The 50,631-nt window shown below is 61.9% G+C and carries 74 protein-coding genes (1 of these 74 only partly in view); 44 read left to right on the forward strand and 30 right to left on the reverse strand.

Annotated features, from left to right (window positions below):
- Window positions 1-198 precede the first annotated feature (198 nt).
- Both AC0L2B_RS07090 and AC0L2B_RS07095 read right to left on the reverse strand, forming a co-directional pair.
- Window positions 199-2,076, reverse strand: coding sequence for an ABC-F family ATP-binding cassette domain-containing protein (locus AC0L2B_RS07090; RefSeq protein WP_287241116.1), 1,878 nt, complete (start codon window positions 2,074-2,076; stop codon window positions 199-201).
- 413 nt (window positions 2,077-2,489) lie between these two features.
- Entirely contained in the window at window positions 2,490-2,675 is a 186-nt protein-coding gene (locus AC0L2B_RS07095) for a hypothetical protein (RefSeq protein WP_473611438.1), read from the reverse strand.
- A gap of 150 nt (window positions 2,676-2,825) precedes the next feature.
- Between AC0L2B_RS07095 and AC0L2B_RS07100 the strand changes: the two genes are divergently transcribed.
- From AC0L2B_RS07100 to AC0L2B_RS07110, 3 genes are all read left to right on the forward strand, one after another.
- Window positions 2,826-2,996 (forward strand): hypothetical protein, encoded by a 171-nt coding sequence (locus tag AC0L2B_RS07100; RefSeq protein ID WP_077375704.1) that lies wholly within the window; start codon window positions 2,826-2,828, stop codon window positions 2,994-2,996.
- A 94-nt stretch (window positions 2,997-3,090) separates the two neighbouring features.
- Window positions 3,091-5,172, forward strand: a complete 2,082-nt coding sequence (locus AC0L2B_RS07105; RefSeq protein WP_473744727.1) for an ATP-dependent helicase — start codon at window positions 3,091-3,093, stop codon at window positions 5,170-5,172.
- 159 nt (window positions 5,173-5,331) lie between these two features.
- Window positions 5,332-5,634: a DUF982 domain-containing protein gene (locus AC0L2B_RS07110; protein WP_287216670.1), complete on the forward strand. Its 303-nt coding sequence runs from the start codon at window positions 5,332-5,334 to the stop codon at window positions 5,632-5,634.
- Window positions 5,635-5,725: 91 nt separating this feature from the next.
- Here AC0L2B_RS07110 and AC0L2B_RS07115 read toward each other — a convergent pair whose 3' ends face one another.
- A complete protein-coding gene (locus AC0L2B_RS07115) occupies window positions 5,726-6,238 on the reverse strand; it encodes a DinB family protein (RefSeq protein ID WP_287216671.1) in 513 nt (170 codons plus the stop codon).
- Between the two features lie 88 nt (window positions 6,239-6,326).
- Between AC0L2B_RS07115 and AC0L2B_RS07120 the strand changes: the two genes are divergently transcribed.
- The 4 genes from AC0L2B_RS07120 to ndk all read left to right on the forward strand — a co-directional run bounded on the left by AC0L2B_RS07120 (window position 6,327) and on the right by ndk (window position 8,888).
- Entirely contained in the window at window positions 6,327-7,022 is a 696-nt protein-coding gene (locus AC0L2B_RS07120; RefSeq protein ID WP_473744728.1) for a glutathione S-transferase family protein, read from the forward strand.
- A 166-nt stretch (window positions 7,023-7,188) separates the two neighbouring features.
- Window positions 7,189-7,824, forward strand: a complete 636-nt coding sequence (gene bluB / locus AC0L2B_RS07125; RefSeq protein WP_473744729.1) for a 5,6-dimethylbenzimidazole synthase — start codon at window positions 7,189-7,191, stop codon at window positions 7,822-7,824.
- A 133-nt stretch (window positions 7,825-7,957) separates the two neighbouring features.
- Complete coding sequence (locus AC0L2B_RS07130) at window positions 7,958-8,254, forward strand: DUF1905 domain-containing protein (protein WP_287306144.1); 297 nt, start codon at window positions 7,958-7,960, stop codon at window positions 8,252-8,254.
- Window positions 8,255-8,465: 211 nt separating this feature from the next.
- Entirely contained in the window at window positions 8,466-8,888 is a 423-nt protein-coding gene (gene ndk / locus AC0L2B_RS07135) for a nucleoside-diphosphate kinase (RefSeq protein WP_287064464.1), read from the forward strand.
- Between the two features lie 132 nt (window positions 8,889-9,020).
- On the opposite strand, the gene AC0L2B_RS07140 is transcribed toward ndk, so the two are convergent.
- Window positions 9,021-9,722: a YbaY family lipoprotein gene (locus tag AC0L2B_RS07140; protein ID WP_473744730.1), complete on the reverse strand. Its 702-nt coding sequence runs from the start codon at window positions 9,720-9,722 to the stop codon at window positions 9,021-9,023.
- 348 nt (window positions 9,723-10,070) lie between these two features.
- On the opposite strand from AC0L2B_RS07140, the gene AC0L2B_RS07145 reads away from it, so the two are divergent.
- Genes AC0L2B_RS07145 through AC0L2B_RS07160 form a run of 4 tightly spaced genes read left to right on the forward strand, consistent with a single transcriptional unit; the run spans window position 10,071 to window position 12,665 of the window.
- A complete protein-coding gene (locus AC0L2B_RS07145; RefSeq protein ID WP_473744731.1) occupies window positions 10,071-10,394 on the forward strand; it encodes a BufA1 family periplasmic bufferin-type metallophore in 324 nt (107 codons plus the stop codon).
- Window positions 10,395-10,421: 27 nt separating this feature from the next.
- Window positions 10,422-11,351: an MNIO family bufferin maturase gene (gene bufB / locus AC0L2B_RS07150; RefSeq protein ID WP_473744732.1), complete on the forward strand. Its 930-nt coding sequence runs from the start codon at window positions 10,422-10,424 to the stop codon at window positions 11,349-11,351.
- Window positions 11,338-12,138, forward strand: a complete 801-nt coding sequence (locus AC0L2B_RS07155) for an HvfC/BufC N-terminal domain-containing protein (RefSeq protein ID WP_473744733.1) — start codon at window positions 11,338-11,340, stop codon at window positions 12,136-12,138. The genes bufB and AC0L2B_RS07155 overlap by 14 nt, the downstream gene beginning before the upstream one ends.
- A 2-nt stretch (window positions 12,139-12,140) precedes the next feature.
- Window positions 12,141-12,665, forward strand: a complete 525-nt coding sequence (locus tag AC0L2B_RS07160; protein WP_473744734.1) for a DoxX family protein — start codon at window positions 12,141-12,143, stop codon at window positions 12,663-12,665.
- A 34-nt stretch (window positions 12,666-12,699) separates the two neighbouring features.
- Here AC0L2B_RS07160 and AC0L2B_RS07165 read toward each other — a convergent pair whose 3' ends face one another.
- From AC0L2B_RS07165 to pgsA, 3 genes are read right to left on the reverse strand one after another with little or no spacing between them, the layout of a single operon-like run.
- Window positions 12,700-13,188, reverse strand: coding sequence for a molybdenum cofactor biosynthesis protein MoaE (locus AC0L2B_RS07165; protein ID WP_473744814.1), 489 nt, complete (start codon window positions 13,186-13,188; stop codon window positions 12,700-12,702).
- Between the two features lies 1 nt (window position 13,189).
- Window positions 13,190-13,447 carry a molybdopterin converting factor subunit 1 gene (moaD, locus tag AC0L2B_RS07170; RefSeq protein WP_023800670.1) on the reverse strand — a complete coding sequence of 86 codons (258 nt, stop codon included), beginning with the start codon at window positions 13,445-13,447 and terminating at the stop codon, window positions 13,190-13,192.
- Between the two features lies 1 nt (window position 13,448).
- On the reverse strand, window positions 13,449-14,045 hold the full coding sequence (gene pgsA / locus AC0L2B_RS07175; protein ID WP_027152639.1) for a CDP-diacylglycerol--glycerol-3-phosphate 3-phosphatidyltransferase: 597 nt from the start codon (window positions 14,043-14,045) through the stop codon (window positions 13,449-13,451).
- 445 nt (window positions 14,046-14,490) lie between these two features.
- Between pgsA and AC0L2B_RS07180 the strand changes: the two genes are divergently transcribed.
- Window positions 14,491-14,637: a hypothetical protein gene (locus tag AC0L2B_RS07180; RefSeq protein ID WP_473744735.1), complete on the forward strand. Its 147-nt coding sequence runs from the start codon at window positions 14,491-14,493 to the stop codon at window positions 14,635-14,637.
- 63 nt (window positions 14,638-14,700) lie between these two features.
- Window positions 14,701-14,850: a hypothetical protein gene (locus AC0L2B_RS07185; RefSeq protein WP_473744736.1), complete on the forward strand. Its 150-nt coding sequence runs from the start codon at window positions 14,701-14,703 to the stop codon at window positions 14,848-14,850.
- A gap of 234 nt (window positions 14,851-15,084) precedes the next feature.
- On the opposite strand, the gene AC0L2B_RS07190 is transcribed toward AC0L2B_RS07185, so the two are convergent.
- The 4 genes from AC0L2B_RS07190 to AC0L2B_RS07205 are packed head-to-tail and all read right to left on the reverse strand — an operon-like array spanning window position 15,085 to window position 17,796.
- Window positions 15,085-15,402 (reverse strand): hypothetical protein, encoded by a 318-nt coding sequence (locus AC0L2B_RS07190; RefSeq protein WP_473744737.1) that lies wholly within the window; start codon window positions 15,400-15,402, stop codon window positions 15,085-15,087.
- A 4-nt stretch (window positions 15,403-15,406) separates the two neighbouring features.
- Window positions 15,407-15,790 carry a hypothetical protein gene (locus AC0L2B_RS07195; RefSeq protein ID WP_473744738.1) on the reverse strand — a complete coding sequence of 128 codons (384 nt, stop codon included), beginning with the start codon at window positions 15,788-15,790 and terminating at the stop codon, window positions 15,407-15,409.
- A 16-nt stretch (window positions 15,791-15,806) separates the two neighbouring features.
- Window positions 15,807-17,123, reverse strand: a complete 1,317-nt coding sequence (locus AC0L2B_RS07200) for a PBSX family phage terminase large subunit (RefSeq protein WP_473744739.1) — start codon at window positions 17,121-17,123, stop codon at window positions 15,807-15,809.
- 49 nt (window positions 17,124-17,172) lie between these two features.
- Entirely contained in the window at window positions 17,173-17,796 is a 624-nt protein-coding gene (locus tag AC0L2B_RS07205; RefSeq protein WP_473744740.1) for a hypothetical protein, read from the reverse strand.
- Between the two features lie 392 nt (window positions 17,797-18,188).
- Here AC0L2B_RS07205 and AC0L2B_RS07210 point away from each other — a divergent pair, with 392 nt between their 5' ends.
- The 15 genes from AC0L2B_RS07210 to AC0L2B_RS07280 all read left to right on the forward strand — a co-directional run bounded on the left by AC0L2B_RS07210 (window position 18,189) and on the right by AC0L2B_RS07280 (window position 24,884).
- Window positions 18,189-18,389 (forward strand): hypothetical protein, encoded by a 201-nt coding sequence (locus tag AC0L2B_RS07210; RefSeq protein ID WP_473744741.1) that lies wholly within the window; start codon window positions 18,189-18,191, stop codon window positions 18,387-18,389.
- A gap of 97 nt (window positions 18,390-18,486) precedes the next feature.
- Window positions 18,487-18,687, forward strand: coding sequence for a hypothetical protein (locus tag AC0L2B_RS07215; protein ID WP_473744742.1), 201 nt, complete (start codon window positions 18,487-18,489; stop codon window positions 18,685-18,687).
- A 1-nt stretch (window position 18,688) separates the two neighbouring features.
- Window positions 18,689-19,162 carry an HK97 family phage prohead protease gene (locus tag AC0L2B_RS07220; protein ID WP_473744743.1) on the forward strand — a complete coding sequence of 158 codons (474 nt, stop codon included), beginning with the start codon at window positions 18,689-18,691 and terminating at the stop codon, window positions 19,160-19,162.
- Window positions 19,162-19,350, forward strand: a complete 189-nt coding sequence (locus AC0L2B_RS07225) for a hypothetical protein (protein WP_473744744.1) — start codon at window positions 19,162-19,164, stop codon at window positions 19,348-19,350. Before AC0L2B_RS07220 ends, AC0L2B_RS07225 begins: the two co-directional genes overlap by 1 nt.
- Entirely contained in the window at window positions 19,347-19,526 is a 180-nt protein-coding gene (locus tag AC0L2B_RS07230) for a hypothetical protein (protein WP_473744745.1), read from the forward strand. The genes AC0L2B_RS07225 and AC0L2B_RS07230 overlap by 4 nt, the downstream gene beginning before the upstream one ends.
- The gene (locus AC0L2B_RS07235) at window positions 19,523-19,876 is read left to right on the forward strand and encodes a hypothetical protein (RefSeq protein ID WP_473744746.1); all 354 of its coding nucleotides are present in this window, start codon (window positions 19,523-19,525) and stop codon (window positions 19,874-19,876) included. Before AC0L2B_RS07230 ends, AC0L2B_RS07235 begins: the two co-directional genes overlap by 4 nt.
- A 20-nt stretch (window positions 19,877-19,896) precedes the next feature.
- Entirely contained in the window at window positions 19,897-20,325 is a 429-nt protein-coding gene (locus AC0L2B_RS07240) for a hypothetical protein (protein ID WP_473744747.1), read from the forward strand.
- A gap of 3 nt (window positions 20,326-20,328) precedes the next feature.
- A complete protein-coding gene (locus AC0L2B_RS07245) occupies window positions 20,329-20,529 on the forward strand; it encodes a hypothetical protein (RefSeq protein WP_473744748.1) in 201 nt (66 codons plus the stop codon).
- Window positions 20,526-20,732 carry a hypothetical protein gene (locus AC0L2B_RS07250; RefSeq protein ID WP_473744749.1) on the forward strand — a complete coding sequence of 69 codons (207 nt, stop codon included), beginning with the start codon at window positions 20,526-20,528 and terminating at the stop codon, window positions 20,730-20,732. Before AC0L2B_RS07245 ends, AC0L2B_RS07250 begins: the two co-directional genes overlap by 4 nt.
- Entirely contained in the window at window positions 20,729-20,935 is a 207-nt protein-coding gene (locus AC0L2B_RS07255) for a hypothetical protein (protein WP_473744750.1), read from the forward strand. The genes AC0L2B_RS07250 and AC0L2B_RS07255 overlap by 4 nt, the downstream gene beginning before the upstream one ends.
- Window positions 20,932-21,054 carry a hypothetical protein gene (locus AC0L2B_RS07260; protein WP_473744751.1) on the forward strand — a complete coding sequence of 41 codons (123 nt, stop codon included), beginning with the start codon at window positions 20,932-20,934 and terminating at the stop codon, window positions 21,052-21,054. The genes AC0L2B_RS07255 and AC0L2B_RS07260 overlap by 4 nt, the downstream gene beginning before the upstream one ends.
- Window positions 21,051-21,239, forward strand: coding sequence for a hypothetical protein (locus tag AC0L2B_RS07265; RefSeq protein WP_473744752.1), 189 nt, complete (start codon window positions 21,051-21,053; stop codon window positions 21,237-21,239). Before AC0L2B_RS07260 ends, AC0L2B_RS07265 begins: the two co-directional genes overlap by 4 nt.
- A gap of 6 nt (window positions 21,240-21,245) precedes the next feature.
- Window positions 21,246-23,762, forward strand: coding sequence for a peptidoglycan-binding domain-containing protein (locus tag AC0L2B_RS07270; protein ID WP_473744753.1), 2,517 nt, complete (start codon window positions 21,246-21,248; stop codon window positions 23,760-23,762).
- Window positions 23,763-23,814: 52 nt separating this feature from the next.
- The gene (locus AC0L2B_RS07275) at window positions 23,815-24,450 is read left to right on the forward strand and encodes a hypothetical protein (protein ID WP_473744754.1); all 636 of its coding nucleotides are present in this window, start codon (window positions 23,815-23,817) and stop codon (window positions 24,448-24,450) included.
- A 266-nt stretch (window positions 24,451-24,716) separates the two neighbouring features.
- Window positions 24,717-24,884, forward strand: coding sequence for a hypothetical protein (locus tag AC0L2B_RS07280; protein WP_473744755.1), 168 nt, complete (start codon window positions 24,717-24,719; stop codon window positions 24,882-24,884).
- Between the two features lie 241 nt (window positions 24,885-25,125).
- On the opposite strand, the gene AC0L2B_RS07285 is transcribed toward AC0L2B_RS07280, so the two are convergent.
- The 10 genes from AC0L2B_RS07285 to AC0L2B_RS07330 all read right to left on the reverse strand — a co-directional run bounded on the left by AC0L2B_RS07285 (window position 25,126) and on the right by AC0L2B_RS07330 (window position 29,387).
- Complete coding sequence (locus AC0L2B_RS07285; protein ID WP_473744756.1) at window positions 25,126-25,440, reverse strand: hypothetical protein; 315 nt, start codon at window positions 25,438-25,440, stop codon at window positions 25,126-25,128.
- Window positions 25,437-25,598 (reverse strand): hypothetical protein, encoded by a 162-nt coding sequence (locus AC0L2B_RS07290; protein WP_473744757.1) that lies wholly within the window; start codon window positions 25,596-25,598, stop codon window positions 25,437-25,439. The genes AC0L2B_RS07285 and AC0L2B_RS07290 overlap by 4 nt, the downstream gene beginning before the upstream one ends.
- Window positions 25,595-25,765 carry a hypothetical protein gene (locus AC0L2B_RS07295; protein WP_473744758.1) on the reverse strand — a complete coding sequence of 57 codons (171 nt, stop codon included), beginning with the start codon at window positions 25,763-25,765 and terminating at the stop codon, window positions 25,595-25,597. Before AC0L2B_RS07295 ends, AC0L2B_RS07290 begins: the two co-directional genes overlap by 4 nt.
- A gap of 58 nt (window positions 25,766-25,823) precedes the next feature.
- The gene (locus AC0L2B_RS07300; protein WP_473744759.1) at window positions 25,824-26,345 is read right to left on the reverse strand and encodes a hypothetical protein; all 522 of its coding nucleotides are present in this window, start codon (window positions 26,343-26,345) and stop codon (window positions 25,824-25,826) included.
- A gap of 99 nt (window positions 26,346-26,444) precedes the next feature.
- Window positions 26,445-26,864 carry a thermonuclease family protein gene (locus AC0L2B_RS07305; RefSeq protein ID WP_473744760.1) on the reverse strand — a complete coding sequence of 140 codons (420 nt, stop codon included), beginning with the start codon at window positions 26,862-26,864 and terminating at the stop codon, window positions 26,445-26,447.
- A gap of 213 nt (window positions 26,865-27,077) precedes the next feature.
- The gene (locus AC0L2B_RS07310) at window positions 27,078-27,296 is read right to left on the reverse strand and encodes a hypothetical protein (protein ID WP_473744761.1); all 219 of its coding nucleotides are present in this window, start codon (window positions 27,294-27,296) and stop codon (window positions 27,078-27,080) included.
- On the reverse strand, window positions 27,293-27,607 hold the full coding sequence (locus tag AC0L2B_RS07315; protein WP_473744762.1) for a hypothetical protein: 315 nt from the start codon (window positions 27,605-27,607) through the stop codon (window positions 27,293-27,295). The genes AC0L2B_RS07310 and AC0L2B_RS07315 overlap by 4 nt, the downstream gene beginning before the upstream one ends.
- Window positions 27,608-27,709: 102 nt before the next feature.
- Window positions 27,710-28,213: a hypothetical protein gene (locus AC0L2B_RS07320; protein ID WP_473744763.1), complete on the reverse strand. Its 504-nt coding sequence runs from the start codon at window positions 28,211-28,213 to the stop codon at window positions 27,710-27,712.
- Window positions 28,210-29,184, reverse strand: coding sequence for a hypothetical protein (locus AC0L2B_RS07325; RefSeq protein ID WP_473744764.1), 975 nt, complete (start codon window positions 29,182-29,184; stop codon window positions 28,210-28,212). Before AC0L2B_RS07325 ends, AC0L2B_RS07320 begins: the two co-directional genes overlap by 4 nt.
- Window positions 29,181-29,387, reverse strand: a complete 207-nt coding sequence (locus tag AC0L2B_RS07330; RefSeq protein WP_473744765.1) for a hypothetical protein — start codon at window positions 29,385-29,387, stop codon at window positions 29,181-29,183. The genes AC0L2B_RS07325 and AC0L2B_RS07330 overlap by 4 nt, the downstream gene beginning before the upstream one ends.
- Window positions 29,388-29,457: 70 nt before the next feature.
- On the opposite strand from AC0L2B_RS07330, the gene AC0L2B_RS07335 reads away from it, so the two are divergent.
- From AC0L2B_RS07335 to AC0L2B_RS07345, 3 genes are all read left to right on the forward strand, one after another.
- Window positions 29,458-29,727: a hypothetical protein gene (locus tag AC0L2B_RS07335; protein ID WP_473744766.1), complete on the forward strand. Its 270-nt coding sequence runs from the start codon at window positions 29,458-29,460 to the stop codon at window positions 29,725-29,727.
- Window positions 29,728-29,832: 105 nt separating this feature from the next.
- Window positions 29,833-32,025: a hypothetical protein gene (locus AC0L2B_RS07340; RefSeq protein WP_473744767.1), complete on the forward strand. Its 2,193-nt coding sequence runs from the start codon at window positions 29,833-29,835 to the stop codon at window positions 32,023-32,025.
- Window positions 32,026-32,332: 307 nt separating this feature from the next.
- Window positions 32,333-32,557 (forward strand): hypothetical protein, encoded by a 225-nt coding sequence (locus tag AC0L2B_RS07345; protein ID WP_473744768.1) that lies wholly within the window; start codon window positions 32,333-32,335, stop codon window positions 32,555-32,557.
- Window positions 32,558-32,809: 252 nt separating this feature from the next.
- On the opposite strand, the gene AC0L2B_RS07350 is transcribed toward AC0L2B_RS07345, so the two are convergent.
- Window positions 32,810-33,184 (reverse strand): hypothetical protein, encoded by a 375-nt coding sequence (locus AC0L2B_RS07350; RefSeq protein WP_473744769.1) that lies wholly within the window; start codon window positions 33,182-33,184, stop codon window positions 32,810-32,812.
- Here AC0L2B_RS07350 and AC0L2B_RS07355 point away from each other — a divergent pair.
- Window positions 33,168-34,028 (forward strand): ATP-dependent DNA ligase, encoded by an 861-nt coding sequence (locus tag AC0L2B_RS07355; RefSeq protein ID WP_473744770.1) that lies wholly within the window; start codon window positions 33,168-33,170, stop codon window positions 34,026-34,028. The two genes, AC0L2B_RS07350 and AC0L2B_RS07355, sit on opposite strands and share 17 nt — an antisense overlap.
- A 6-nt stretch (window positions 34,029-34,034) precedes the next feature.
- Here the strand turns inward: AC0L2B_RS07355 and AC0L2B_RS07360 are convergent, their stop codons facing one another.
- Window positions 34,035-34,349: a Rap1a/Tai family immunity protein gene (locus AC0L2B_RS07360; protein ID WP_473744771.1), complete on the reverse strand. Its 315-nt coding sequence runs from the start codon at window positions 34,347-34,349 to the stop codon at window positions 34,035-34,037.
- 131 nt (window positions 34,350-34,480) lie between these two features.
- Between AC0L2B_RS07360 and AC0L2B_RS07365 the strand changes: the two genes are divergently transcribed.
- From AC0L2B_RS07365 to AC0L2B_RS07380, 4 genes are all read left to right on the forward strand, one after another.
- On the forward strand, window positions 34,481-34,660 hold the full coding sequence (locus tag AC0L2B_RS07365) for a hypothetical protein (RefSeq protein WP_473744772.1): 180 nt from the start codon (window positions 34,481-34,483) through the stop codon (window positions 34,658-34,660).
- Window positions 34,661-35,043: 383 nt separating this feature from the next.
- Complete coding sequence (locus AC0L2B_RS07370; protein ID WP_473744773.1) at window positions 35,044-35,175, forward strand: hypothetical protein; 132 nt, start codon at window positions 35,044-35,046, stop codon at window positions 35,173-35,175.
- Between the two features lie 67 nt (window positions 35,176-35,242).
- Window positions 35,243-35,416, forward strand: a complete 174-nt coding sequence (locus AC0L2B_RS07375; RefSeq protein WP_473744774.1) for a hypothetical protein — start codon at window positions 35,243-35,245, stop codon at window positions 35,414-35,416.
- Window positions 35,413-35,595: a hypothetical protein gene (locus AC0L2B_RS07380; RefSeq protein ID WP_473744775.1), complete on the forward strand. Its 183-nt coding sequence runs from the start codon at window positions 35,413-35,415 to the stop codon at window positions 35,593-35,595. Before AC0L2B_RS07375 ends, AC0L2B_RS07380 begins: the two co-directional genes overlap by 4 nt.
- Window positions 35,596-35,700: 105 nt before the next feature.
- Here the strand turns inward: AC0L2B_RS07380 and AC0L2B_RS07385 are convergent, their stop codons facing one another.
- From AC0L2B_RS07385 to AC0L2B_RS07395, 3 genes are all read right to left on the reverse strand, one after another.
- Window positions 35,701-36,891, reverse strand: a complete 1,191-nt coding sequence (locus AC0L2B_RS07385) for a tyrosine-type recombinase/integrase (RefSeq protein WP_473744776.1) — start codon at window positions 36,889-36,891, stop codon at window positions 35,701-35,703.
- A gap of 205 nt (window positions 36,892-37,096) precedes the next feature.
- The gene (uvrC, locus tag AC0L2B_RS07390) at window positions 37,097-39,184 is read right to left on the reverse strand and encodes an excinuclease ABC subunit UvrC (protein WP_473744777.1); all 2,088 of its coding nucleotides are present in this window, start codon (window positions 39,182-39,184) and stop codon (window positions 37,097-37,099) included.
- On the reverse strand, window positions 39,181-39,957 hold the full coding sequence (locus AC0L2B_RS07395; protein ID WP_473744778.1) for an SDR family oxidoreductase: 777 nt from the start codon (window positions 39,955-39,957) through the stop codon (window positions 39,181-39,183). The genes uvrC and AC0L2B_RS07395 overlap by 4 nt, the downstream gene beginning before the upstream one ends.
- A gap of 408 nt (window positions 39,958-40,365) precedes the next feature.
- On the opposite strand from AC0L2B_RS07395, the gene AC0L2B_RS07400 reads away from it, so the two are divergent.
- The 6 genes from AC0L2B_RS07400 (at window position 40,366) to AC0L2B_RS07425 (ending at window position 46,617) form a co-directional block, all read left to right on the forward strand.
- Window positions 40,366-41,016: an outer membrane protein gene (locus tag AC0L2B_RS07400; protein WP_091590581.1), complete on the forward strand. Its 651-nt coding sequence runs from the start codon at window positions 40,366-40,368 to the stop codon at window positions 41,014-41,016.
- Window positions 41,017-41,296: 280 nt separating this feature from the next.
- Window positions 41,297-42,235, forward strand: coding sequence for a sugar ABC transporter substrate-binding protein (locus tag AC0L2B_RS07405; protein ID WP_473744779.1), 939 nt, complete (start codon window positions 41,297-41,299; stop codon window positions 42,233-42,235).
- 184 nt (window positions 42,236-42,419) lie between these two features.
- Entirely contained in the window at window positions 42,420-43,358 is a 939-nt protein-coding gene (locus AC0L2B_RS07410; RefSeq protein ID WP_473744780.1) for an ABC transporter permease, read from the forward strand.
- A 1-nt stretch (window position 43,359) separates the two neighbouring features.
- On the forward strand, window positions 43,360-44,154 hold the full coding sequence (locus AC0L2B_RS07415; protein WP_473510045.1) for an ATP-binding cassette domain-containing protein: 795 nt from the start codon (window positions 43,360-43,362) through the stop codon (window positions 44,152-44,154).
- Window positions 44,151-45,110 (forward strand): cyclase family protein, encoded by a 960-nt coding sequence (locus AC0L2B_RS07420; protein WP_473510043.1) that lies wholly within the window; start codon window positions 44,151-44,153, stop codon window positions 45,108-45,110. Before AC0L2B_RS07415 ends, AC0L2B_RS07420 begins: the two co-directional genes overlap by 4 nt.
- 25 nt (window positions 45,111-45,135) lie before the next feature.
- The gene (locus AC0L2B_RS07425; protein ID WP_473744781.1) at window positions 45,136-46,617 is read left to right on the forward strand and encodes an amidase; all 1,482 of its coding nucleotides are present in this window, start codon (window positions 45,136-45,138) and stop codon (window positions 46,615-46,617) included.
- A 55-nt stretch (window positions 46,618-46,672) separates the two neighbouring features.
- Here the strand turns inward: AC0L2B_RS07425 and AC0L2B_RS07430 are convergent, their stop codons facing one another.
- Window positions 46,673-47,944, reverse strand: a complete 1,272-nt coding sequence (locus AC0L2B_RS07430; protein ID WP_473510089.1) for an ROK family protein — start codon at window positions 47,942-47,944, stop codon at window positions 46,673-46,675.
- Window positions 47,945-48,123: 179 nt separating this feature from the next.
- Window positions 48,124-48,720 (reverse strand): glutathione S-transferase family protein, encoded by a 597-nt coding sequence (locus AC0L2B_RS07435; protein WP_473744782.1) that lies wholly within the window; start codon window positions 48,718-48,720, stop codon window positions 48,124-48,126.
- A gap of 461 nt (window positions 48,721-49,181) precedes the next feature.
- On the opposite strand from AC0L2B_RS07435, the gene AC0L2B_RS07440 reads away from it, so the two are divergent.
- Window positions 49,182-49,736: a hypothetical protein gene (locus AC0L2B_RS07440; protein ID WP_473744783.1), complete on the forward strand. Its 555-nt coding sequence runs from the start codon at window positions 49,182-49,184 to the stop codon at window positions 49,734-49,736.
- A gap of 148 nt (window positions 49,737-49,884) precedes the next feature.
- On the opposite strand, the gene AC0L2B_RS07445 is transcribed toward AC0L2B_RS07440, so the two are convergent.
- Window positions 49,885-50,016: a hypothetical protein gene (locus AC0L2B_RS07445; RefSeq protein WP_268931698.1), complete on the reverse strand. Its 132-nt coding sequence runs from the start codon at window positions 50,014-50,016 to the stop codon at window positions 49,885-49,887.
- Window positions 50,017-50,157: 141 nt separating this feature from the next.
- Here AC0L2B_RS07445 and AC0L2B_RS07450 point away from each other — a divergent pair, with 141 nt between their 5' ends.
- Window positions 50,158-50,496 carry a transcriptional regulator gene (locus AC0L2B_RS07450; protein WP_287073975.1) on the forward strand — a complete coding sequence of 113 codons (339 nt, stop codon included), beginning with the start codon at window positions 50,158-50,160 and terminating at the stop codon, window positions 50,494-50,496.
- Here AC0L2B_RS07450 and AC0L2B_RS07455 read toward each other — a convergent pair.
- Window positions 50,466-50,631, reverse strand: the 3' end of a protein-coding gene (locus tag AC0L2B_RS07455; RefSeq protein WP_091590577.1) for a hypothetical protein. 287 nt of this gene lie beyond the right edge of the window; only the last 166 of its 453 coding nucleotides appear in the window; its start codon lies beyond the right edge, outside the window — the gene reads right to left on this strand; it ends in the stop codon at window positions 50,466-50,468. The two genes, AC0L2B_RS07450 and AC0L2B_RS07455, sit on opposite strands and share 31 nt — an antisense overlap.

Raw genomic sequence — 50,631 nt, forward strand, 5'->3', positions numbered from 1 at the left:
TGTTCGCGATGTCCTCGCACACCTGTTCGCGATGTCTCCGGTCCAAACACCCTTGTGGGAGAAGGTGGATCGGCGCGCAGCGCCGAGACGGATGAGGGGTGTTGGACGGAATACGGCGATGCCAAGCTGGAGCACCCCTCATCCGACCGCTTCGCGGCCACCTTCTCCCACAAGGGGAGAAGGCAGAGGGGCGTCGCGCTACTCCGCCGTGCCTTCCTCGTACTCTGCCGACATCGACAGCCATTTTTCCTCATGGCCGGCCAGTGTCTGGGCCAGTTGCGAGCGTTCCTTGGCCAGCCGTGTCGCCGTCGACGGGTCCTTTTCGTAGACCGCCGGATTGGCGAGTTCGTCCTCGATCAAGTCGATGCGCTTCCGAATGCGGTCCATCAGCGCTTCGGTGGCGCGGATCTCCTTGGCCAGCGGCTCGAAGGCGGCGCGGCGCGCTGCCGCGTCACGGCGGCGGTCGGCCTTCGAGGCCTTTTCGGCCTCGCGCTTGCCGCGGCGGTCGCCGGCCACGCCGGTGACCAGCGTCTTGTAATCATCGAGGTCCCCGTCAAAAGGATTGACCGTCCCGTCCTTGACCAGCCACAGCCGGTCGGCCGTTGCCTCGAGCAGATGGCGGTCGTGTGAGATCAGGATGACGGCGCCGGGAAACTCGTTCAGCGCATGGATCAACGATTCACGGCTGTCGATATCGAGATGGTTGGTCGGTTCGTCGAGGATGAACAGGTTTGGCCCCTCGAACGCCGACAGGCCCATCAACAGCCGCGCCTTCTCGCCACCCGACAGGTCCTTGGCGGCGGTGTTCATCTTTTCGGTGGTCAGTCCGAACTGGGCGACACGGCCGCGCACCTTCGATTCCGGTGCTTCCGGCATCAGCCGGCGGACATGCTCATAGGCGTTTTCACTCGGTCGGAGATCGTCGAGCTGATGCTGGGCAAAGATCGCCACCTTCAGGCCGGGCGCCACCGTCATGGTGCCGGTCTCCTGCTTCAGACGGCCGGACAGCAATTTGGCGAAGGTCGACTTGCCATTGCCGTTGGCGCCGAGCAGCGCGATACGGTCGTCGGCATCGATGCGCAGCGTCATCTTCTTCAGGATCGGCTCACCCTCGACATAGCCGACATTGACGTTGTTGAGCGCAATGATCGGCGAGGCCACCGTCTTCACCGGCTCGGGAAAGGAGAACGGCCGCACGTTGTCGTTCACAATCGCGGCGATCGGCTTCATCTTCTCCAGCGCCTTGATGCGCGACTGCGCCTGTCTCGCCTTGGAAGCCTTGGCGCGGAAGCGCTCGACGAAGGACTCCATATGCTTGCGTGCGGCTTCCTGCTTGACCCTGCCCTTCTCCTGCAATTCGCGCTGCTCGGTGAATTGGCGCTCGAACTGGTCGTAGCCGCCGCGCCAGAAGGTCAGCTTCTTCTGGTCGAGATGGACGATCGAGTTGACGGCGCGGTTGAGCAGGTCGCGGTCGTGCGAGATCAGCAGCACCGTGTGCGGATATTTCGACACGTAGTTTTCCAGCCACAGCGTGCCTTCGAGGTCGAGATAGTTGGTCGGCTCGTCGAGCAGCAGCAGATCGGGCTCGGCAAACAGCACCGCGGCGAGTGCGACGCGCATGCGCCAGCCGCCGGAGAACGACGAGGCCGGCCGCCGCTGGGCATCGTCGTCGAAGCCGAGGCCGGCGAGGATGGTGGCGGCACGCGACTCGGCCGAATGGGCGTCGATGTCGGCGAGCCGCATGTGGATGTCGGCGATGCGGTGCGGATCGGTCGCCGTCGATTCCTCATCGAGCAATGCGGAGCGTTCGAGGTCGGCCTTGAGCACGATCTCGATCAGCGGCTCCTCGGTGCCGGGAGCCTCCTGCGCCACCTGGCCGATGCGCGTGTTCTTCGGCAGGCTGATCGAGCCGGTCTCGGAGGCGAGGTCGCCGGTGATCGCCTTGAACAAAGTGGTCTTGCCGGTGCCGTTGCGGCCGACAAGCCCTGCCTTGCTGCCGGCCGGCAAGGTCAGCGAGGCATGGTCAAGAAGCAGGCGTCCGGCCATGCGGAGCGAAAGGTCGTTGATGATCAGCATGGCCGCGCTTTTGCACGGGACGTCAGCGCTTCGCAAGACCTCGAGCGCCGGTTGGCCGCATAACGCATGAAAATGGCCGCCAGCGGCGGGTTGCCTGGTGCCGCGGGCGGACAAAGAAGACGGGAGAAAGAAGACGTTTGATCCGATCGCCGGCCTCGCCGATCAAACGACTCCGGGCTGGGCCGGGAACCGGCTGCGATGGCGTGGCGCCTGGCGAGCATCGGCTCCTCGCAGCCGAAAACTGCGCATTTGTCAGTCAATTGCCGGTGCAAGGCGGTCGTCTTCGGCTATCGCGTCATGACGCGAGGGCAAGACTCAGCTATGTCTAGGTGTGCGGCGGACCTGATACCCGCCTGGCCGGCGTCATCGCTCCCCTCCCAAGCGGCGCCGGCCATCTTTCCTACAGGCTTCCATCACTGCGCCGGCGGCGCGGCGGGTTGATCATCGCCTGGTGTCGCGTTGGGCGCAGGGTCGACCTGCGGGTTTTGATCGGCGCCTGGAGCCTTTGTCGGTGGAATGTTGTTGTCGCAGGCCGCGACAGCCAGCGCTGCGGCCAAAACGAGCCAGGTCGGGGCCAGCAAGATTGAGAGTTTGTTCATCGCAACCTCCTGTCACCGGGCAAACGAGACGGTGCCGATTTGGTTGCACGCTCGGGCAGAACTTGGGCCCGTTTTGGAGCCCGGGATCAAAACGAGAGAGGGGGAACAAAACGCCGGCTCCTCGGTTGGTCCACACCAATGGAGAAAATCATGATCCGTCTGCTCATAGCCGGGGCTGCCGTCTATGTGGCCTACCGCATCGTCAGGGAAATCGTCGACGAGGTGCCCGACGACTTCGATCCGCTGTTGCTGCCGCCTCCCGATGACGACAAGTCGCTGCCGCGGCAGTCAGCGGCGATGGGCGTGGAGCCGCAGCGCTAGTTTCGGTTCGTCGGTCGGGCGCCAGCAGGATCGAACGCATCGGTCGCACGTACGAAAGCGTTGCGAACAAAGCAGAAACGATGCTTGATGGGCAATGAACCTCGCTGCCCGTGATTCGACCTTCCGGCCTGCCTATCTCGCAAAGCTGAATGCCGAGCAGTGCGTTGCCGTCGAGCATGGCGACGGCAAGGTCGCCGGGCCGCTGCTGGTGATCGCCGGGGCCGGCTCCGGCAAGACCAGCACGCTGGCGCATCGCGTCGCGCATCTGATCGTCAGGGGCGCCGACCCGAGGCGCATCCTTTTGATGACGTTTTCGCGTCGCGCCGCATCGGAATTGGCCAAGCGCGTCGAGCGCATCGCCGGCGAGGTGCTCGGCCGCGATGCATCCGTCATCACCGATGCACTCACCTGGGCCGGCACGTTTCACGGCATCGGCGCCAGGCTGCTGCGCGACTACGCGCTGGAGATCGGCCTCGATCCGGCCTTCACCATCCACGACCGCGAGGATTCGGCCGACCTGATGAACCTCGCCAGGCACGAACTCGGCTTCTCGAAAACCGAAGGCCGTTTTCCGACCAAGGGCACCTGCCTGGCGATCTATTCGCGTGCCGTCAACGCGCAGGCGCCGCTCGGCGAAGTATTGGGTTCGGTGTTCCCCTGGTGCGCGGGGTGGGCAGAACAGCTCAAGGCGCTGTTCGCCCGATATGTCGAGGCCAAGCAGGCGCAGAACGTGCTCGATTACGACGACCTGCTGCTCTACTGGGCGCAGATGGCCGGCGAGCCGGAGATATCGGCGCATCTGGGTGGGCGTTTCGACCATGTGCTGGTCGATGAATACCAGGACACCAACCGGCTGCAGGCCTCGATCCTCGCGGCGCTCAAGCCGGACGGATCCGGGCTGACGGTGGTCGGCGACGATGCGCAGTCGATCTATTCGTTTCGCGCCGCGGAAGTGCGCAACATCCTCGACTTTCCAAAACAGTTCGCCCGGCCGGCCGAGATCGTCATGCTGGAGCGCAACTACCGCTCGACCGAGACCATCCTGACCGCCGCCAATGCGGTGATCGGCGAGGCCTCGGAGCGCTTTACCAAGAACCTGTGGTCGGAGCGCAAATCGACGGAAAAGCCGATGCTGGTCAGCGTCCGCGACGAGGCCGAGCAGGCGAGTTACGTCTGTCAGGCGATCCTGACCGAGCGCGAGGCCGGCACGGCGCTGAAGGCGCAGGCCGTGCTGTTTCGCGCTTCGCACCACAGCGGGCCGCTGGAGATCGAGCTGACGCGCCGCAACATCCCGTTCGTCAAGTTCGGCGGGCTGAAGTTCCTCGACGCCGCCCATGTCAAGGACGTGCTGGCGGTGCTGCGCTTCGCCGAGAACCCGCGCGACCGCGTCGCCGGCTTTCGCGTGCTGCAGCTTTTGCCCGGCATCGGCCCTTCGGCGGCTTCGCAGATCGTCGACACCATGGCGACGTCGCTCGACGAAGCGATGGGGCTGGCGCGCTACCGCCCGCCGCAACGCGCCGCCGACGACTGGCCGGGTTTCGTCGCGCTGTTCTCGCAGCTTCGCGCCGGGTCGGGAAAATGGCCTGTTGACCTCGAACAGGTCAGGCTCTGGTATGAGCCGCATCTCGACCGCATCCACGAGGACGCGACGACACGCCGGGCCGATATTCTGCAGCTCGAACAGATCGCCTCGGGCTATGCCTCGCGCGAGCGTTTCCTCACCGAACTGACCCTCGATCCGCCGGATGCAACCAGCGACGAGGCTGGGCCGCCGCATCGCGACGAGGACTATCTGATCCTGTCGACCATCCACTCGGCCAAGGGCCAGGAATGGAAGAACGTCTTCGTGCTCAACACCGTCGACGGCTGCATCCCGATCGATCTCGCCGTCGGCTCGAAGGAGGATATCGACGAGGAGCGCCGCCTGCTCTACGTGGCGATGACGCGGGCCAAGGACGGCCTGCACCTGGTCATGCCGCAGCGCTTTTTCGTCCACGGCCAGGCGGCGCGCGGCGATCGCCATGTTTACGCCTCGCGCACCCGCTTCATCCCGGCCTCGATCCTCGGCGCCTTCGAACAGACATCGTGGGCGAGCGTCCAGGCCAAGGATGATCCGCGCCGCCAGCCGCAAGTGCGCGTCGACCTTGGCGCCCGCATGCGCGACATGTGGAAATAGGCCGCTCTTCGGCACGACGCTCATGCCACGGAGCCTGGTGGCGAAAAATCAAATTTCGGCAACATGGAACCTGATGCCGCAATCCGCGTTTCTGGGCGTCCTACCCCCGGTCGGAGAGCGGCGTCCGCCCGTCACCTCCGCCCAATTCGAGAGGCCAGAATGCACGATAAGACATTTTTCACCCCGGTCGCCGTAACCGTCGGCGCCGGCCATAAGCGCATGATCGCTTCGCTGTTCGACATGCATGAGTTCCTGACCGAGTTCCCGCCATCGCGGCGACGCCTGAGCTATGGCGCGGCGGTGAAGGCCTGCGAGGCGGCACGCGCCGGCGAGATCTCGCCCGAAGCGGCGTGCGATGCCCTGATCAGCTTCGCGGCGGCGGCCGGCATTCTCTGGCCTTCGGCGCAGCCGGCAGTCTCGGTCAAGCCGATCGCCCGCGGCCAGGGCGGATACGCCGCCTGACTGGCCAGGCCTGTTTTGATACTATAGCCCGTCGAAGTTGCTGTTCCCCTTCGACGGGTTTTCCTGTCAATTCGATCCGGATGATCCCAAATCATGCGTAGGCGCGGCCCTCTTCGCTGCGCTGGAACAGCGTCAGGTCGAGCGGCACCGAAGGCCGGCCGAGAATGGTCAGGATCGCGTGCGCCTGGCCGCGGTGATGGGTCTGGTGATTGAAGAAATGATCAAGCGCCGGCGCCAATCGCTGCGAGACGGTGCGCATGTCGGAGACGGTCATGTAGGAGAAGCGGCCGGACAAAGCCTTGTCGCTTGACGCCCCCACCCAGTCGATGATCCTTCTGTCTTCGGCCTCGCGCGCCAGCCGCAAGCCCGGCAGGGCGCGGTGCAGGATCGTGTCGAGCCTGGCCGGCGCGTCGCCCTCGCCGGTAAAGCGCCTCATCCAGATGCGATCGGCAGTCAGGACATGGTTGAGCGTGCCCATCATCGAGCCGAAGAAGACCCCGACGTTGCGGTGAAAATCTTCCTCGTCGAGATCGGCGGCGGCATCGTAGATGCGGCTATTGGCCCATTGATTGTAGGCAGCAAACATCATGAAGTGCTGTTTCATCGTTTTCTCCGGCCCGCGAGACCCCGTATCGGGTGCTTACCGCAAGGCCCGAACGTCGCTCTAGTAGACCGCAGGGAAGCTGCCGCCAATGACCATTCTGCTCTATGATCTCGTCGGACGCGATGGCGCCCGTCCGTTCAGCCCGCATTGCTGGAAGGCGACGATGGCGATTGCCCACAAGGGCCTCGATATCTCAACCGTGCCGACACGCTTTCTCGAAGTGCCCACCGTTGAAGGCGGCGTTTCAAAACTCGTTCCGGTGATCCGCGACGGCGAGAAGGTGGTCGCCGATTCTTTCGCCATCGCGCTCTATCTCGACGAGGCCTATCCAGAGCGACCGACATTGTTTTGCGGCGACGGCGGCAAGGCGATGGCGCGCTTCATCGAACACTGGTCGCAACTGACCATCCACCCCTATGTCACCACTGCGGCAATCATGGACCTGCACGCCATGCAGGACGAGGCCAACGCCGCCTATTTTCGCCAAAACCGCGAGCAGCGCTTCGGCCAGAGACTGGAAGAGGTGGTGGCGGCGCGGGACGCCGGCCTTGGTGCCTTCCGTACCTCGCTGGAACCATTGCGCTCGATGCTTGCCTATCAGCCGTTCATCGGCGGCCAATCACCGCTGTTTGCCGACTACATCGTCTTCGGCGCGCTGCAATGGGCGCGCATCGCCTCACCCTACCGGTTGCTCGACGACAGCGATGTGGTGGCGCAGTGGTTCGAGCGCTGCCTCGACCTGCATGATGGGCTCGGCCGCAAGGTGGCGGCGGCTGCTGCATAGGGGAGTAGGGGAGTAGGGGAGTAAGGGAGTAGGTTAGTAGGGAGTAACGAGGTTAGCGTCGGCGCGCATACCTACTGCCCTACTCCCCTAGTGCCATATTTCTAACTCCCTTACTCCCCTACTCCCCTACTCCCCTACTCCCCTACTCCCCTAGCAAAGAGACACCATGACCTCAGACCCGGAATTCCCGGACGATTTTCGTGCCGATCTGGCCAATCTCTTCCTGTGGCGCCGGGATGTCAGGCGATTCAGGCCGACGCCGCTCCCCGAAGGCGCGCTGGAGCGGCTGCTTGACGTCGCCAGCATTGCGCCCTCGGTCGGGCTGAGCCAGCCTTGGCGTTTCGTCGTGGTCGAGAGTGCGGCGTGCCGCGGCGCCGTCAGGGCATGCTTCGAGCGCTGCAATGCGGAGGCGCTCGCATCGTTCGGCGGCGAACGCGCCGCGCTCTATGCGCGCCTGAAGCTTGCCGGACTGAACGAGGCGCCTTGTCAATTCGCTGTTTTTGCCGACCGCGGGACGCAACAGGGACATGGGCTCGGCCGCCTGACCATGCCCGCGACCATCGAATATTCGGCGGTGATGGCGATCCATACTTTTTGGCTGGCGGCGCGCGCCGAAGGAATAGGCATGGGCTGGGTCTCGATCCTCGACCCGGCCGAAATGGCGACGATCCTGGACGCGCCGCCGGAGTGGACGCTGATCGGTTACTTCTGCGTCGGCTACCCCTGCGAGAACCACAGCGTGCCGGATCTGGAGCGAGAAGGCTGGGAAGTCCGGCGCGCTTCGATGGTGATAAGGCGGTAGTGCAACGGCAACGCTGCCATCCTCATTTGCAGGGAAGAATGGATATCAGGATGATTTCGTCGATCGCCGGCGTTGCCAACAAGGCACCATGGCAAAGCCAGCCGTGACGGCCTTGATCTAAGGAAGGGCAAAAATGTTTCGCTACGACGTGCAGGCCGAGATCTGGGTCTATCCAGGCAAGGGCGGCTGGCATTTCGTGACGCTGCCGCCGGAGCTTGGGGCACGGATCAAGTCGGCAATGGCGGGGATGGCACGGCCCTGGGGCTCGCTTGGCGTGGAAGCCGTCATCGGCCAGACCAGATGGCGAACATCGCTGTTTCCCGACAAGAAATCCGGCAGCCTGCTGTTGCCGATCAAGACGGCGGTGCGGGTCCGCGAAGGCCTTCGGGCTGGCGACACGGCCAAGCTGACGATCGAGATGAAGTTATGACAACATTGGTTTTGGCTGACGGCGACACGCTTGCGGCGGTTAAAGCGCGTCGGCGACGCGCTTAAGTTCTTGTTTTTATGGATGTCGTTATCGCAAGATCGCTGCGCACTTTGGCGCGAGATGCATTAGCGCCAGCCCCTTGGCAAGCCGGCGGGCGGCTTGTATAGAGCCCGCCACCGTGAATTCCACTCTCCATCACAAGGACGACCCCATGGCGCTCGAACGCACCTTTTCCATGATCAAGCCGGACGCAACCCGGCGCAATCTCACCGGCGCCATTACCCAGATACTCGAAGAAGCCGGCCTGCGCGTCGTCGCCTCGCGCCGGGTGTGGATGAGCCGCCGCGAGGCGGAAGGTTTTTACGCCGTGCACAAGGATCGTCCGTTCTTCGGCGAACTGGTCGAGTCGATGTCGTCGGGTCCAACGGTCGTGCAGGTGCTGGAAGGCGAGAACGCCATTGCCAAAAATCGCGACGTGATGGGCGCCACCAACCCGGCCAACGCCGCCGAAGGCACCATCCGCAAGCTGCACGCGCTGTCGATCGGCGAGAATTCCGTGCACGGCTCCGACGCGCCGGAGACCGCCGCGCAGGAGATCAAATACTGGTTCTCGGACACCGAGATCGTCGGCTGAGCCGATAAGTCACCACGTCAAATGCAAAAGGCCGGCGCAATGCCGGCCTTTTTCGTTGCGGCGATCCGGCACCGGACGCCAGGCGCCGACACCCGCCAACTGCGCATGATGCTCAAAAACCGAAACCGGTTATCAGCTCGCGGCGTTGAAGCGCAGGATGACGCGGTCGTCTTTGTCGACGATGATGAGCTTGCCGGCGTCGACGTGATACGATGCCGCCTTGGCCAGCGCCTCGAACAGCGCCTTTTCCTCGGCCATAGTCTCGGGCGCGCAGGCCTTGAAGGTCGAACCGATGTCACTGATGGCAATCGTCGAACCATCGACTTTGGCGGTGGCGAAGTAGACGTTGCAAGGCCCGCTGCCGCCGGCCTTGCCGGCCTCGTCGATCCTGAACGTCGCCTGCGGCTCGGCGATCACACCGATGCCGTCGATATACTCGATCAGCCAGATCTGCCCGACCACCGGGGCCGACGCCGGCTGCTCGCTCGACGTCACCATCTTCAGCATGATGGTCTGCGGCGCGTCGCTCAGTGGATCGACCTGGTGGCGCATATCGGAGATGAACAACAGCCTGTCGTCGACGGTGATGCGCGCCTGCAGCGCATAGGTCATATGGGGCCGGATCACCTGGGGATCAAAGCTGATCTCGAACTTGATCGGCACCTGGCCGGCCGGCGCCACCTTGCGCTCGCCGATGAGAGCGGCCGTCGCTTCGGCCAGCGAGACATCGGCAAGCTGCACGGAAAGCACGGCGTTGGGCGGCAGAGCGATGCGCTCGCGATACATCACCTCGCCCTTCAGGGTCTTCTCGGCGGCGACGGACAACTCAGGCACCACCAGTATACCAACGACCAGCGGACGACACCGAAGATGAAGAACTCGGCGATCCTGCCCAGCATGATCCTGCTCCCCATAATGCGCCAAACTGGTCGGAAGGTCTCGCAGGATTGCGGTGGTTCCGTGGCGCCCACACGGGCTGTTCACAGGGCGGTGCCTTCCGGCGGCTCGTTGCCCTGTGGTCGGCCTCCTTGGCGTGACAGGCGAAATAATTGCTCACGCCAAGTCCCCTGGCGATCACGAAGTCGTGTTCCCAAAAGATGTAACGCAGGGAACCTCCGGACCGAACTGACCAATGCGCGCTTGAGGAATGGCGCGCGCAACAATCCAATCGGAGGTGAAATCATGTCAACAAGATCAACCGTGAGCGCGGCCTTCCTGGCCGGCGCCGTTGCCACGGCTCTTGCTTCTTTTGCGATGGCCGCGCCGCTGTCCGAGGCAGAGGCCAAGGCGGCGATGGATGCCGGCAAGGAGAAGTGCTTTGGCGTCGCCCTGAAGGGGCAGAACGACTGCGCAGCAGGACCGGGCACCACCTGCCAAGGCACCTCGACTGTCGATTACCAGGGCAACGCCTGGAAGTTCGTCGACGGCGGCACCTGCACGACGATGGACTTGCCCGGCGACCGCAAGGGCTCGCCCACGGAACTGACCCGCGACATCCCGTCGTAAAGCAATGCAACTGCCCGGAAAGCGGAGATGAAGATGAACGGACTGGCCCCGGCATCCCGCATATCGAAAACCTCGCGCTTTCCGGCGCTTCCGGTCGCCGGCCTTGCCGGCACCAGTTTCAAGCATGAGCATCTACACGCGATCCTCGGCGACGGCCCAAAGGACGGCTTCTTCGAGGTCCACGCCGAAAACTACATGGGCGCCGGCGGTCCGCCGCACGATGCGCTGACCCAGATCCGCCGCGACTATCCCGTTTCGCTGCACGGGGTGTGCATGTCGATCGGCGGACCGCGGCCGCTCGACAAAGTGCATCTCGGCCGTTTCAAGGCGCTCGTCGACCGCTATGAGCCGGCGCTCGTTTCCGAGCATCTCGCCTGGTCGACCCACGACACCACCTATTACAACGACCTGCTTCCCCTGCCCTATACGCCGGCAACGGTTTCGCGCGTCGCGGATCACATCGATGAAATGCAAGCGACGATCGGCCGCCCGATCCTGCTCGAAAACCCCTCGACCTACGTCCTTTTCGCGGAATCGACGATGAGCGAGACGGATTTCATCGGCGCGCTGGTGCAGCGCACCGGTTGCGGCCTGCTGCTCGACGTCAACAATGTCTTCGTTTCGGCCACCAATCACGGCTATTCAGCCCTTTCCTACCTCGCGGATTTCCCGCTCGATCATGTCGGCGAAATCCATCTGGCCGGGCACGCCGAGCAGGAGGATGACGAGGGCGACCTGCTGCTCATCGACAGCCATGACGGGCCGGTCGCCGACGCGGTCTGGAAGCTCTTCGATATCGTCATCGACCGATGCGGACCGCTGCCGACGCTGATCGAGTGGGACAGCGCCATTCCCGACTGGCCGGTGCTCAAGGCGGAGGCCGCCGCCGCCCAAGCGATTCTCGACCATCACGCCGACAGCCACCAAGTGTTCGGAAAAGCCCATGCCGCAGGATGAACTCCAGTCGGGCGATCTTGGCCACCGGTTCGACTATGCCGCGGCATTCACCGCCGGTTTGCTCGATCCTGACCGTGTCCCGCCTGACGCTGTCTCGGGGCCGAACGGCAAGGCAGCGGTCAAACGATACGCCATCTACCGCAACAACGTCACGGTCAGCCTGATCGATGCGCTGGCCGCCAGCTTTCCAGCGACGCTGCGCATCACCGGCCCGGACTTCTTTCGGGCGATGGCGCGCTTCCATATCCGCGAAACGCCACCCACTTCGCCGCTTCTGTTCGAATACGGCCACGACTTTCCCGACTTCATCGAGCGCTACGACTATGCGCGGCCGATGCCATGGCTGGCTGACGTGGCGCGCCTGGAGCGGGCCTGGCTCGACGCCTATCATGCCGCCGACGCGGAACCGCTGGCTTGCGTAGCACTGGGCTCGATCCCGCCTGAACGGCTGGCCGATAGCGTGTTCGTGCCACACCCGGCAACGCGTGCGATGCGCTCGCGCTATCCGGTCGTGACGATCTTTGCGGCAAACCGGAGCGACCGCCCTGTCGGGCGGATCGAGGCGGACGGCCCTGAAGATGCGCTGGTCACGCGGCCCGGGCTCGAAGTCTTTGTTCGCCACCTGCCGCCCGGCGGCGCAGCTTTTCTGGATCGTCTGATGGCGGGCGAGCCGCTCGGCGCGGCGGCCGCGGCAGCATTTGCGGAAACTGCCGAATTCGACCTTGCCGCCAACATTGCCGGCCTGCTGCAAGCAGGCGCCTTCACAGCGGCAGACCAGGGAGGGTGAGCATGACGAACCATGGATGGAACGCCAGCGCCGAGCCGCGAGGGGCTGCCACTCTCGTCGAGAGGGTGAATGCCGCGCTGCGCACGAGTGCCACACCGTCGCTGACGCAACTCGTCCTGCGCTGCGCGCTCGCCGTCCCGTTCTGGCGGTCCGGCATTAACAAATGGGACGGTTTTTTGCAGTTGAACGAGGTCGCCGTGCTGCTTTTCAGCTCGGAGCTCAAGCTGCATCTGCCCGGCGGCCCTTACGATTTTCCAGCACCTGGGCTGGTGGCATTCGTCTCAGGGTCGGCGGAAATCCTGCTGCCAATTCTTCTCGTTCTCGGCCTGGCGACACGACTGGCGGCATTCGGCCTGCTCGTGATGACGCTGGTCATACAACTCACCGTGCCGGACGGCTGGCCGCTGCACATCACCTGGGCGGCGATGGCGCTCGGCATCATGGCGTGGGGACCCGGCCGGATTGCGCTCGATCACTGGATCGGCACTGACAAGGCTGATGGGAGGCCGAGGGGTGATCGGGGTTGATGTGAACCTCGCCCTCCAGCGGTGACGCGAAGCATCAATTTCGTTTCGGCATGGCCTGCTTCCAGCGGCTGGCGGCCTCGTCGTCGGCCTCCTTGGCATCGACCCAGCCGCCTGCCGAGCCGTCGGTGTGATGTTCCTTCTTCCAGAACGGCGCGCGCGATTTGAGATAATCCATCAGGAAGTTCGCCGCCTCGAACGCCGCCTGCCGATGCGCGGAGGCAGCGACCACCAGCACGATGTTCTCACCGGGCGCGATCCTGCCGTGGCGATGGATGGCGGTGAGCCCCTGCAGCGGCCAGCGGTGGACCGCCTCGGTGGCGATGCGGCCGATCTCGGCCTCGGCCATGCCGGGATAATGTTCGAGCTCGAGTGTCGCGAGCCTGCCTGCCTCGTCGCGGCAGAGACCCGAGAAAGTAACCACGGCGCCGATGTCGGCGCGGCCTTGCGTCATCTTGGCGATCTCGGCGGCGACATCGAAATCCTCCGCCTGGATGCGCACCGTCGGCACCACCGCGCCGGGCATTTCAGCCACCCGTCATCGGCGGGAACAGCGCGATCTCGCGCGCGCCTGATATCTTCTCGCGGTGCTCGACATGTTCCTGGTTGATGGCGACGCGGATCACGTCAGGATATTGCAGCGCGTGCTCGTACTCCTCGCCGCGCGATTTCAGCCAGCGCAGCAGGTCGGCCACCGTCTCGATGCCGGCGGGCAATTCGACGTCCTCTTGCGGCTTGCCGATCCGCTCGCGCACCCAGGCGAAATAGATGAGCCTCGTCGACATGCTACTCATCCATGATGTGCTTGAGGCCGGCGCGGAAATAGTCGTAGCCGGTGTAAAGCGTCACCAGCGCGGCGATCCACAACAGCACCAGCCCGACCTGCGTGGTCAGCGGGAAGATCTTGTCGCCGGCAGGTCCGGCGAGCAGGAAGGCGATGGCGATCATCTGGATGGTGGTCTTCCACTTCGCCAGTTGCGTCACCGGTACCGAGACCTTCAGCGCCGCCAGATATTCGCGCAGGCCCGAGACCAGGATCTCGCGGCACAGGATGATGATTGCCGCCCACAGCGACCAGCCGGCGATGCCGGCATGCCTATCGGTATCGGCCGCCAGCAGCAGCAGGCATGTGGCGACCAGCAACTTGTCGGCGATCGGATCGAGCATCTTGCCGATATTCGAAGTCTGCTGCCAGGCGCGCGCCAGATAGCCGTCGAAATAATCGGTGATCGAGGCGAGCAGGAAAATGACCAGCGCCGACCAGCGGGCGAAGTCGCTCGACTTCAGATGGCCTTCGAGAAAAAAACACAGCACAACCAGCGGCACCGCTAGGATGCGGACGTATGTGAGCATGTTGGGCAGGTTGAATGCGCGCTGGGCCATTTCTTTGGAACTCTTTCTACCTGCCTACTCAAATCAGAAGCGAATGTGGGGGGTCAACAGATGATAGTCGATGGACCAGCCGAAAATAGCCGAATCATCAGCTCTCGTGAACATGATAACCCGTAACGAATTACGCAACTAAAGCAATGGGATACCAGGATGCGATTAAATCTTTAACCCAGCGTCCAACCCGCAATCTTCGGATTAATGCATCCTAGCACGCCGGAATATTAGTAGGCATAAATCTACCAAATCAGCGTCGCAAATTGTGCAATAAAATCAATTGGTTGCGCGCCACGTGCGCCCGAATGTCGCACCCTTTGGGCAGATTTGCCACCGCCGCTCAGGGATGGGATTCTCGGACATCAGACGGGAGCGAAGCAACCGATCTGCTGCGAGCGGGATGACCCGGTCGCGATCTTTGAACCTAGCTAGGAACGTGTGAATGACCAAGATCAACGTATCTGAATACGTCGGTACCATCGAGATCGAGACGCCGAAAGCGACCCCTAAGGAGCGCGCCGAGTTCGAGCGCAGCCAGCGGATGACCCGCAGGTTGAACAAGCTCGATACCATGGCGGATCTCGCGTAAGCGATACCAACGCCGGGGTGCAGCGATGCATCCCGGTTCTCTCACCATATGAAGGATCATACCATGACTTTCAATCTCGAAGCATTGCGCGCCACGCTGCGCGAGCATGATAAGGATCGCCAGGAGCGGATCAAGCGTCACGAAGCCGGTGACAAGGACGCTTGGGATGACACCCGTCCGTCACCGCTTGCAAACTGGCGTCGCAAGTCATGATACCAACCCCCGCATCAACAGTGCGGGGGTTTCGTCGTTTCAGAACATGGGTGCAGGGCGGGACTGTGGCGCATACCCGGCGGAGATCAACTTCGCCATGTGTCGGCGATCAGCGGCCGCCAGCTTGCACGCTCGGCAGCAATACCATCGGACCCGGGTTCGGTTGAATGATCCGGCGCATTGCTTGCACTGGAGATTGTAACCGCCGCCGCTCTTGGGTCGGAACGTCATCGATCACCAGCGCCGATGATCGGCTTCGGCGGCTGGTTGTCCGGGTGCGGTCATCGCTTCGTACCGCCGTTGACCCTCGCTCTCGCCGTAAAGCAGTTCGAGACAGTACTGAAGCTTCGGCATGTTGTGCTTGCGTCGCGGGATCTTCAAACCTGCCGATGCCGCCTGGGCGTCCTCACGATCGCCACGCGCGCAGCGCATGATGTAAAGGCGTGCCAGGTTGCATTGGACGCGCAACGTCTCTGCATCGTACCAAGGTCGCCAGCTCGAATCTTTGCGAAGCGAGGCGATCCAATTGCCGAGACGATCCCATGCGGACATTGCGTCAATCTTTCCAATTGTTGAGTGACAGGATGAATTTAGGTTTCGGACGTTGATCCGGGTCGATGAACGGCTCTGGCGCGATCGGCGCGAGTTTGATCCGTTCGGCGCGAAACGCTTCAATGAGCGCCAAGGCTTCGGCGTCGGTGCCGGCCGGTCGCAGATCGCCCCCTGTGGCAACCGTGCTCGTCTCAACCGCCTCGTCTGTGTCAATCGTCATTCGCTCAATGACGGGCGGCGCCGGTGCTCCAATAAACCGAAGCTCCTCGGAATCGCCATCAATGAATTGACCAGTGTCGCAGATGATAATCGTCACCTCCAACCCGTCCGAGCTGTCGCCGCTGACACGTGCGGGAACGTCAAGTTCTTCGCCATCGGTATCGACCATTCGCAGCCAAGCCATATCACCAACCCCTGATCCGCAACGGCATATCGTCATTGTCTCCTGAGACGCGATCACGACCGCATACCGCGTAGCGCACCGAATCCCAGAAGTGGTCATGTCCCTTGCGCGGGATCATGAGGCGGTTGCCCTGTCGGTCGACTTTCCATTTGTAGTGTTTGGTCTCTTCAATGCCTTCGGTGCAGTCGGGATGAATATACTTGTTCGGGAAACCGTTGACCTCGCGGATGCCTTCGACCACCGAACCGGGACCCTTCTTGGTCACGATAATGATCCAGCCAAGTGCCCGCAAAGCGTCGGTCGTTCGCTGTTCCGAGTTGTCGCAGATCACAGGGATCGACTGGTCGCCGCCTGAGACGTGCATAAGCAGGTCGTGGATGCCTTCAACGTCCTCGCCGTAACCGACCGCTTCCCTCTCAGGGTAGATCAGACCGAACCGCTCATTGACCCAGGTCTTGCTGGCGACCGTCGGATCGTCCACGTAGCCAAGGTCAAGTCCAATATGCGCCGTCGCACCGTCAAGATACCGTTCGGGAACGATACCGACCTTGAACTCGGTGTAGATGCGCTCGCCCTTGTGGATGTCGTATCCACCGCCGTAGACGTGAGCGTGCATCACCGGATCTTCGGCGAGCAGGCGCCAATACTCATCGGCGGCAGGCGACGCATAGAACAGCGGGTTGTCATCGTGCGACGTGTCGAGCAGCAGCGTGTTCTTCGGCGGGTTCAAACCGCGATAAAGCTTCTCAACCGCGTCCTCGGGATCGAGCGGGTTCCACGAGCAGATTAGTTCGGACCCGCGTTCGCGAATGACGCGCACCAGGTTCATCAAATCGCGATATGCGACGTTGCGCGCTTCATCGAGCCAGAAGATATCAACACCGTCGAGACCGCGCGTGTTCTCGTCACTGTCATGTTCAAGACCGCGAAAGAAGGCACTAGAGCCGTTGCCCTTGTGCCGTATCTCGTCGCGCAGAAACTCGAAGCGATGCGCTATGCCGAGCATTCGCGCGGCGCGTTGCAGCGCTTTGTAGCTGGTGTGTTTGATTGACACCTGCCGCTTACGAAGGCCGGCAACGACCGTGTACGCCGCGTCCATTCGAAGCATGATGTAGAGGGCGATTGAGGTCGTCTTGGCAGTGACGCGACCACCCCAGACAGCTTTATGCGTGAAGCCGGGGCGGAACAGCTGCAAGTATTTCTTCGACAGGACGAGTTTCCCGTTCCATGAACCGCCGGTTCCGACCGTCTCGCGAAGCGTGCGCAACGTGCGATTCGTCGCCGCATCATTGGTGAGAGTGTTCCAGCCGGCAATCACGCGGCAATCTCCCCTGTGGCAACTGAATGCATGTCACGTGCCACAGGGGTTAGACCACCTTGCCAGACGGCGGGCGACCAATCGGGTTGCTGACTTTGTCCGCCGACTTCTTTGCGCCTGCTTGTTCGAGCTTCAACCCGTTGACCTTGGCGCCGAGCAAGCCGAGCAGGGTCTTAACAAAATTCTCGTCGCACTCGCCGGCAGCGTAGGCTTTCAAGACGGTATCGATCGCCTCGGTCGGTGCAAGTTCGGTCAACCCCGTGGCGTCGCCGATCGAGTTCGGAACCGCTGCGGGACCGACGGCGCGCTTGATGATCTCATTGGCGACATCGAGCTTGTCGGCGATCTTCGGGCTGTTGGTGAGAACTTCCTCTAGGACTTCGAACGCTTGGCGCAGGCATGACGCCGCGCGCGAGCGGACGTACTTCTTTGCTTCGGCGACGGTCAAACCATCGTTCTTCGCGCCGGCACTCTTGATGAAATACTCGTGGCGCTTGGCGAGGTGGTCGGCGATCTGTTTCGCTTCGTACTCGCGCTGCGCTTTGCGGGCGCGCCATTCCTCATCCTCGGACAGGTTGCGGATGATGATCTGCCATTTGAATTCCGCCTGCTCGTCAGTGAGGGACGCAAGAGGTTTGGTACGGGTTGCGTCCAAAGTCAGGATGAAGGGCATGGCGTAAATCCTTTGCTCAATATGCCGGCGAGGCGAACCAATCGGTCCGTGAGCACGGGTAATCATCGTCGCCCCGCCGACACGTCGCATCAATCGCATGTAAAACGCGGTGCGTCAACAGTATTCGCGATTGGTTGTAGTGACGTTGTTTGCGCGCTGTGCGATCGTCATCAATAACGCGCTGTCTGACTAACAGCAACGTTACGAACTCGCCAAGGACAGGACGGCGACCACCATGAATTCAACCGCCCGTAGTGTGGCACATCTATTCACAGTTCCCCCACTGGTTGGGGGTGCGGTCGCTCACAATATGGGTTTTGCAAACGATGCTCTTGTCCAGCATCGATACCCGGCGCCGAGCGACCGCCTTGATCACATGAAAGGACAAGTTCATGACCGCCAAACTCCTCGCCTTCAAACCCAAGCAGACGCGCGCCCCGATCGTGGTGCAGCGCTCGATCTTCGAACCCGTGCCGATCCCTCCCGAGATCATGGAAAGCATGGGGATCAGCGCAGGTCTCGTGCTGCACGGCGGGCGATTGCCGATCGATCCAACGCAGATGCGCGGTCTTCGCGCGCTGTTGAAGGCATAACCAACTCGCGCTCGCCGGTCGCTCGGCTGAGCGCAGTCAAGGGGAGCGGCGATCACTGGATGCGAGCCGCTCCCCACGAATTCGAAAGGACGATCCCATGAGCATCTCCCCTTACACCCACGATCGCGATCCCTCGCAAGTCGCCGCGGATGCGCTCGAAGCAAGCACCGACCAGATTCAGAAGTCGGCGAAGTTCAAGGCCGATCTCGCCCGTGCGCAGGCAGCGTCACCGACCGGCGATAGCACCTTCGATGAAGCGCGTGCCAAGGCGTATTCGAAAGCAGCGTGGAATCGCTGATATGGCGCACCTGCTCAAAGGATATTGCAGCCTGCCGGTCAGGGACAACGCGTCCCATCTGATCGAGCTTGGTTCGCTATCCTGGCAGGGCATCCCGCCGCTGTTGCTCGAACATGACCCCAAGGTGAAAGCAGGTCGCATCCTGTCGCTCGCATGGGATGCCACAGGGTTGGCGATCATCTGTGAAGCGGACGACAAGCACGCGAACCAGCCGGCGTTCAGCATTCAATTTTCGGTGCAGGATCACGAGATCAAGGGTCTCGGTCGCGATGCTGTTGCGCATGTGCGCAAGGGGCGCCTTTTCGAAGTCAGCCTTGTCTCGCTGCCGTGCTGCCCCGGCGCGCTGGTCAAGTCGGCCGAGCGCATCGCACCAGCTGCCGCACCCGACCTGTCGCTCGCCGAGTTCACCAAGCGTCGTGAAGAGCGCGCCGTTCAATTCAAGCATTGGATCTCGGTCATGAAGGGAGAGGCGTGATGGCGGACCGTTCCTGCGATTGCCCGTCAACGACCCACGACAGGGTGACGGGTGCACAGTTGAACCTGTCGGCACCGATCTGGCCGCCCGCTGATCCGCGTCTCGTGGCAATGCCGACCATCAAGCCCGGCTGGCGTTATGTCGGAACCTCTTACGTGGGCCGCTCGTCGGCGCTGGTGAATTCATGACCCTGAACCCCCACACCCAGATCGCCGTTGCCGCATTGGACGCACGTCAACGCGCCGAGATGGCGAACCGCCTTTTGGTGTCGGTGCATGACATCAACCTTGTCGCTCAGGGGCGGTTCCCGTCAAGCGTCGCCACGCTGCGCGGGATCGAAGCCATCTTGGATGAACGCAAATGAAACTGACCCACGCAGACCCTGCTCACGCCAACGTGCGCTCGGCGGACGAAGGCGTCGGCGTGTCGCTCGATCCATGGCGTGCCGGATCGTCGCAATTTCAACCAACGCTCGACGGTTACGGCGGCAACTATGACGGGCTGGATTCGGCTCAAGTGCAAGCCGTGCTCGACGCCAGCATGCCAACGATCCCACGCGTCGAGATCGAGGGCGCCACATACGCCGACGGGTCGCCGGTTTATCTCGATGAAGTGCGCCCGACGCTCGCGGTCATGCCCCCCTGTGGCAAACGAAACCGACCCGACCAAGATGCTCAAACCAACTGCACCGAAATAAGGAAACGTGCGAAATGATGTCTCATGAATTGCGAGCGATGATCCTGGCAGCAGGGTGGAGCGCACAACAGATTGCCACAGGGGCGAAGATCCCGGTAGGCGTCGCCGCTGATTTCCTCACCGACACCAAGCATCCGTCGACCACGGACATGGCGAACCTTCAGTCATGGGCGGACACGAAGGTCGGCACGTCATCGACCGGATCGAAACACATGGATCGCGCGCCGAAGCAGATCACCCTGCCCTCGGTGATCGCCCCGGATGCCCACACACTGCCACGGGGACCCGTGTTTGAAGCGGGTGCGACGGCCCCGGCGCTCAAAGTGACGGGCGCTGAGCAAACGCTTGCAGCCGTCGCTGACATGCTCGGTGGCGTCGGTCCCAAGGGCGGCGTTACCGGCGTCGGTGCGCAGATCACGGCGAAGAAGATCATCGCCGGCGAGCAGGTCGCCAAGAAGGTCGCCTGAACCATGACCGCCATTTGCGACACAGTCACCGCTGAGTACGACCGCCAGATAAAGGTGGCGCTAGCGGGACTGTGCGAGCTCGTGGCCAAGAAAATTCGATACGAGCATCCGGACGTTGATTTGAGCGATGACCAAGCGGTGTTCGACGCCGCGCTTCGCTCGTTCTGCATGTCAATGATGCCGGCACAGGGACGAGCACAGTGAGCATCTTTTACAGCAACGCGCGGCAACAGAATCCCGGATTCAAGGACCCTCGCAACGTCGCCGCGTCGAGCGCGCCGACGAAAGCGCTTACGTGTTTTGCCTGCTCCAAGACGATCGCAACCACCGGGCTGTCGGTCGTGTACGTCAACAAGAAACGTGCTCTGGCGTGTCCGGAGCATGAAGCGCTTGGGGTCGCGCCGTGAGCCGGGCCAGCCAGATCATGCACGATGTCCAACGCCGCGCCGAGCACGAAGCGGAACTCGCCGAAGAACGGGCGATGCGTCAAGCGCTCGGTGATGCGCCACAAGGGGCGGGACGCAAGCACAAGCCCGCCAAGGTCGAGGCGAACGACCGCGACAAGGGCAGGTACTTCAGGAACTTCGGTCCCAAGGAATTGAAGACATGACGCCCCAGTGTGAACCGAAGACCTGCCCGAACCCCGCGATCCCGCAGACGGCGCCTGTCCAGCCAGCGACACAGCGCGACGCCAACGGGGTGATCGTGCCGCAGCCGGTGGCGCCATGAGCGACATCGCATCCCCTGTGGCAAAGGCCGATGACCTCGCAGCACGTGCGATCTTGAAAACGTGGTGTGACGCAAAGCGCGCCGAACTTGGTCCCGAGTGGAAAACCCTGCTCGCGGAATCGCTCACGAGCGAGATGATGGCACGCCCAGGTATGCGCGCCCTGCTCGCGAAAATGGAGGATTGATCCGAAGTGGCATCTTTCGTGGAATCTGCGACCCTGCTCCTGAAGGACAAGGCGTCGCCTAACATTAAGCGTGTTAACCGCGAACTTGAGAAGCTGTTGCGCACGGCGAACCAACTCAAGTCGAAGAAATTCGAGATCAAGGTCAACACCAAGGGCATCACGACGGCGACGCAACAGCTTGCGAAACTGCAGAAGACCAGCGCAAAACCCGTCAACATCAAGGTCAACTTGCAGGGCGTGAACCAAGCGAATGCCGCGCTTAATCGCCTCGCTCGCAACCGCACTTCAAACATCAACGCGATGGTATCGGGTGGCGGCGGTGGTGGCGGTGGCGGCACGGGTGGTGGTGGATACGGGCGGTACCCGGGCGGCATCGCTGGTGCGGCGCGCATCTCGGCCATGTTCGGCACGGTTGCCACAGCGGGTTACGCGGCAGCGCAGGCGCTCAGGTTCATCGCTAGCAGCGCCGCGGATGCAGAACGCACCGAATTGAAACTTGGCGCTGGTGCGACGCCGGCGCAGAAAGCAATCATTGATCAGGCGGTCGCGCCGGAGGGTCAAGGTCCAATTCAGTTCACGGCCAGCGAGCGCAAGGCCCTTGCGCAATCCCTGCTCGGCGACGTTCCCGCTGGCACCGAAACTGAAGTCGCGACCACAGCCGTAAAGCTTGCGGCAGTACTCGAAGAAAAGGTTTTGCCCCGCCTGTTCGCAATGACCGGCGACGCCGACGAAGCGAAGAAAGGTTTGCGCGCACTCGTGCAGGGTCTGAACCTTGCGAGCGATGAGATCGTTGACAGTGCTGGCAATCTGACACCGCGCGGCGAGGGTGTTCTGCAAGCGCAGCAGATCGCAATGGCAGCTGATCCGAACCTGACACCCGAACTCATGCGGACCGTTCTCGCGAACCTGAAGACATCAGCGTTCGCGATGAGCCCGCGACAGCTTGCGACCGTGTTCATCAACGCCGGCTCTCGCGGTCAACGTGTCGCCAACGAAGCGTTCCGCGCAATTCAAGCATCAATGGGCGATGTCGATAACAAGGGTCTGAACAACGCCCTCGCCGCGGCAGGCCTGTTGCAGAACGTCGAGCGCAACGCCAAGGGCAATGTCATCGCCGGTTCGGGCAATCTGATTGACGAACAACTGGCAATGGAAGACTTCAACATCTGGGCGCAAAAGTACATTGCCACCCCGATGGAAGAAGCGCTTTCAAAGGTCACACCTGAGATCCCGCCGAGCTACGCCGAGAAAATCGCATTCATCAATGACCTGTTCAAGGGCGCCCCAGCGACCGCTAAGCAAGGTATCGCCGACGCCGTGCTTGGCGATAAGCAGATGCAAGCGTCAATTGACCAAGCAGAGCGCGTGCTCGCTCAGCCGGTTACGCCCGTGCTTGAGCAGTCGTGGGTCGCGCAGATGAACAACGTCAGCACGTCCTGGACGGACTCGGCCGCAACATTCGGTCAAGGTGTTCTGAAGTTCGTTGGCGCTGCTGAAATACTGGCAGGTTACGCCAATCGCGAACCCAAGTCGCTTGAAGAACAAGTCATGCGCGGCCCGCTTGGACTTGGCACGCTGTTCGGCAATATCATGGAAAGCATTTTCGGCACCGACGCTGCGCCGACCGGCAAGCAGTTGACGCCCGCCGACATCGCGCGGACAGGCGTTGTTCGGGGCGGTATGATCCCGGGTTTCGAACGCGTCGAGACCGCGGCCGACAAAGCAACGCGCGGTCTCGAAATGTTCAAACAGAGCATGGATCGTTCGGCGCAATACGACAAACAGACCGGGGTTGACCGCGACCTGTTTCCCTCGCGCTCGTTCGCCGCTGATGCAGGCATCCCAGAATTCAAGAAAGACATGACCGCGGTTTCGCAGGCGTCAAAGCTGGTCGTTAATTCGTTCGGTGATCTCGCAGCGGCAGGCCCCATGCAGGCACTCAAGCGCGGCGTCGATATGCTGGTCAGGGAAAAGATCGCCAAGCCGGGCAGACTCGACAAGGACAAGCGCGCCGAAGATATCAAGGCGTTGCAAAAGTCCGCTGGCCTTCCTGAAACCGGCGTTGCCGACGCGAAGACAAAAGCGGTCATCGAAGCGTTCCAGCGTGAAGTCGGAATTCAGGTGGACGGCATCGTTGGCGCCCAAACCGACAGCGCCCTCGCTCAGCTCAAAGCGATCGCCGATGTTCTAGCGCAGCAAAAGCGCGGCATCGATAAACCGCATCTCGCGCCGGGCCAGGTGCCGGACAATGTCATGGGCGCAGGCGTGCCGGTGGCTGACAATCTGGCAGCGCCGCTCGCAGCGGTGGTCAACACGATCGCCCCGACCATCACCGCGACAGGGGCGCCAACCGGAGCAGCGATGAGTACCGCGTTCACTGCGGGCGTGAACCCGGCAGGAATCGGTGGAGCGATCGGCGACGCTGCCGCAGCGCGCATTCGTGCTGCGACCGCCAACATCAACGTCAACGTGAAGATGCCAACAGCGGGAGCGAACGTCGGAACGACGCAGACGAACGAGTAAAGCATAAGGGCTCCGCAGCCTCCCCTGTGGCAATCGAACGTGCGAGAATACAATGCCAAACCAAATCGACATCCCGACCAAAACCCCGGTGTTTGCCACAGGGGATTTCAACATCGAGTCCCTTATCGTTACGCCGATCGGCTTTACCGTCTTCAGCGCAGCCGCAAAGATCGTGCAGGCCAAGGCCAAGGACGAAGCGGCGCTTATGCGGGCGTTCTTTCGCGAGCGCGTCAAGCGGCAAGTCAAAGCGAAGACCACGGCCGGCGCAACGATCCCAATGACCGACGAGCTTATCAGCGCCATGCCGATCAAGCACGCCCTGTCTTTGAAGCATGCGCTGAATGAGGTGTCGGTTGAGCGTGCGAACGAACCCGAGATACTGAGCGAGGGCGACGGCATCATGACGCCCATTCACGTCAAGCTAGGAACGCCGATCGTGATGCAGGGCGGGAAAACGATCGCCGAACTTGAGTTCCAGGCGGCGACGTTCGGTCAACTCGAAGCGGCGGTGATCAGCGATAGCACGATGGAACGAACGCTCGGGTTGCTGGCTATCGCCCGCCCTGTCGGACAGGACATCAACTTGATCAACCTGCCGTCGTGGGCGCTCGACGCGATCACGCTTGAGGACGGTATGTGGCTCACGAATAAGGTGACCCCGAGTTTTTTCGCGGAGGCCAGCGAGTGACCGAAGTTGCATATCTGCTCGGATACCACGCTGGCGCCGGCGACCTGTCAAACGTGCCATTGCCCATCCTCGTCAACCGAATGAAATCGTGGAGCAAGGCGTACAAAGACAACGCCAAATTCCAAGCATCCATAGCGGGTGCCACGTTGAAGTAATCCAGTTTGCGCACGACGACTTTTGCGGGTTGGTACGTGCGCAGACGTCTCGGGGCGGGGTGTTCCTCGCACGTTCTACCCGCCCCGAGATCGTAATCACAGGAGGTCACCATGCTTGAAGTCAAACAGACTGACACGTTCACCAAAGACGGCAAAGCGTTCACCATCGTGAGAATGAACGCCCTGAGCGTTCGCTTGAAGCGCGTCGCTGACGGCATAGAGACGACTGTGCCGAACGAGACGTTCGCCGCGGACTACGCCGTAGCAAACGCCGGGTGATCATCGAAAGGCGGTGCCCTGATCCGGTCCTCACCGCCCCGACACCGTATCCCAGCGACCCCGTCACGTTGCCAGGAATCGGCGTGACGGGGTTTTGCGTACCGTCGCTGTGAGCGCGTTCGGCGTCGCGGGGCGATCATCGTTCACCCGATCGCTTCGCCCCTCCCACGCGTCGCCTGTGTGGCGGTGTGAACGCGAAACGCCCCGACGAGCGGGGCGTTCGATCGAGGCGGCGGGTTGATCAGTAGGATTTAAGTATGGCGTCAGTTCGCATCCAGGCGATGGCGCATGCCAGATATCCGTTGCGAGCGTACTTGTCATTGAACTCGGTGAGTCCAGCGTGATACGCCTTGAACACCTCATCCGGGGCATCTAGTCCCGTGTACCGTTCGCCGCGTCGATCAAATTCCGCGTCGTCGGATTTGAACAAGTTGCAACCAGGTTCGCCCCATGCCGCGATGTCGTAACCGAACTGCTGCGCATCGTAAATTTCGGACGCCTTCGCCCCTGTGGCAAGGGTGGCGACTGTGACGGCGGCGAGGATGGCGGTCTTCATTTCGTGTCTTCCTTGTTTGCGGCCGCGGCGTCGCGTTGCTCGGCGAACGCTCGGACCATTTCGTTTGCTTCGGTGATCGCGTCGCCGTCGATGGCTTCGCGGATGATGTTCTCGCGCTTGTATGCGGCGAGCAGGTCGGCGAATGATTTGAGCTTCATGAGCGCGGCACGCAGAATTCAGGGCGAATGGCGCGGTCGTCGCCGGCTTCGATCTTTTCCGCAGCACAGGCCCACGCGTCGAGCTTGTCGGCGATCGCCTCGCGGTTATCGAGCGCCGCTAATAACAGCGTGGTCGCGAGCATAATCACAATCCAGGTAGTGCGCATTTCGGTGTTCCTCGGAGGGTTGACAGGGGGCGCGCGGCCCCCTGTTGCAAATGTCGGCTCACGCGGCGCGGGTGATGCCGAGCTTGGCGTCGGCCTTTTTCAGCTGAATGGAGCTGGTGGCCTTGTGGATGCCCTGAGCGACGAGCGCAGCGATCGCGTCCTTGCGAGACATCTTTTTGTTCGCTGCCGCGAAAGCGCGGACGATTGCGCACGGGCCGAGGTCGTCGGTTGCCGCAGGGGCGGCCTTCTTCGCCTTCGCCGGACGCTTCACAATGATGTCGGCTTCAGGGTTCATCTTGATCTCGTAGCGATCAACGCCGTCGGCCGAGCGCAGGCCGTAGGGCTTTGCATTGAGGCCCTGCGCCTTGATGGCGTCGAGACATTCGCGGCGCGTGGCGTAGGTGACGGCGACCGGCTCGGCGACAGGGGCGACAACCTTTTCGCGGATCTCGAATTGCTCGACGCCATTGGCCCCACTAGTCGTGTAAAGCTCGCGGGTGTCGGCGTCGTAAAGGCCAGCTTTGACCGCCTTGCGAATTGCGGCGACGGCTTCTTTCTTGTTGGTGAAAATGTTCGTCATGTTCGTTGCTCCGTTGCGCTGCGCCGCGACAACCGCGGCGTGCATTGGATATACGCGTCTCAATCACAGGTAGCACCAGCGGTCGAAAAAAAAAATAAATCAACCGCACCAATGCGCGAGCCTTGCGCGCTTGGCCTCGCGACCTGGCCGCCAACGCAACGCCTCGCCGCTGGTGATCATCGCTTCGCCAACGTTCACGCCGTCAACGAACGCCGACGCGAGCGTGCGACGATATCGGTCTCGCCCGCGCCGTTGCAGCGTCACACTCGCCCCTGCGGCAAGGTACCGTTCAAGCGACGCCTTGGCGATCAGCGCCAGGTCGCGCTCACGTGGACAACGCGGTCGCGTGAGTTCGGGCGTGTCGGTTTCGTAGATGCGGATTGTTTCGCCATTGAGGGAAAAGGTATCGCCGTCGAGCACGCGAACAGGGGTCGAGGTCGAGGCGGAGCCGATCGGGATGGCGATGATCAGCGCGGCAATGCCGGACAGAAATATAGCGTCGGTTGGTTTGAAGGACATCTCGCACGTTCCTTTTGGATTGGGTTGTTTTATGCGTCCGTCAAAACCATCTGCCGCACATGAATCCAATTTGCTCGCGGTGTGCGGCGTCGCTGTGCGTTAGTGGCGACGCGCGTTTCGGTTGATACGGTTGCGGCAGGAGATACCTGGCGATCGGCGGCCCCGTGCGCAATGGCACGGCCGGCGTCAGCGAGGTGTGCGCCACGTGCTTGGTCACGGCTCGATTCCAACGTGAGCGAAGATGTACGCCTTGAACGCTGCAAGACGTGCTTCGGCATCGAGCATCGCGGTTTTGTGGTACGCAATGGAGCGTTCGAGATCGCTTACGATCACAGCGAACGGATCGACGCGATATTCCTCCAACCGTTTCGCTGCGCCGTCGGCCATGCTGGCGTCGAAATCGAAAACGATCTTCGGCGTGTCGTCGCTCATGCGCCCGCCCCTGTGGCAATGGACTCGCCGCGGTCGCGCAGCAACGTCGCCGCGCACAGCATGACGAGACGCGCTTGATCGCGGAGCGTACCATCGAGATCAGGCAAGAGGTCATACACGTCATGCCAGAGGGTGCGCGGATCATCGATCAGCAACGGGTCGTTGGCGGCGGCGATGATGCGCCGGACGCGATATCCAAGGGTGGCGCCTGCTAGGTCGCGCTCATATTGCTCGTCGCTCACGGCGACAGGTTCGCCGAAGTAGTTGTCAGATAGCATTGCACGGGCCGCGAGCGTTGCTGTTGCTTGCATTTGGTATAACCTTTTCGTTGCTGGGTGGGATCGTCATGAATATTCGAATTATTGTTGCTGCGCAAGGGTTTGCTCGCGTGCCATAGGGAGATTTATTGTCGCTTACTCGTGCCTTGTCACGGATATACTGTGCGTCTCGGTGATGGTCACATGCTCGTACCGATCGAACCTTTCAATCAGCGTATGAGGACCGACGGTCACGACCGAGATCACCAGCGGGATGCCGTGCAGCTGGTTCGACATGGTGTGCGGATCGTTATCGATGCCGACGGCGCGCAGCAGGTGGTTAAACCGCCCCTTGGCGTCGAGCTCGATCCGGATGTCCTCATGCCAGAAGAACAGGTTCTCGGCGATCAACGCGCCGTTGTATTCCGGGTTTTCGCTGACCACCATGAAGGTGAGGAACGCGTATGGACCCGGGCTGTACGCGACACCGGGAACGTGTTGCTGAAGGCGCCGACCGGAATCGATGATCACCGCCTTGTACACGCCGGACGGCACGCGCGGCGGGTCCTGCGCCCATGTCGGCGCAAACATGACGCCAGGTGGGCGCTTTGGCGACGATTTGTCCTGCCACAAGAGGTCGACATCGTTGAAGCGGTTCATGGCACGTTCCTTTTGGCAAATGCATTTTCGGGTACGGTGACGCGCTCGACGCCGGATGAGACGCGACCAGCGCGCTCAGCACACTCAACAGCACGTTCCCATTCACGCCGCTTCGCGTGGTAAAAGAGGCGGTGCAATTTCTGCGGGCGGGTCTCATGCTCGTGCGGCGTTGAGTTCGTTACGAATGGTGACGCCTCAAGAATGCGGAACGCGGTCAACTTGTCGGTACGCGTGCTTGCGAGGGCGAGCGTGATCGTTCCGAGCGTCGCCGACCAATCGCCGCCGCCAGGATAAACGATCGGCGTGTTGAGCAGGGGTCGCAATCCGCCGCCGCCTTTGACAAACTTGGACGCCTCGTCAATCACCGCTTCGTGGTCGCCGTATTGGATGGCGTTGTATTCCACAGGGGCGTGTGGCGTGATGGTATCGATCCTGCACAGATGCGCGATGATGTCCCACCCCTCTGAGATCGTGTCGTCGTGCTGCATCCCGTTGCCGGTCACGGCGATGAAGCGCGCCCCGTTTGCAATGCCGTCGTAGAAAGTCACGCCAGGAAGTTCGCTGACCGCCCCCTGTGGCAACTGTCCGAAGTAGTAGAGGTGTTCGCCTTCACCGCTGACCGAGATCTCATGCAGCGATGGAAACTTTGAGCGCAGGACCATCACGTTGCGCTTGAGCGCAGCAACGTCCGTCACCTCGCGGTAATCGATATCGGCGACGGTGACGCCCTGACCGAGCACGATGCCGACGCCGAAGTCAGGACCGGCAGCGATCGCCGCGGCGTGGCACTGATCGAACGAACCTTGATTGGCAGGGTTGAAGGCGTTGATCTCGCCAATGAACGGGTCACGCCAGCAATGCGGAATCTTGTTCAGTTTGCCGGACGGTTGAAGCACAAGGCGGTACACGATCCAGCGCGGGTATTTGCGCAGTTGTAGCGCCACGTTGTTTAGGTGTTGGTTGGCGTTCATTTCTGGCGCTCTTCGCTTTCGAGCATTTGAACCGCGAGCAGCGCCCATTCGCGCAACTGATCGAACGTCAATCCGCCTTTGCGCTCGGCAGCGAGCGCTGCCTTGATGCGGAAGTAATCGATCGTGATCGGTTCGGGTTTCATGGTTATACTTTCATCTTTGTTGTCCGGCGCAAGTAACGCGAAATAACGTGTTGCGTTCACCGACGTATCACCCTATGATTATTTGACGACATAAAAATGCATTTGTCAAACGCAAATAAAGGAAATGAAAATGTCTGTTTACCCGAAAGCAACGCCTGTAACACAAGAGCAATCCGATGCGAGCGCACACATGAGGTCCCTTGCGCTTGAAGAGCGAAAGGTTGTCGGCGATACCGAACTTGCGTTGCGCCTCGGAATCGGATACCAGCGTCTCAGAAACTGGATGATGAATCCGGGTGCTGTACCAAACAACGATGATATGCAGGCGTTAGTTAAGTACTACATGCCAGGATACGTTCTCGTACCTGCGATGGTTGTGCCTGCCGCGAACGTCGCCTAAAATGACCGCGCGTAATGCGCGAGCTACCGTTCCCTCCAAAACGAACGGCGCACACCGGCTGTGCGATCACCCTGCCCTTGCGGCGCATTCTCCGACAGGGCAGCAATGATCATGTCTGATGCTACAATTGATCTCGCATTTACGAAAAAGTGCGGATGCGCCAGCGCTGAGACCTGCATTGGTCGCGGGTATTGCGAATGGAAGAAACCCAAAGCGCCACCCGTGCCTTCGCCACCTCCCCCGCCGCCACCCGTCGAGACGGTTGAGCATGTCGAGACGGCTGCCGTTCCGCCTGTCTCGCCGCCACCGCTTGAGGATGAACTGGCAGCGTTGCTCGCAGGCGTGAGACCTCGCGCGCCGCAGCATTTTGACGGCGTGCAATGGGAACCGAAAGGCGGGGGCAGCGCTGCACCCAATACCGACAGTGAGCAGGCAACACTGCCGCCGACGTCACCGACATCTGATGCTGAACGTCTAGGAAGCGAAGCGGTAAAGAAGCAACTTGAGCGCGACGAATACCATCGTAAAGAGCACGAAAAAGGTCTCGAAGATAATAACATCTTCATTTACCGCGCGGATCAGCATATTGCCATCGCCGAAGGGACAGCGAAGGCGCTTGTTAGGAACGGATGCAAAGTACACTCGCGGGGCGAAATGCTTGTTCGCATCCAGGAAATAGAGCGCGTCATAACCGATGACGTAACCGGCACAACGAAGACAGTTAAACATCTTGGTACGAAACTCGCCAATCCATCGTTGCTTCGTTACGAGGTCGAGAAGGTTTGCAAATACTATACCACCGCGACAAAAACAAAACCATCTGCGTTCATACGACCGCCGATTGAAGTTATCGAAACGATTCTTCAACTTGAAGATTGGCCGTTCAAACCAATCGCAGGCGTCATGTCCTGCCCGAGCATTCGCGGTGATGGGACGTTGGTTGCAACACCTGGTTACGATGACGCCACAAACATCTACTACCATTTCGATCCGGCGAAGTTCCCTAATCTGAAATACTTGGACATACCCGAAAACGTGACATTCGAGCGCGCAAAATGGTGCGCCACGCAAGTTCTCGACTTGTTTAAACAGTCTGTGTTCTACGATTACTACCGCACCGACGACTTGACGTGGCGCGATGCTTTCGGCGTCGAGCGTAAACTGACGCGAAGTCACAGCGTCGCCCTGTGCCACATGATGACCCCGGTAACGCGACCCGCTTACCGAACGGCGCCGCTACACGCGACGCTTGCCGCCGCCATGAACCAAGGCAAGTCATACATTCAAGAGGTATCGTCCATGTGCGCGACCGAGCGCGAACTTGGACCACTGTCGTTCAAACCGCTTGACGATGCCAAGAACGAACTTGAGTTCGATTCCGCATTGATGACGAGCATGGCAATCGTGCAGTGGGACAACGTAAACAAATACGTCTTCGGTAAGCAAGGTTATTACCTGTCGCCGATCACGCAAGGCAAGAAGAGCATCCGCAAGTATCACACACAGGACACGCATGAGGTTTCGTGCCGAAGCACAACGTTCTTCATCAACGGTATCAACCTCGGGTTCACCGAAGAAATGGCGCGCCGCACCATCGCCCTGTGGCTGCGGCAGCGCCCAGCAGGTCACGCGTGGGACAAGTCGCACAACCCTATGAACCTGGTGAGCGAGCGCCGTGAATTCTACATCATGTGCATGCTGACCATTGTGCGCGCATATCATGTCGCCGTCGCTCACCGTAGTTGCGGCATTGATATAGGCGTCGCTTCAATGCTCGGTCTCGCTCGTGTTGACGCAGTGAAAGCATTCGACTCCTTTGCAGGGTGGGATCGCTTCGTGCGCTTCCCACTGATTTGGTTGGGATTGCCGGACCCGAAGGACAGTTCGGTCGACCTGGTCGCAAACGCCGAAGACGGACAAACCGAGCACGATCTGCTCGCCGAGATCGTCAAGGTGATGCCTGTAGTGACCGCAGGGCGTACCCAGGATTTCACGGTCAAGAAGTTGCTCAAATTGTGCGCGCAGCGAACACCCTCGGTTGCCACAGGGGGCGGATTTGTGTTGGAGCGGCAAGATTTCGAGCATGAGGATTTGCGTGAAGCGTGCATCAATGTCGCCGGGGTCGATGGATCAGGCGGCGTAAATTCGCGCAAGTTAGGGGGCTATTTGGCGTCGCTTTCTGACAAGACAGTCGGCAGTTGTACATTGGTTAGATGTCGTGGCGCAGATGGGGCAACAATAACTCACAGCGGATCGGCAGTGTTTCATATCGTCCAAAGTATCCCCGAGATCACGTGAAATAACGTGAAAATAGGGAGATGCATGTGGGTATGTGGGTCGAAGGGGTTTGCAACATGTATTCATTTGAGATGCATTTGAAAATATTCGACCCCTTAAAATATATAAAACAAACCCACATAACCCACATATGGGCATTCAAGGCCTTGAAATCCCTCACTATTTTCGATGTGGGTTACGTTCGGATAATCAACAACTGACCCACATCGACCCACATACCGCAAAATTTTCGCCGCCAACTCGATCGAAACCGCCGCGCTGCGCTCAACCGCCCCTGTGGCAACTGACAACCTGAAAGGAACAAAACGTGAAGAAGCAACCTGCCAGCGTACCGTATCATGGTCCTATACTATTCATCGGCGATGTAACGCCAGACGGCCGGGTAGTGATCACCATAGGCACCGGCACGAATGGCGAACGGGTCTACATTACAATAGAGCCGCCGCTTACCGCGCACGATATCGCCCGCATCGAGCGCGACAGGGCGAAGCGCACTCAGGAAGCAGCCAGCGCGCCCTCATGGGCAAGCTGATCTCGCGGCAACTGACGCCTAAGCAGGGTCAAACCCGCCCTGACCCGCAACGCCGCATCCACAAGCGCACATGTTCCGCGGACACGACCATTTCGCAAAGAATTGAACGATTGCAGGGACGACTGATCGACCCTGCCGACGGCACGAAATCCTCGCCGCACCCCGTCACACAGCGCAGCACAGGCGATCGCCGCGCTCGACGCGATACGCGACAGGGGCGGCACGCAGAACGCGCACACCGTCGCCCCTCGCCTAACGCCCTTCACGGGCTTTGGCGTAGGCGTTCTGCCTCAATCCCACGTGCCTTGCGGAGTCCGGCGTATAAATCAGATTGACGTTGCGGCTTTGGCATTGGCTGCACTTCATCCTCGGCAGCAGGTCGTCGCGCATTGCCGGAGTGTCCGCGCCGAGCGTGTCGCGTAGCCGCACAAGATCAAGCTCCTGGGTGTGCCGACAAGCTGCGCTGAGGCAGTGCGCCGTCACCTGCATCCCGCCATCGATTAGGGTTTGGAATGTCCAGCCGGCCATGATCGTAGATAAGGATTCAATTTTACGATTTGCAACCATTTCAGCGCCAGCTAATTTACCCACGCTGGGCGGGGTTGGGTGCATGAGTTTGCGGTTCATCAAACCGATGTCGCCGACATTGGTCGAGGTGCCTCCCACGGGGCCGAACTGGATTCACGAAATCAAATATGACGGATACCGGACCCAGGTCGCCGTAGAGCGCGGCACCGCGCGGGCGTTCACCAGCACGGGCATAAACTGGTCATCGACGTACAAACAGATCGTTGACGCGGCAAAGGATCTCGCGGAGTCGGCGATCATCGACGGCGAGGCAATCGTCCTCAATGAAGCCGGCGTGTCTGACTTTCATTCCCTGCGAAGCGCGATGCGATGGTCGCCCGGTCGGATCATCTTCGTCGCCTTCGATCTGCTGCATCTGGACGGGATCGATCTGCGGCGCCATCCCCTGTTGGAACGTCGAGAACGATTGCTCGAACTGATCGGCGCGGGTGATGGCGTGATCCAGTACAGCCACCATGTGGTAGGCGGTGGCGCCGACTTCTACACGGCGGTTGATCGCTTGGGCCTAGAGGGCATGGTTTCGAAGCGTCCGGGTAGCGCCTATCGCAGCGGCAAGACCGAAGCGTGGCTCAAGATCAAATGCTACGAAGAACACGACTACGAGGTTGCAGGGGTGCAGCGTAGACCCGGTTCGGCGCCCTTGGCGTTGATGGTCACGCGCGACGCGGAACGGCGCTATGTCGGTTCAGCAAACATCGCCTTGACCAAGGCCATGCGCGAGCGCCTGTACCAGCGCGTTCAAGCCGGCAAAGGCACACCACCAAAGGGCGCCGACAAGGTCGAGGGCGAGTGGATCAAGCCGGGCCTTGTCGGCAGGGTCAAAACCTTGAAGCGCGAGGACAAGCTACGTCATGCAACCTTGCGAGACATCAGAGAGGAGTAGCGCCGGCTACTGCGGGCACGGCCATGCGAGGTGGAACGCTCTGTATGCTAGCACAGACGCCTGGTATTGGCGCACCTCGGGATGGGCGTCAATGAAGCGGCAGACCACATCCCATGCCTGCGTCGCACGCACCTCGGGAGGTAGGCAGAAGAAACGTTCCTTTCCGTGATAACCGTCAAGGAGGCCCAATATGTATCCCTGACGGAACCGTGACGAAGCGGCGCACTCCTTTTGCAGATCGTTCCCGTCCACCCATGCGGCCTGCGCCGCACTGGCAAGTAGCAACAACGAAACCAAGACCGCCGCAGCGAAACGGATCATAGCTGGCCCCCAAAAGAGGACGTTAACACCCCTGTGGCAAATGATCTATGACCTGACTTATGACCGGGGCAGTCGAACCTATGCGGCGGCTGGGTTCGTGCTGTTTGCATTAAACATGGGCGGTGACCGGCATGAGCAAAAAGACCGCTGATCAAGAAGCTAACCGCCTCCTCGTATCGCTGGACGATGCGAAGCAATTTGCAAAAGATTCGAAACTGCCAGACGCGCTAAAGCTTGAGATCGCTAAAAAGCTGGGCGACGCGCACGCTGCCATTTCGCGGTGGTTGTCGAACGCGAGCAGATTGAACTGAGCTGGCACCGACCGGCACGGCCTGCCCCTGTATGCGCTCATTGCCGGGTCGCAATCGCCTCAACCCCCACCCTCGCATCCGCAAACCCGACCTGTACCAAGGACACGACCATTTGCACGGGAAATGGGACGCTCGAAATGGGCGCTCGGCGCGGCGAAGTAACGCGAATGTGATCTACCCGTTTCATGCAAGTTCATTCCACTCTATGCACGTTGGTTCCACTTGGTGCCTGTTGATGCCGGTTGATGTCTTTTAGTTTCCCACGTCTATCCGCGATCACGGCAGTTTCACTGTTGACATCGCGCCACGGCTCAGCGCTTATCTTGTCCAGGTCCTGTTGAAGCTTTTCTCAATGGCGAGATTTGTCTTGAAAGGACCGTCCCATGATAATCACTTTCGACCTCGGTCAGGTGCTCACCCTGACCGCAAGCCTATTCGGCGTCGTCGCCGGCCTGATTGCGATTGCCCGCTTCATCAAGTGGTGGTGGCACAAGCCCGTCGAACCGGGTGAATGATCTCACGTCCCTTGACGCCCTCGCCCGCCATGCTATCGCTGGACGCTCAACCAGCGCGAGAATCGAAATGATCACGGTCTCCATGTCCATCGAGCGCGAGAAATTCACGCCTGAACTAATCGCACAACTGGAAGCGGTCGCGCACAGCTTGATAGCGCATGAGTTCAAAGGCACGCCGAACGGCGACGTTGTCCGCGTTGGCATGCTGGTGCATCAGTTCCCGGCGCCCCCTGCCGAATGATCGAAGACGACGACGGCACGGCATTCAGACGGGCGGTCAGGGCGGCACAGCGCGAGCACGAGCGCGCCGGTGTCAGCGACGAGACGCGGCTGTTCATGCGCAAGCTCGTCTGTGTCATCGAATTCGAAATGCTTTGGGACGCGGTCATGGCGGTCGAATTCCCAGACGACGACGAATGACGGCGACGACCTGGCCCGCAACGCACGCCACACCTGACACAGGCGACGGCACAAGCGATCGCCGCCCCTTGAACGTGCAATGCAGCACGCGACACGGCGAACGCGTCACAGCGACGGTGTGAGGTGATCCGCGTACCGCTGCATAAGCGCCTTTCTCAGGTCGAGCGCCGTCGTTCGCCGGTACGCTTTCTGAACGCTGTCCGTCAGCGCATGTGCCAAGGCGTGCTCGGCCAATGATGCATCCACGCCCATGTCTTCGCACCAGCTGCGAAACGTCGCGCGCATCCCGTGAGGCGTCGCGCCTGAGTCCTTGCCCATGAGCGGCACAAAGGCGGTTGAGGCGATCGGTTGACCACGCTTACGTGGCGACGGGAACACGAATGTCCCGCGCTCGACGCCTGGCAGGCCACGCAACAGCGTCACCGCTTGCGTGCTGAGCGGAACAATGTGCGGTGCGGCCGCTTTCATGCGCTCGGCTTTGATTGTCAGCGTGGCGGCGTCAAGGTCGACCTCATCCCAACGCAGACCGATCACCTCGCCGCGGCGAAGGGCTGTGAGCATGAGCAATCGAAGCGCCGCCGACGCTTGCGCCTGTGGATCGTTCGCGCCTGGCAGCGCCTTGTAGAACGCTGGTGCGGCCTGCCAGGTCATCGAAGCGAAATGCTTGGTGCGATGGCGCACGACCAAGATCTTCGATAGCACGTCCTCGCTCGCCGGGTTGACGCCGAGCGGTCGCAGTTCAAGGGCGAAGGCGGTATCCAGCACGCGACGGATCACCGATGCCACGGACGCGACCATCGTTGGACGCTTCGTCACCCAAGGGGCGAGGATGCGCTTGACATCGCCAACCCCGACCTCGGCAACGGGCGTCTTCAAGATCGAACTGCAATAGGTGGTCAGGATGCGCCGGAATTCGATCTCCTGCGCATTCGTCTTCCACGTGCGCAGGCCGACATCTCGAATGTACGTCTCGGCGACATCGCTGAACGTGGTGACCTCGGCAATGCGCGCCTTGGCCTCGGTCTTGGCGGCAGCGATCAGATCGATCCCATCCTTACGCTTGGCGCTCGTCTGCGCCGTATGCCAGCGCGCCTCTCGCAATCGGAACTCGGGAGCGGACATCCCCTGTGGCACGTAACGTCCAATCCCGTGTTCCCTGCGCACGCCATTCGCCGACCAGATCACCGACCACGCGAAGCGATCGTTGGCGTTGCGGCACAGGTACAATCCATCGCCGCAATGAAGACGCCGACCTGTGTCGCCCTTCATCCAAGATTCGATACCACGTTGATCCATCACATTGCCCCCTGTTGAGATCCAACGCATATCATCCAAACCCAATCCAGGCGACCCCGCCAACCCGCAACCCTCAACTCGACCCCCATCCCACATGCCACAGGGGTCGTATACCGCAAGGGGCGGCGACAAACAAATCATGTAAGGAATTCAGGCTGTTAGCGCGACAATCCGAGCATCCGGCATCTCGTTCGGGTCGCGCATCTCACTTCTCGTGAAAATGGTTATAGACCAGCTTGGCGACCTGCTCGGAAATGCCATCGACCTTGACCAGATCCTCGATCGCGGCGCGGCTGACCGCCTTGGCGGTGCCGAAATGCATGAGCAGCGCGCGCTTGCGACCGGGACCGATGCCGCTGATCTCGTCAAGCGGGCTCTTGACCATCTCCTTCTTGCGGCGGGCGCGGTGGGAGCCGATGGCGAAACGGTGGACCTCGTCGCGCAGCCGCTGAACGAAATAGAGCACGGGGTCGCGTACGGGGAGCGAAAACGGTGGCTTGCCCCTGACGAAGAAGCGTTCGCGGCCGGCGTCACGGTCCTGGCCCTTGGCGATGCCGATGGCCTGGACGCGGTCCTCGATGCCGAGGTCGGCCAGGATTTGTCGTACCGCCGTCATCTGGCCCTGGCCGCCATCGATGAGGATGACGTCTGGCCAGGCCGGGAAGCCGCCTGCATCCTCGATATCGTCGCCCTGTTCGGCCAGGATGTCGTCCGCCGCCTGTTCGCTCCGCGGCACATCGCCATGTTCCTTCAGGAGGCGGGAGAAACGCCGCTCCATCACCTCGCGCATCATGCCGAAATCGTCTCCCGGCGTGATCTCGGTCGAGCGGATGTTGAATTTCCGGTACTGGTTCTTCACGAAGCCTTCCGGCCCGGCGACCACCATGGCGCCGACGGCGTTGGTGCCCATGATGTGGGAGTTGTCGTAGACCTCGATGCGCACCGGCGCTTTCTTCAGGCCGAAAGTCTCGGCGAAACCGGTGAGCAACCGCCCGTGCGTCGAGGTCTCGGCCAGCCGGCGGCCGAGCGCCTCACGGGCATTCTGCAGGGCGTTGTCGGTCAAATCCTTTTTCTCGCCGCGCTGCGGCACCGAGATCGCCACCTTGCGACCCGCGCGGGTGGAGAGCGCCTCAGCCAGCAATTCCTGGTCCTCGACATCGTGCGACAACAGGATGGTGCGCGGCGTCGGCTTGTCGTCATAGAATTGCGCCAGGAACGAGCCCAGCACCTCGGCCGCCTCCATCGCCGGATCGGCCTTGGGGAAATAGGCGCGGTTGCCCCAGTTCTGGCCGGTGCGGAAGAAGAAGACCTGGATGCAGACCTGGCCGCCTTCCTGATGGATGGCGAAGACATCGGCCTCGTCGACGGTCTGCGGGTTGATGCCCTGATGGCTCTGCACATGCGACAACGCCGCCAGCCGGTCGCGATAGATTGCGGCGCGCTCGAAATCGAGATTCTCCGCGGCCTGCTGCATGGCGGCGGAGATGTCGGTCTTCACCTTCTGGCTGCGGCCGGACAGGAAGTCCTTCGCCTCGGCGACCAGCCTGGCATAGTCACTGTGCGAGATTTCGCCGGTGCACGGGCCGGCGCATCGCTTGATCTGGAACAGCAGGCACGGCCGGGTGCGGTTCTCGTAGAAGGAGTTGGTGCAACTCCTGAGCAGGAAGGCGCGCTGCAGCGAGTTGATGGTGCGGCCGACGGCGCCGGCCGAGGCGAAGGGGCCGAAATAGTCGCCCTTGCGCGAGCGCGCGCCGCGATGCTTGTAGATGCCGGGCGAGACATGATCGCCGGTCAAAAGGATGTAGGGAAACGACTTGTCGTCCCGCATCAGCACATTGAAACGCGGCCGCAAGCGCTTGATAAGGTTGGCTTCCAGCAGCAGCGCTTCGATCTCGGTGCGGGTGACGACGAACTCCATCGTCGCCGTCTCGCGCACCATGCGGCCGATGCGGCTGGTGTGGAAGCGGCCTTGTGCGTAATTGGTCACCCGCTTCTTCAGGCTGCGCGCCTTGCCGACATAGAGCACGTCGCCTGCGGCATTCATCATGCGGTAGACGCCGGGCGCGTTGGGCAGCCGTTTGACCAGCGTCTGGATGACTTCGGCGCCGATCATGCCGTCGGAATCGCCGGCATGCGGCGTCCAATCGATGGCGGTGAAGGCGACATCAGGGCCACCGGAACCGCGCGTTGACGGTTCGACGATCTCCTCCGCCGCCTCGTCCTCGAGGTCGACATCGGGCGGCAGGTCGTCGGCGGCGCCGCCGCGTTTGTGTTTCTGGTCCATGGGACTCATTCGACAATGCCTGTCACATCGGGCGTCTGCCATGCAAGGTGCTGGCCGCCGTCGAGCGCGATCATCTGGCCGGTGACCGAGCTTGCGCCCCAGAGATAGCGGATGGTGGCGCCGAATTCAGGCAATTCCGGGCCGCGCTTCAGGATCAGGCCGTCGACCTGCGCGGCAAAGTCGCTGTCTTGCTGACGCGCGCTCCTCAGCGTCGGGCCGGGACCGATGGCATTGACGCGAATGCGGGGTGCCAGCGCCTGCGCCATCATCTGCGTCTGCGTCCACAATGTCGATTTCGACAGCGCATAGGAGAAATAGCGGGGCGTCGGGCGCCAGACGCGCTGGTCGATCATATTGACGATCAGCCCTTCCTCGCCTTCCGGCAGCGCGCGGGCGAATTGCTGCGCCAAAAATGCCGGCGCCTTCACGTGGATGGCGAAGTGACGGTCCCAGGCAAGCCAGTCGACGTCCTGAACCGTATCGTCCACGAACAGCGACGCATTGTTGACCAGCAGTGTAACAGGCCCGAGCGCGGCTTCGGCGCGGCCAACGAGGTCCTCGACCGCGGCAATGTCGGTCAGGTCGGCGGCGACCGCAGCAGCGCGGCCACCCTGGCCAAAATGACCGCCGTTGATCCGCGCGGCCAATGCTTCCGCCTCGGCCCGCGAGCGGCTGCAATGGATGGCGACGGCAAAACCGTTCGCGGCGAGATCCTCGACGATCGCCTTGCCGATCCGCTGGCCCCCGCCCGTCACCAGCGCCGTTCCAGCGGCCTTGCTCATCCTGTCAATCCTCAATGGGGCTCGATTTTGAGCCAGCCGGCAAAATATGGCCGGCGAAGCGTTAAATGCCGTTCGGACCTTGGGCAGCATTGTGGCAAAGCGGCCGGATCGGTCTTTCGACTGTGGCCGGGACTCGGCCTGCCAGCCGCAATATAGGACTACGGACCCCTTGCTCCAAGCGTCGTCCAGCGCGGCACGGCTAAGCCTCCTGACACCATCTGTTGCGCGGATGCAACGTCAAAGTTCGGCCTTATTCGTGCCAGGTAATGACCCAAGTTCAGGTTCGCTTCAGCCGTATTTTGACACGACATTCGGAACCGTTGAGCGCCAGACCCGTTTTTCCCCCCGGCGGGTTGAGGGCGCTTGTGAAAAGCAAGCCTGTGCCTGTGGCTTAAGGAGTAAAGAACAATGCAAGCCAATCTTAAATTTGCGCGACCGCTGGCGGTGGCGTTCGGGCTCTTCGCCCTCGGCGGAACCGCCTATGCTGCTGACGTCATCGCGGAAGAGCCGCCGGCCCCCGCCCCGATCGCCGAACTTCCGGTCGCTTCCTGGGCCGGTCCCTATGCCGGTGTGAGCGTTGGCTACGGCTTCAGCGGTCACGCCGATGCCGAGGATATCGGCACTGACGTCGACACCGATGGTTTTGTCGGCGGCGTCTTCGGCGGCTATCAGTGGCAGGCGGAGAACTTCGTCTACGGTGCTGAAGCCGATATCGGCTATAGCGGCATCGAGGGCGACGATGGCGGCGTCGAGGCCAAGGGCGGCTTCGAAGGCTCGCTGCGCGCCCGCCTCGGCTACGCCGTCACCCCGGAAATCCTGCTCTACGGCACCGCCGGTGGCGCGCTCAAGAACCAGGAGATCGAAGCGCTCGGCGCCAGTGACGAAAACACCATGCTCGGCTGGACGGCCGGCGTCGGTACCGACATCAAGATCACCGACAATGTGTTCGGCCGTGTCGAGTATCGCTACACCGACTTCGGCGACAAGGACTTTGATGGTATCGGCAAGGTCAAGTCGACCGACAACCGCGTCACCTTCGGCGTCGGTATGAAGTTCTAAAATCGTCCAAGCCACGACACGAAAAAGCCGGGCCTCGTGCCCGGCTTTTTTTTGCCTTTGGGCGACGTCTGCCCTTTTTGACGTCCACCCTCTTTCCGCGACAACTCGCCGCGCTCCGTCTTCCTTCCTAACCCCAACCAAATTAGCCGTTGCTCCCTATCAAGGCTTATGACTATAGTTAGTACGTGGCTCGCACGAACAAACATTTCGATCTGTGACGACCCGTTCAGCCGAGGCTGAGAAGGTCAGCTGTGGGCAGGAACACTCGGTCAAAAGGGGAATGCATGTGAACCGCTTTCAGAAATTCTCCGCCGCGGGGCTCGTCGCGGCATCCTTCGTACCGGCGGCGCTTGCCGCTGATGACAAGCTGACGATCGGCATCGTCACCTTCTCGACCTCCGATGTCGACACCAACCAGATGGTCGACACCATGACCAAGGAAGCCCGGTCCAAAGGCTGGACGGTGGAAACGCTCAATGCCAATGGCGATCCTTCGCAGGCGATCACCAGCATCAAGCAGCTGGCGACCAAGAAGGTGAACGCCATCATTGTCACCGTATTCGATTCGACTGGCCTCGCTGCCGGGCTCCAGGCCGCAGCGGACGCAAAGATTCCGGTGCTTTCGGCCGGCGGCGGCATGGCCGACGGTATCGCGCTGTCGGCAAGCACCGGTGCCGCGCCGCCGCTGCTCGACTTGATGCTGAAGGACATCGGCAACACGGGGACCCTGCTCAACCTCACCTATCACCCCGGCATTCCGTGCCGGGAGCGCGCCGACGCCTTCGATGCGGCGGTCAAGGCGAATCCGGGGCTCAAGGCGACCTCGCACGAGATCAGCATCCCAGGCGCCGCCGAATCCTCGCAGGCCGCGACCAGCGCCTGGCTCGCCGCCAATGCCAACGCCAAAGGGCCGTTCGCCATCTTCAACTGCTATGACGACAACGCCATGGGGGCGATCGCGGCGCTGAAGCAGAATGGCCGCAGCGACGTGAAGGTCTATTCGTTCAACGCCACGGCGCCCGCCGTCCAGGCGGTCAAGGACGGGACGATGACCGCCACGCTCGGCGTCGACCTGACTTCGGCCGGCAAGATGCTGATCGACCAGATCCCCGACATCTTGTCGGCCGGCGACCAGTGGCAGCCTAAATCCTTCGTGCCGGGCTACACGCTCGTCACCAAGGACAATGTCGACCAGTTCATGAAGAACAATCCGCAGTGAGCTTCTGTAGATTGACGATCCGGCCAGGCTTGCCCGGCCGGATCGGAGCCCCATCATGAGAGCCGCGATGTCAGCTGACCATTCCCTGCCCGAAACTCCCGTTCCGGCAGACACGCCTCGTGTTTCATCGACAACGCATGCCTTGTATCCATCGCCCAGCGCCCGCGATCGGCGCGCGCTGCTGATGCGCCTTCTCGGGACCTACGGCACCATCATCGTGCTGGCATCGATGCTGCTGATCTTCTCGGTGCTGCAGCCGGCGACCTTCGCAACAATCGGAAATTTCCGCAACATCATCAATGACATGGCGATCGGCACCATCGTCGCGGCCGGCCTCACCGTGCCGCTCGTGGCCGGCGATTTCGATCTCAGCATCGGCTATGTCGCGAGTTTCTCCGGGCTGCTTGTGGTCGGCCTATTGAGCAGCAGCGGGCTGCCGATCCCGCTCGCCATCGTCCTCGTCGTCGGCCTCGGCACCATCATCGGTATTGTCAACGGTATCGTCGTTTCCAAGATCGGCGTGAACGCCTTCATCGCCACGCTTGGCACCGGCACGATCGTCGTCGGACTGAACTACGCCTATTCGGGCGGGATTCCGATGCAGCTCACCCAGTCGCGCGAATTCACCAACATCGCCATCGGCCGGATCGCCGGGGTGCCGCATCTGGTCATCATCATGGCCTTCGTATTGGTGCTGCTGTGGATGATCCTCAACCGCACGGTGCAGGGCCAGCATATCAAGGCGATCGGCGTCAGCCCGGAATCGGCGCGCCGCGCCGGCGTCGCCGTCGACCGCAGCCGCATCGTCGCCTTCGCCATCGCCAGCACGTGCGCAGCAATAGGCGGCGTGCTGATGGCTTCCAATCTAGGGTCCGGACAGGTGACGGCCGGTGACGGCTTCATGCTGACTTCGTTCTCGGCCGCCTTCCTCGGTTCGGCGGCGCTCAGGGAGGGTCAGTTCCACATCCTCGGCACCTTGATCGGCGTGCTGACGGTCGCCGTCGGCAACAATGGTCTGGCCATGATCGGCGCGCCGATCTTCACCCAGTTCCTGTTCACCGGCTGCCTGCTCGTTGTCGCCGTGGCGCTCGGCGGCATCGGCCGCCGCTACGGGAGGGGGTAGGATGGCCCAGGCTATGCTGCTCGGCCTGCGCCGGATTAGCCGCAGCTTCGGCGGTATACAGGCGCTCGACAATGTTTCGCTGGACATCGCCAAAGGCGACGTCATCGGCCTCGTCGGCGACAATGGTGCCGGCAAGTCGACGCTGATCAAGGTCCTGGCCGGCGCCCACGATCCGACTTCCGGCGATGTCATCCTCGAAGGCCGGCCGCAAAAATTGTCGCCACCGGCCGAGGCGCAACGCCTCGGCATCGAGACGGTCTATCAGGACCTGTCGCTGATCGGCACCTTCACCGCGGCCGAGAACTTTTTCCTCGGCCGCGAGATCGCGTTTGGCCGCGGTCCGGCGCTATTGCGCTGGATCCGCCGCAAATCGATGGGCGATACCGCGATGCGGGGCCTTGAGGAACTCAACATCGACATCCCCGGCATACGCAGCAAGCCGGTCGACCGCATGTCTGGCGGCCAGCGCCAATTGGTGGCGATCGCGCGCGGCGCCTTCTGGGGCCATAAGTTGCTGCTGCTGGACGAACCGACGGCGGCGCTAGGCGTGCGCGAATCCCGCGAGGTGCTCGACCTCATCAAGCGGCTCGGTGCCCAAGGGCTGACGATCGTCATGGTCACGCACAATCTCGATCACCTCTGGCAGGTGTGCAACCGCGTGGTGGTGATGCGCAGGGGCCGCAAAGCCGCCGACCTCGCGAGTTCCGCCACCAGTATGGAAGACGTCGTCGCCTACATCACCGGCGCCAAGGAGCCGATGACACCCCGTCCAGCGACCACGGAATCGGGAGCATGAGCGGGCCCGACACGATAACGCTGCGACGGCTGCTGGCCGATGCGCCCAATCGCTGGGGCCATTGGGGCGCCGACGACGAGATCGGTGCGCTCAACTATCTGACATCAGACGAGGTCAAGCGCGGCCTGGCCACGGTGCGGCACGGCCGCACCTTCACGCTCGGCGTGCCGGTCGCGACCCAGGAAGGCGACGCCGTGTTTCCCGGCCGCTGGCCGGCGAAGCATTTCATGGTCGCCGACAAGGCCGGTTTCGAGAACGGCCATTGGCAGCCGCTCGCCGGCGGGCTCGAATTCGCCGACGACTATATCACCGGTTTCGCACAGGCCGGCACGCATTGCGACGCGCTCGGCCACATGTGGTTCGACGACACGCTGTGGAACGGCTTTGCCGCAAGCAGCACCAACGGCGGTATGACCAAGGCCGGCATCATGCCGATCGCCGAGCGCGGCATCGTCGGCCGCGGCGTGCTGCTAGACATGGCCCGCTTCCGCGGCAAACCGACGCTGGATCGTGCCGAGACGTTCACCCATTGCGACCTGATGGAATGCGCGCAGGCGCAAGGCGTCGACATCCTGCCGCGCAGCATTCTTCTCGTCCGCACCGGCTGGGTCGGCGCGCTGGCCGCGGGACACCAGGCGATCGGTGAAGGATATTGGGAGCCCGGCCTGACCTTCAGCCTCGACCTCGTGCGCTGGTTCGATGAGATGCAGATCCCTTGCCTGGTCACCGACACGCTGGCCAATGAGACAACCTACGAGCCCGAGACCGGGCTGATGCTGGTGCTGCACGCGGCGCTGATGCGCAATCTGGGCGTCGTGTTCACCGAAATGGCATCGCTCGACGCGCTGGCCACCGACTGCGCCTTAGACCGCCGTTACGAAGGCTTCTACTGCGCCAGCCCGGCGAAGGTGAGCAAGGGAACGGGCGGCTCCGCAAATCCAGTGTTCATCAAATAGAACCCAACAAGACGGAATGGCTTTCATGACTTCTGCCGACGACCTGACGCAGCTCTGTTTCCTGCCGGCCACGGAACTGGCCGCACGCATCCGGCGCCGCGACGTGTCGCCGGTCGAGGTGACCGAGGCCTATCTGCGCCGCATAGAAGCGCGCAACCCGGTCGTCAACGCCTACACGCTAGTTCTCGGCGACCAGGCGATGGACGCCGCGCGTGGCGCCGAGAAGGCGGTGATGACCGGCGGCCCTCTCGGCCCGCTGCATGGCGTGCCGGTCGGCATCAAGGATCTCGACGACGTCGCCGGGGTGCCGACCTCAATGGCGTCGCTGGCGGTGCAGGACCGGGTCCCGAAAAACAGCGCGGCAGCGGTCGAGCGCCTGCTCAATGCCGGCGCCATCGTGCTCGGCAAGACCAACACGCCGGAGTTCGGCCACAAGGGCATCACCGACAATTTGCGCTTCGGGCCGACCAGCACGCCATGGGCGACCGGCTATAATTCCGGCGGCTCGTCGGGCGGCAGCGCGGCAGCAGTGGCCGACGGCATGGCGGCGCTGGCGCAAGGCACGGATGGCGGCGGCTCGGTGCGCATCCCGGCCTCGTTCAGCGGCACCGTCGGCTTCAAGCCCTCCTTCGGTCGCATCCCTTCGGTGACGCGCCCCGACGGGTTCCTGTGGGGGCATCCGCTTGTCCATATTGGACCGCTTGCCCGCACCGTTGCGGACGCCGCGCTGATGACCAAGATCATGGCCGGGCCGCACAGCCGCGACCCGTTCAGCCTGCCCAATGATGGCGTGGACTATGTCGGCTCCGTGCAAGCCCCGGCACGGAAGCTGCGCGTCGCCTACAGCCCGCGCCTCGGCAACTTTCCGGTCGACGCTGAGGTCGCCGCTGTCATTGCCAGCGCGGTCGAGGTCATGCGGCAGCACGGCGTCGACGTCGATGAGGTCGAGCTCGATTTCAAAGCCGACCACAAGGAACTGGCGGCGCTCTGGGTGCGCACAATCTCGATCCACTATGCGGCAATCGCCGTGTACTGGAAACAGGAAGGTATCGACCTGATGGGCGAGCACGCCGCGGTGCTGACCCCGCAATTCCGCGCCATGCTGGAAGGCGCCTACAAGGTGTCCGCCGTCGACCATGCGCTCGACGATCGTTTGCGCACCGGCGTCCATGACGGCCTCGAGGATGTGTTCGAGACCCATGACCTGATCGTCTCGCCAACGCTGGCCATTCCGCCGGTCAGGAACGCCACCGACGGCAACACGATCGGGCCGACATCGATCGGTGGCGAGGCGGTCGATCCGTTGATCGGCTGGTGCATGACCTACCCGATCAACTACACCGGCCATCCCGCGATCTCGGTTCCAGCCGGCCTGACAGCACAGGGCCTGCCGGTCGGCCTGCAGATCATCGGGCAGCGGCACGCCGACGAGAGCGTGCTGGCCATGGCAGCGCGATTCGAACGCATGCAGCCCTGGTTCCAAAGCTATCCAGGGCTAGCAGGGTAGTAGACGTGGCATTGGCTTCCCCTTCTCCTTGTGCTTCTTGTGGGAGAAGGTGGGCCTAGATCGGAAGCTGCAGCAGTTCGGAGATCACCAGTCCGGCGGCGCCCAAAAGCGCGGCCCCATCGCCTGCATCGCCAGCGATGAGCTCGATCGCGCCACCCGGGCGCGCGGGAACCATGGCACGGACATGATCCGCTATCGCGCCCAGCAGACGGTCGCCGCCGAGCACGACATCGCCATGCAGGATGAAGATGTTGGGCGCCACCGTCTGCTGCAGATTGGCGATGCCGACGGCGACGTTGCGTGCATAGCGATCGAGCAGCTCGGCCGCCCCCGGCAATCGGCGCGCCGCCATGTCGACGAGACGTGTCGAATCGATCAGTTCGGGCTCCGGCAGGGCCGCGCCGGCGGCCTCGCGCCTGAGCCAGCTCAACGTGGCGATGGTGTCCCAGCAGCCGCGCCTGCCACAGCGGCAGAGCTCGCCGTCGAGCTGTACAAAGGTGTGGCCGAGTTCGCCCCCAGCGCCTGCCGTGCCGCGGTAGAGGTGGCCGTCGAAATAGAGCGCGCCGCCCAGAACCTCGCCGGTGTAAACGACCGCGAACTGCCTGACGCCGCGCCCGGCGCCGAACCAGCGGTCGCCGACCAGCAAGGCGCGCGGATGGTGGTCGAGCTTGACAGGCAGGCCGAAACGCCGACCAAGCTCGTCGGCGAGCGGATAGCGGTCGAGCGCCGGCGCGAGATTGATAGTGACGATCGATCCGCGATCCGTATCGACCATGCCGCCGACGGCAACACCGATGCCGAAGGGCGTGCGTCGTGCCTTGGCCAGCGTGTCGCCGACGCATTCGGCGATCGTCTCGATGATCGGCCCGATCGGCCCCTTGCCGTCCGGCAGCGCCATCTTGCGTTCCGATTCGATATTGCCGTCGAGCGTCGCTACGCAGGCATGGACGGCGTCAGGCATCAGCAGCACGCCGCAGATCGGACGGGCATTGGGCGAGAACCACAGCGGCCGCGCCGGCTTGCCGCCGCCGGGATTGGCCGGGATAGGGTCGCTCTCCACCAGCACCTGGTCGTCGATCAGCGGCTGCACGATGCCGGAAATGGTGGTGCGGTTGACGCCGGCAAGCCGCGCCAGCTCGGCACGGCTGGTTGGCCCGAGATCGAACAGAGCCTGCAGCACGCGGCCGCGATTCGTCGAGCCGACCATCGAGGAGGACAGCAGCGCCTTGCGCTGGCGCAGAGGCCGAGCCGCCACCGAGCTATCGCCGGGCCGCGTGAACAGGGCACTGCGCCCGCCATTCGGACCGATATCGTCGGTGTTATCCATCTCAGGGTTTTTCACACGGGCTCCTGGCAGCCCTCTCTAGCCCAGGATCTCGCGAGTTTCGAGAACTTTGTACGGGAAGGCAACAAACTCATTGTAAGGAGTGTGGTAGAGGAACCGCCGATCCCCCCTTGCAGGGAGATTGGCCGTCGCCAAGCTCTAATGCCGAAAAAACCCTGCCCTCAAGCCGGAACCGCTGGCTTCAGCTCGGGAAACTTCTCGTCGAATCGCGTTGCCCAGCGGACCAGCCTGCTGCGGCCCTTTTCCCATTTTCCGGCAAAGCGCAGTGAGAGATAGCCAAGGCAGGCGCGCAGCGCCAGCTGGCCGGCGGTGATCTTCTTTGGCAGTTTTGGCGGATTGGCGTTGAGCAGATCGAGCGCGCTGGTGATCTTCGCCCACTGGCGGTCAAGCCACGGCTGATAGACCATATCCTCGGGGCGCGTGCGCCGCTCATAGACCATCGACAGCGCGCAGTCGCAGATGCCGTCGGCCAGCGCTTCAAGCACTTCCGCCTCGAGGCGCTTGTCGGGATTGCGCGGAAACAGCGCGTTCTTCGACATGCGATTGAGGTGCTGGGTAATGGCGCGGCTATCGTGGATCGAGCGGCCGTCGTCGAGCACCAGCACCGGGATCTTGCCGAGTGGATTGGCGTCGATCAGCTCAGCCGGTTTGTCTTCGGTTTTTATCGGCACGAGCTCGACGGCGATGCCGGCATAAAGCGCGGCCATGCGCACTTTGGAACTATAGGGTGACGTGGACGCGTAGAGCAGTCTGGGCATGATCGGGTTCCTGTTTGCCGAGTACAGAGCATGGACGCGCAAAGGACGCTGTAGCACTTTGAATTTGCGTGTGATCCATTTCCGCGACACTGTTGGCCGGACATCCCGACATGATCAACAGCCCACAGGCGGAAAAACCGGGCGCCACGGCGAACGACCGTCCTCTTCCATGATCCGCAGGCAGATGAGCGGTACAGTTCCAGCCTGAGAGCATCTGAACAGGTCAGACGGGTTCGAAACCGAGCCAACTCGGTGCACCAAGAATTTCTCTCCGGGCACAGAGAAATGCCCCACCGGACTTCGCCATAAGGCGAAGTCCGGTGGGAGCTGCGAAAAGCTGTCTTCACCTCCGCCTCTGTTGCTGCCCGAGCACTGACCCTGCGAGCGAGGCGCCTATCCGGCACCCGCCCCTCAACCGTCCTCAGCACTGTCCTCCGCGAGCGAAGAAGCGCGACTACTTCTTGGCCTTCGCGGTCGCGGCCTTCGCCTTTGGTTTGGCCGCAGGCGCTGCTTTCTTCACCGCTACCGAAGACTTCGCTGCCGCCGCTTTCTTTGCCGGCGCAGCCTTCTTGGCCGGTGCAGTCTTGGCAGGCGCAGTCTTGGCAGGCGCAGCTTTCTTCGCTGCGGGCTTGGCCGCGGCCTTTGCAGCCGGCTTCTTGGCCGGCGCTGCTTTTGCCTTGGCGGGCGCAGCCTTGGCCGGTGCTGCTTTCTTCACTGCCGGTTTTGCCGCAGCCTTCGCAGCCGGTTTCTTGGCGGGCGCTGCTTTTGCCTTGGCCGCGGCGGCCTTCGGGTTGGCAGCAGGTGCTGCTTTCTTCACAGCGGCTGCGGCCTTTGCCGCCACTGCCTTTACTGGTGCTTTCTTTGCCGGTGCCTGCTTTGCCGGTGACTTGGATGCCGGCGCTTTGGATGACTGTTTAGCCATATCATGCCCCTTAGTTGTGCCGACGGCCGTTAATGACCCGGCGCGTAATGCATATCTGACTCGCGCTTGTCTAGCCAGCGAAGCATCATCATGATTTTTTCAGTTTAAGTTTTGGTTACAGGCGACACACGCTCGTGCTGATTTCGCAAAATGCCGTTGCTGCTCTTCGATCTTTGCGGACGGTTTGCGACAGACATTCTGCGCGCTTTGCCGGAACCAATCCCACTACAAAGCGCTGAAGCTTAGCAAGCCTTTTTTGTTCGTTGATCGTCGACCGACACCACCATGACGGCTGCTTCATCGATCTCATCTTCTTGTTCTAGCAGGCGATCTACACAAGCTGCAAAAGCAAAGCGCGGCAATTCCGCTGCCATGATTTGTCCGCGGTTGACAGATTACTCTATTTGGCAGAGTATTCTGAATCATCTGGAAGAGCGCATGTCATTCGCGCAATATCGGGCGGCGCTGTCCCAGATCAGTGAGACTGAACGCCGGACACCACAGCAGGCCCGATAATGGCTGCCGACGAAATCATCCACCAGAGCGTGCGGCTCAGGATCATGGCGGCGCTGAATTCTCTGGAACGGCGCGAAGCGCTGGAATTCACCCGATTGAAGCTCATCGTCAATGCGACCGACGGCAATCTCGGCGCGCATATCGATACGCTTGCCACGGCGGGCTATGTCGATGTCGAGAAGCTGTTTGTCGGACGTCGACCGCAGACGCGGGTCAGGGCGACGTCAATCGGACGGCGCGCCTTTCGCGGTCACGCCGCTTTCCTTCGCGCCATCCTCGATGAGGCGGAGCAGCCCGGCAAACGCGTTCAGCGCAGGACGCGGCAGCGGCCGTTGTAGACCATCCAGCGGTCGAAGCCCGCGACGCAGAATTCGACATTATCGCCGATCGAGGCAAAGCCCTGCCCTTCCTCGATCAGATACCAGATGGTGCGGGCGTGGCCGTCGGACAGGCTGACGGTGGCGCCGCAATAG

The organism is Mesorhizobium sp. WSM4815, assembly GCF_055811575.1.

What these genes read in the sequence shown, in the direction of transcription:
- AC0L2B_RS07165 (WP_473744814.1), bottom strand. Translation starts at nt 13,188, where the DNA reads ATGCCCGGCGCGGTGGTGCCGACGGTGCGCATCCAGGCGGAGGATTTC.
- AC0L2B_RS07340 (WP_473744767.1), top strand. Translation starts at nt 29,833, where the DNA reads ATGATCATGTCTGATGCTACAATTGATCTCGCATTTACGAAAAAGTGC.
- AC0L2B_RS07260 (WP_473744751.1), top strand. Translation starts at nt 20,932, where the DNA reads ATGACGCCCCAGTGTGAACCGAAGACCTGCCCGAACCCCGCGATCCCG.
- AC0L2B_RS07370 (WP_473744773.1), top strand. Translation starts at nt 35,044, where the DNA reads ATGATAATCACTTTCGACCTCGGTCAGGTGCTCACCCTGACCGCAAGC.
- moaD (WP_023800670.1), bottom strand. Translation starts at nt 13,447, where the DNA reads ATGTCGACGAGGCTCATCTATTTCGCCTGGGTGCGCGAGCGGATCGGC.
- AC0L2B_RS07145 (WP_473744731.1), top strand. Translation starts at nt 10,071, where the DNA reads ATGTCAACAAGATCAACCGTGAGCGCGGCCTTCCTGGCCGGCGCCGTT.
- AC0L2B_RS07315 (WP_473744762.1), bottom strand. Translation starts at nt 27,607, where the DNA reads ATGCAAGCAACAGCAACGCTCGCGGCCCGTGCAATGCTATCTGACAAC.
- AC0L2B_RS07285 (WP_473744756.1), bottom strand. Translation starts at nt 25,440, where the DNA reads ATGAAGACCGCCATCCTCGCCGCCGTCACAGTCGCCACCCTTGCCACA.
- AC0L2B_RS07240 (WP_473744747.1), top strand. Translation starts at nt 19,897, where the DNA reads ATGATCCTGGCAGCAGGGTGGAGCGCACAACAGATTGCCACAGGGGCG.
- AC0L2B_RS07405 (WP_473744779.1), top strand. Translation starts at nt 41,297, where the DNA reads ATGCATGTGAACCGCTTTCAGAAATTCTCCGCCGCGGGGCTCGTCGCG.
- AC0L2B_RS07185 (WP_473744736.1), top strand. Translation starts at nt 14,701, where the DNA reads ATGACTTTCAATCTCGAAGCATTGCGCGCCACGCTGCGCGAGCATGAT.
- AC0L2B_RS07350 (WP_473744769.1), bottom strand. Translation starts at nt 33,184, where the DNA reads ATGAACCGCAAACTCATGCACCCAACCCCGCCCAGCGTGGGTAAATTA.
- AC0L2B_RS07295 (WP_473744758.1), bottom strand. Translation starts at nt 25,765, where the DNA reads ATGCGCACTACCTGGATTGTGATTATGCTCGCGACCACGCTGTTATTA.
- AC0L2B_RS07195 (WP_473744738.1), bottom strand. Translation starts at nt 15,790, where the DNA reads ATGGTCGATACCGATGGCGAAGAACTTGACGTTCCCGCACGTGTCAGC.
- AC0L2B_RS07215 (WP_473744742.1), top strand. Translation starts at nt 18,487, where the DNA reads ATGAGCATCTCCCCTTACACCCACGATCGCGATCCCTCGCAAGTCGCC.
- AC0L2B_RS07415 (WP_473510045.1), top strand. Translation starts at nt 43,360, where the DNA reads ATGGCCCAGGCTATGCTGCTCGGCCTGCGCCGGATTAGCCGCAGCTTC.
- AC0L2B_RS07325 (WP_473744764.1), bottom strand. Translation starts at nt 29,184, where the DNA reads ATGAACGCCAACCAACACCTAAACAACGTGGCGCTACAACTGCGCAAA.
- AC0L2B_RS07445 (WP_268931698.1), bottom strand. Translation starts at nt 50,016, where the DNA reads ATGGCAGCGGAATTGCCGCGCTTTGCTTTTGCAGCTTGTGTAGATCGC.
- AC0L2B_RS07410 (WP_473744780.1), top strand. Translation starts at nt 42,420, where the DNA reads ATGCGCCTTCTCGGGACCTACGGCACCATCATCGTGCTGGCATCGATG.
- AC0L2B_RS07355 (WP_473744770.1), top strand. Translation starts at nt 33,168, where the DNA reads ATGAGTTTGCGGTTCATCAAACCGATGTCGCCGACATTGGTCGAGGTG.
- AC0L2B_RS07095 (WP_473611438.1), bottom strand. Translation starts at nt 2,675, where the DNA reads ATGAACAAACTCTCAATCTTGCTGGCCCCGACCTGGCTCGTTTTGGCC.
- AC0L2B_RS07420 (WP_473510043.1), top strand. Translation starts at nt 44,151, where the DNA reads ATGAGCGGGCCCGACACGATAACGCTGCGACGGCTGCTGGCCGATGCG.
- AC0L2B_RS07320 (WP_473744763.1), bottom strand. Translation starts at nt 28,213, where the DNA reads ATGAACCGCTTCAACGATGTCGACCTCTTGTGGCAGGACAAATCGTCG.
- AC0L2B_RS07335 (WP_473744766.1), top strand. Translation starts at nt 29,458, where the DNA reads ATGTCTGTTTACCCGAAAGCAACGCCTGTAACACAAGAGCAATCCGAT.
- AC0L2B_RS07365 (WP_473744772.1), top strand. Translation starts at nt 34,481, where the DNA reads ATGAGCAAAAAGACCGCTGATCAAGAAGCTAACCGCCTCCTCGTATCG.
- AC0L2B_RS07230 (WP_473744745.1), top strand. Translation starts at nt 19,347, where the DNA reads ATGACCCTGAACCCCCACACCCAGATCGCCGTTGCCGCATTGGACGCA.
- AC0L2B_RS07090 (WP_287241116.1), bottom strand. Translation starts at nt 2,076, where the DNA reads ATGCTGATCATCAACGACCTTTCGCTCCGCATGGCCGGACGCCTGCTT.
- AC0L2B_RS07395 (WP_473744778.1), bottom strand. Translation starts at nt 39,957, where the DNA reads ATGAGCAAGGCCGCTGGAACGGCGCTGGTGACGGGCGGGGGCCAGCGG.
- AC0L2B_RS07385 (WP_473744776.1), bottom strand. Translation starts at nt 36,891, where the DNA reads ATGGATCAACGTGGTATCGAATCTTGGATGAAGGGCGACACAGGTCGG.
- AC0L2B_RS07105 (WP_473744727.1), top strand. Translation starts at nt 3,091, where the DNA reads ATGAACCTCGCTGCCCGTGATTCGACCTTCCGGCCTGCCTATCTCGCA.
- AC0L2B_RS07425 (WP_473744781.1), top strand. Translation starts at nt 45,136, where the DNA reads ATGACTTCTGCCGACGACCTGACGCAGCTCTGTTTCCTGCCGGCCACG.
- bufB (WP_473744732.1), top strand. Translation starts at nt 10,422, where the DNA reads ATGAAGATGAACGGACTGGCCCCGGCATCCCGCATATCGAAAACCTCG.
- AC0L2B_RS07310 (WP_473744761.1), bottom strand. Translation starts at nt 27,296, where the DNA reads ATGAGCGACGACACGCCGAAGATCGTTTTCGATTTCGACGCCAGCATG.
- pgsA (WP_027152639.1), bottom strand. Translation starts at nt 14,045, where the DNA reads ATGGCCCAGCGCGCATTCAACCTGCCCAACATGCTCACATACGTCCGC.
- AC0L2B_RS07155 (WP_473744733.1), top strand. Translation starts at nt 11,338, where the DNA reads ATGCCGCAGGATGAACTCCAGTCGGGCGATCTTGGCCACCGGTTCGAC.
- AC0L2B_RS07450 (WP_287073975.1), top strand. Translation starts at nt 50,158, where the DNA reads ATGGCTGCCGACGAAATCATCCACCAGAGCGTGCGGCTCAGGATCATG.
- AC0L2B_RS07430 (WP_473510089.1), bottom strand. Translation starts at nt 47,944, where the DNA reads ATGGATAACACCGACGATATCGGTCCGAATGGCGGGCGCAGTGCCCTG.
- AC0L2B_RS07375 (WP_473744774.1), top strand. Translation starts at nt 35,243, where the DNA reads ATGATCACGGTCTCCATGTCCATCGAGCGCGAGAAATTCACGCCTGAA.
- AC0L2B_RS07160 (WP_473744734.1), top strand. Translation starts at nt 12,141, where the DNA reads ATGACGAACCATGGATGGAACGCCAGCGCCGAGCCGCGAGGGGCTGCC.
- AC0L2B_RS07110 (WP_287216670.1), top strand. Translation starts at nt 5,332, where the DNA reads ATGCACGATAAGACATTTTTCACCCCGGTCGCCGTAACCGTCGGCGCC.
- AC0L2B_RS07265 (WP_473744752.1), top strand. Translation starts at nt 21,051, where the DNA reads ATGAGCGACATCGCATCCCCTGTGGCAAAGGCCGATGACCTCGCAGCA.
- AC0L2B_RS07380 (WP_473744775.1), top strand. Translation starts at nt 35,413, where the DNA reads ATGATCGAAGACGACGACGGCACGGCATTCAGACGGGCGGTCAGGGCG.
- AC0L2B_RS07305 (WP_473744760.1), bottom strand. Translation starts at nt 26,864, where the DNA reads ATGTCCTTCAAACCAACCGACGCTATATTTCTGTCCGGCATTGCCGCG.
- AC0L2B_RS07280 (WP_473744755.1), top strand. Translation starts at nt 24,717, where the DNA reads ATGCTTGAAGTCAAACAGACTGACACGTTCACCAAAGACGGCAAAGCG.
- AC0L2B_RS07115 (WP_287216671.1), bottom strand. Translation starts at nt 6,238, where the DNA reads ATGAAACAGCACTTCATGATGTTTGCTGCCTACAATCAATGGGCCAAT.
- AC0L2B_RS07435 (WP_473744782.1), bottom strand. Translation starts at nt 48,720, where the DNA reads ATGCCCAGACTGCTCTACGCGTCCACGTCACCCTATAGTTCCAAAGTG.
- AC0L2B_RS07120 (WP_473744728.1), top strand. Translation starts at nt 6,327, where the DNA reads ATGACCATTCTGCTCTATGATCTCGTCGGACGCGATGGCGCCCGTCCG.
- AC0L2B_RS07245 (WP_473744748.1), top strand. Translation starts at nt 20,329, where the DNA reads ATGACCGCCATTTGCGACACAGTCACCGCTGAGTACGACCGCCAGATA.
- AC0L2B_RS07205 (WP_473744740.1), bottom strand. Translation starts at nt 17,796, where the DNA reads ATGCCCTTCATCCTGACTTTGGACGCAACCCGTACCAAACCTCTTGCG.
- AC0L2B_RS07290 (WP_473744757.1), bottom strand. Translation starts at nt 25,598, where the DNA reads ATGAAGCTCAAATCATTCGCCGACCTGCTCGCCGCATACAAGCGCGAG.
- AC0L2B_RS07190 (WP_473744737.1), bottom strand. Translation starts at nt 15,402, where the DNA reads ATGTCCGCATGGGATCGTCTCGGCAATTGGATCGCCTCGCTTCGCAAA.
- AC0L2B_RS07225 (WP_473744744.1), top strand. Translation starts at nt 19,162, where the DNA reads ATGGCGGACCGTTCCTGCGATTGCCCGTCAACGACCCACGACAGGGTG.
- AC0L2B_RS07100 (WP_077375704.1), top strand. Translation starts at nt 2,826, where the DNA reads ATGATCCGTCTGCTCATAGCCGGGGCTGCCGTCTATGTGGCCTACCGC.
- AC0L2B_RS07360 (WP_473744771.1), bottom strand. Translation starts at nt 34,349, where the DNA reads ATGATCCGTTTCGCTGCGGCGGTCTTGGTTTCGTTGTTGCTACTTGCC.
- AC0L2B_RS07275 (WP_473744754.1), top strand. Translation starts at nt 23,815, where the DNA reads ATGCCAAACCAAATCGACATCCCGACCAAAACCCCGGTGTTTGCCACA.
- AC0L2B_RS07235 (WP_473744746.1), top strand. Translation starts at nt 19,523, where the DNA reads ATGAAACTGACCCACGCAGACCCTGCTCACGCCAACGTGCGCTCGGCG.
- AC0L2B_RS07300 (WP_473744759.1), bottom strand. Translation starts at nt 26,345, where the DNA reads ATGACGAACATTTTCACCAACAAGAAAGAAGCCGTCGCCGCAATTCGC.
- AC0L2B_RS07180 (WP_473744735.1), top strand. Translation starts at nt 14,491, where the DNA reads ATGACCAAGATCAACGTATCTGAATACGTCGGTACCATCGAGATCGAG.
- uvrC (WP_473744777.1), bottom strand. Translation starts at nt 39,184, where the DNA reads ATGAGTCCCATGGACCAGAAACACAAACGCGGCGGCGCCGCCGACGAC.
- ndk (WP_287064464.1), top strand. Translation starts at nt 8,466, where the DNA reads ATGGCGCTCGAACGCACCTTTTCCATGATCAAGCCGGACGCAACCCGG.
- bluB (WP_473744729.1), top strand. Translation starts at nt 7,189, where the DNA reads ATGACCTCAGACCCGGAATTCCCGGACGATTTTCGTGCCGATCTGGCC.
- AC0L2B_RS07220 (WP_473744743.1), top strand. Translation starts at nt 18,689, where the DNA reads ATGGCGCACCTGCTCAAAGGATATTGCAGCCTGCCGGTCAGGGACAAC.
- AC0L2B_RS07210 (WP_473744741.1), top strand. Translation starts at nt 18,189, where the DNA reads ATGACCGCCAAACTCCTCGCCTTCAAACCCAAGCAGACGCGCGCCCCG.
- AC0L2B_RS07130 (WP_287306144.1), top strand. Translation starts at nt 7,958, where the DNA reads ATGTTTCGCTACGACGTGCAGGCCGAGATCTGGGTCTATCCAGGCAAG.
- AC0L2B_RS07400 (WP_091590581.1), top strand. Translation starts at nt 40,366, where the DNA reads ATGCAAGCCAATCTTAAATTTGCGCGACCGCTGGCGGTGGCGTTCGGG.